Origin of the sequence: Paenibacillus sp. ACRSA (genome assembly GCF_022346845.1) — a bacterium.
Classification (GTDB): Bacteria; Bacillota; Bacilli; order Paenibacillales; family Paenibacillaceae; genus Paenibacillus.
In genome coordinates this window covers 519,044-576,714 of record NZ_JAKRNP010000003.1, presented here as the reverse complement: position 1 = coordinate 576,714, position 57,671 = coordinate 519,044, and the positions used below count along the sequence as shown (strand labels likewise).

The following is a 57,671-nucleotide window of genomic DNA, read 5'->3' as shown; positions in this document are numbered from 1 at the left end:
GTGAATTCGATTATTGAGGTACAGTCCTCTCGTGAAGGCGACGGCATCGATATTGTCATTCGCGATCAGGGAGAGGGAATTGGTGCGGAAGCGCTCCAGTATGTATTCGAGCCTTTCTATCAGGATAAAGGCATTAATCGCACGGAGAAAGGAAGCGCTGGACTCGGATTATCCATTGTGAAAAACATCGTTGAGCGTCATGGGGGAACAGTAGAGATGAAGAGCATCATACATGAAGGCACACAAGTGCATATCCGTCTTCCGGGGGAAAGGAACGCATGAGGCCTCCAGGATTTTGGCGTAATCAACGTGACAGGTTCATGTTGTCAGGACTGCTAATTATATTTGTCGGTGGAATCTTTGGTATTGGCAGTCTGTTCAGTATTGGCAACCTTAAGCCAAGGACAGTAGTTCTGCCGAGTAACCAATTTAATAGCGCGCTGGCACCACCTCCGAGCAGTACGATTCAGATCGAATCTGCTACGAAGATTCCGAATGATTTTGGCATCTATGACTTTGACGTGGTGGATCGTAATACCATTGTGGTCAATGGTCCAGAGCATTCCTATTCTGGCTTGAAATTGTCGCTCTTGTATCTGGATGATAATCAGGTCAAGGATATTGTGGGCAATACCGACTTTGGCGTTGTACTGAGTCCAGACCGGAAGAAGCTAGTCTATTCACAGTATCGTTCAGGGCAGGCTCAGCGGACAACATTTGGCTATGATCTGAGCACTGGCGAGCGCAGCAAGTTCGGTCAGGATAACTCGTATTACAAAACGTTTGTGGGAAACAACAGCTATATTGGTCAGGATGAACTTGCTTTTAATCAGATGGATCTGAGAACAGGCAAGGCTCGTGTGATATATACACATCAGGAACTGATGTCCATGCTTACTGACGCAAGTAATGTGAAGGATTCACCGGATACCTTTATCATTATGGATGTATTCGAAGTAAGTCCAGATTCGAAGCAGGTCTACATCCTTGTTATGCTCAAAGACAGCTTTGCCATCTATCGTATTTCTCTTGAAGACGATCATGAAGTGACCAAGGTGATGAATATGAAAGACATATGGCAATTCAAGCTGTTGAAGAATGGAGATATGATTGTGCAAGGAGAGGACAACAATGTACAGGGATTGTATCGGTACAACACGGAGCAAGGTCAATTACATCTATTGATGAAGGGAGCATATTGGAACTTCGATCTAGATGAAGATGAATCCCGTCTGGCCTATGTCATTCCGATGGATAATCAGAAAAATGAAGTTCACATTGCTTATCTAAATGATAATGAACTAAGCTCTGACACGGTAATCTACCGCAATATTGAGAACTTAATGAATGTGAAGTGGTATGATGATGAACTATTTGTTGTAGGCAGCACGCAAGATAAAAGTGAGTTGTATCGGTTTAGCTTCAGAGCTTGGTAAATTGAAAAAAAAGAATTTGAATGACCTTGATCTGCACAAAGGTGGTTGTAGCCACCCTGCTGACAAGGTCTTTTTTGTACGACATTTTACAAGTTAGATACAACTATGGACGGCTAAGATACATCTCCACCCTATAATTTAGAGGAAGTTCAAAAAGTCGCTTTTGATTACGAAGCATGCCTAGCGGCATGATCAGCATCGAATATGGAATTCAGCCGAAATAAGCGGGATGCTTACGAAGTTTGTTTCCTTCGGAAACATGTAGTTGCTCACGTAGCTCCATCTACGCTCCGCTACTCCATTTCTATCTTCATCCCATCTTCTCGGTACTGAAAACCGAATTTTTGAACATGTATTTAAGCTATACATAATCAGCAGCTTGAAAGGAAGACAAGAAGGAATGTTACGAGTTGAACATTTATCCCACTCGTTCCGCAACGCACAGGGAAGTGTGCCGGTACTTCAGGATATTAATCTGACGATTGGGAAAGGCAAGATGGTGGCTCTGCTGGGCAGCTCAGGTTCAGGAAAGTCCACACTACTTAATCTAATGGCTGGGCTGATGAAGCCGGATCAAGGGAAGATTCTCATCGCTGATCAGGACATTGTTCGCTTCAGTGAAAATCGCCTGGCTGAGTTCCGTCGCAGCCATATCGGTTTTATTTTTCAATCCTATGAGCTGTTGTCCAATCTGACGATTCGGGAGAATGTGGAGCTGCCGCTTGTGTTTATGGGGGTAAGTCCCTCCAAGCGCAAAGTCAAAGCATTACAGTTGCTGGAGCAGGTAGGGTTAGGCGAGAAAGTGAATCTGTTCCCCTCCCAATTATCTGGCGGTCAACAACAACGGGTCAGTATTGCACGCTCACTCATTACCGAGCCATCGGTTATTTTCGCGGATGAGCCTACAGGGAATCTGGATACGGAGACCGAGGAAGAGATTATTACGATTCTGCAGAAGCTTAATCGGGAGATGAACACGACCTTTGTCATTGTGACGCATGAAGCAGAGGTGGCTGAGCAGATGCAGGTTGTACTTACCTTACATAAGGGTGTGTTGGTTGAAGAGACTGCACGAGAAGCTTGAGGTAGAGGAGAGAAATTGTGAGATTACTGGATGTATTACGTATGGCCTGGGGACAGATCATTCGTAGGAAGATGGTAACGCTGCTCTGCATGATCGGTCTGTCCATTGGCTCGGCGGCAATGATTATTGCGCTTAGTGTAGGACAATCCGTACAGACCTTTAGCGAGCAAACGTTAAATGCCAATTATAAGATGGATGAGATTACGATTTCGCCTAATGAAGGTATTCGTACCGGCAGCGGTAGTGGAGGGCAAAAATCAAATTTTGAACGGGGAGCTCTGACCTTAGAGAAAATTCAGATTGTTCAAAGACTTCCTCATGTAGTTGCGGTCGCACCGATGTTGAAGCTAGACACATTAGAAATGGTTCTGCCAGACGGGCGTAGCACGTATGTTGAAGTCATTGGAACGGAGCTTGGAGCACTGCAAGGATTCGGATACAGCTATTCGCAAGGACGCGGGGCTGAGGATGGACGAATTGCGGTGACGAGTTATGGGACTGCGTTTGGTCTTGTTGATCCCAAGGTAACTCAGAAGTTAATTGAACAATTGAATGCCGATCCATACAATAACGATCTCTTGCAGCAGTATATGGAGATGTCATCTAAGCAAGATCAACTGGTACAGCAGCGAGTTCAGTTTCGCTATGAAGATTATACGAATCCAGGCAAAACCAAACTGAGTGGATCTGTGACCGTGTCTGGAGAATTGACGAAGCCCTCCAATATGGATGATTTCACCGCCCAAAATGATAAAAAAGTATATTTGCCACTGGATACCGTTCGTGCATTGCAGGATGAGCTAGGCATACAACAGGCAGATAGCTCGGCTGCAAAGCGCCTTAACTCGGCTCTGGTCAAGGTGGAGAATAAACGCTATGTCTCCCAAGTTGAGGAACAGATCAAGAAGCTGACATTAAATACACAGAGTAATTTGTTTCAAGAGGAAGCGATGTCGAGTCAGTTAGCGATGTATCAAAAGGCTGCTATGGGCATTGGCGGTTTTATAATGCTGCTGGCTTCACTTTCCATTATTGTAGCCATGATCATGTCTACGCATCAGCGGCGCAAGCAGATCGGAGTCATGAAGGTGCTTGGCGCAAATCTATGGCAGATTCGCAACATGTTTATCACTGAAGCAGCGATGCTTGGGTTGATGGGTGGTGTTGCTGGTGTCGGTATTGCCTTTGCTGCTCTGGATGGGGTAAATAGTTTGCTGGCAAGCCAGATGGCAGATCAACAGAACGGGCCAATGACGGTCATTATTGAGCAGTCTGCTCTGCCGCTCGGCATTGTTTTTGCTGTGTTGGTTGGGGTTGTTTCCGGTATCTATCCAGCCATTAGCGCATCCCGAACGAACGCACTGAGCGTAATCAAGTCGATGTAATACAGCTTGCATAAGGAGAGAGAAACTCCCCAAACTTTATCAGCGAAAGGGAATATGGGCACATGAAGAAATGGATTAAAATCATCATCACAATCGTACTATTAGCAGGTGTTGGCTACTGGTTATATGAGAAGTACAAGCCTAAGCCGGAGTTGCCGGTAGAGATTCCACCGCCAATTACGTTTGACGTGACACAGGAAACGATGACGCAGACCATTCAGGTGAAGGGAAAGTCCGTATATACCGACCAGACGGATGTAGTCGCTCCGTACGCTTCGAGCATCAAGCAATGGCATGTGAAGAGTGGAGATCAGGTAAAGAAGGGAGATATTCTGTTCACGTTAGATACTACAGCGCAACAAACAGAAGTTCAGCAACTGGAAAGCGATCTGGAGAAAGCTCGGTTAGATTATGAACTCAATCAGGTTAGCGTTGAGCAAGCAGGGATAACGGAAACGCTGGGTGTAACTGAGGAAGAACGCAAGAAGGCTTTTGTTGAACGGGAGGGCAAACGCCTGACAAGCGAATTGAATCAGAAAGCATTAGTTCTTAAGGAGCAAGAGATCCAGAAGAAGAAAGAAGTGATGAGCAAAGCCGTTGTCTATGCTTCCGCGTCTGGTATATTCCAGATGAATGACGAGGACAGCAAAACACGTGCAGTGACAGAGGGACAAGTGATCGGGTCCATTACGAACACGAGCAAGCTGAAATTTATGACCATTGTTGGAGAAGAAGAGATGTTCAGGCTCAAGGTAGGTATGCCCGTTCAGGTACGAATGACCGCACAGAAAGATCTCGAATTTACAGGTAAGGTAAGCAAAGTGTCCAAATTTGCACGCAAGAGCACGGATACAGATCTGAAACAAGCTTCCCAATTCGATGTGGTAATTGACCTAAAGCCAGACACAAAAATGTTTGGAGGGGTAAGTCTTGAGGGGGATATTGAGACAACGCGCAAAGACAAAGCCACGGTTGTATCCAGCATAGCCGTTATGCGTGATCAGGCGGAGCCTTATGTGTTACTCGACAAAGGAAATGGACAGACCGAGCCACTGACGATTAAAGCCGGGATGGAGTCAGGTGACAAAACAGAGGTGCTCAGCGGTCTAAAACCGGGAGATGTTGTAGTCATACCTTAGGAGAATGTGCTTCCTATTAGACAGAGGAGTGTTCCAATGAGAGGTTCATTGTGGCAAAATAGGCCATGATGAGCCTTTTATTGGCTCTGGGAAAGGGATTCTCGAATTCCTGCCAAATTTATGGAAAAAAATATAAATAATTTTAGTTAATTCAATTTACAGTAATATTTACATGTCGTATAATCGATCTATAAGGAGGTGAACACGCGATGGGAGGTTTGAAGGCGAAGAGCCTTTTTTATAACCTCAATAAGTAAGCGCTTACTAAAATGAAGTAGGCACGTTCGTTCGTCTGTTCGTCACACCATTTCATCTTCGTTTCTGTTATACACACACAATCAACATCACCCACATGATTACCGCATGGTTTGACCCCACACATCCTTAGTTACCCACAATTCCAGTCATTTCGACCTACGACCAACACCGTTGTTTAGGTTTATGATTCTGTTGTCAGTATGTTCTTCGTTCCTTGGCTATTGTCTTGGTTGTTCTTCAACATGAATGAATCCAGCATGGAGGTGTTATTACAGCTCATCCGAACGTTCTCTACGTGCTATGCATCATGCTAACACAGAGGATCAAAAAATGAGTATAAACCAAATCTAACTAAAGGAAAGGTGGAACTATGAAGACTACATTGAAAGCTAAATCGAGAGGTAAGAATGCGCTGCGTAAAGGTGTAAAACAAATGCTGGCAGCTACGTTGCTTGCGGCGGGCATATTCCCTGGGATGTCTTCGGGTATAGCTCAGGCGGCAGAGGCGCGTGTGGACAACCCGTTTGTTGGAGCGACAGCTTATCTGAATCAGGATTATTCCGCTCTCGTGGATACGTCCATTGCGCTCACCAATGATACATCGCTAAAAGCGAAGATGGAAACTGTCAAATCATATCCAACGGCTGTCTGGATCGACCGCATTGCTGCCATCTATGGGGGTACGGATAATGCGGGACGCAAAAGCATCGAGCAGCATCTGGATGCAGTCCTTGCTCAGAAGCAACCCGGCGTACCTATAACGGCATCCTTTGTTATCTATAACCTACCAGGTCGGGATTGTCACGCCCTTGCATCTAACGGAGAACTTCCCCTAACACAGGCTGCACTACAGACATATAAGACAGATTACATTGATGTCATTGCAGATATCTTCGCAGATCCGAAATATCAGGATATTCGTATTGTTGCGATCATTGAACCGGATAGCCTGCCGAACCTTGTAACGAACCTGAGTACACCAGCCTGTGCTCAAGCGAGCTCAACAGGTATCTATGAAGATGGTATCAAATATGCGCTGGACAAGCTGCATGCCGTTCCAAACGTATACAATTATCTGGATATCGGACACTCCGGCTGGCTTGGATGGGATACCAATCGTGCACCTGCCATCGCTCTTTACACTAGTGTAGTACAAGATACAGCAGCAGGTCTGCAAAGTGCTGATGGTTTCATCACGAATACAGCTAATACAACACCACTGCATGAACCAAATCTGCCTAATCCGGATCTGAACATTGGTGGGCAACCGATTCGATCCTCCAGTTACTATGAGTGGAACCCGTACTTTGATGAGACGGATTTCACTGCAGCGCTCTATTCTGGATTCGTTCAAGCAGGATGGCCGACCAGCACAGGTTTCCTCATTGATACCAGCCGTAACGGATGGGGCGGGGTGAACCGTCCAACATCGGCTACAGGCAGTAACATCAACGACTACGTGAATTCTGGACGGATCGATCGTCGTGATCACCGAGGCAACTGGTGTAATAACAGTGGTGCAGGCATAGGGGAAGCACCTAAAGCTGCTCCAGGTCCGGCACATCTGGATGCCTATGTATGGGTGAAACCTCCAGGTGAATCGGATGGCTCCAGTTCCGAAATTCCGAATAATGAAGGCAAAGGCTTCGACCGCATGTGTGATCCTACCTTCATCACGCGGGATGGCGTATTAACAGGTGCATTACCTAATGCTCCAGTCTCGGGTCACTGGTTCCATGACCAATTCGTAACCTTGGTGAAAAATTCATTCCCTGTTCTGCCTGCAAGTAATGGTGGAGGCAACCCTCCAGGAGGTGGCGACACAGCTCCGGCAGCGCCAACCGCATTGACTGCTTCTGCGGGTAACGCTCAGGTCTCATTGGCTTGGACTGCTTCTGCAGGTGCAACGAGTTATAGTGTGAAGCGTGCGCTAAGTGCTTCTGGACCGTTCACTACCATTGCAGCGAATGTAAGTGGTACGTCATTCAACAATACTGGACTGATCAACGGTACAACATATTATTATGTTGTGACCGCCAAGAATGCAGTAGGTGAAAGTGTTAATTCTACGACAGCTACAGCTACTCCGGTAGCGGGTGTGACAACGCCTGCAGCGCCGACAGCATTAACCGCAACGGCAGGCAACGCACAAGTTAACCTGACTTGGACGGCATCAGCAGGAGCGACAAGCTACAATGTGAAACGCGCAACAAGTGCAGCAGGGCCATTCACTACCATTGCAGCCAATGTGAACGGAACTTCATTCGCCAACACAGGGCTGACAAATGGGACAACCTATCATTATGTGGTAACGGCTGTGAATACAGCAGGTGAAAGTGTTAATTCTGCCGCGGCTTCTGCTACACCTCAGAGTGTAGTTGTGCCAACGAGTGATCTCGTATTGCAATATCGTGCAGGGGATACGAATGCAACAGACAGCCAGATCAAGCCATATTTTAATATCAAAAATGTGGGTACCACCCCTGTGGACTTGAGCGATCTGAAGATCCGTTATTACTTCTCAAAAGAGGGCACAGCCGCGATGGATTCCGCGATTGACTGGGCACAGATCGGAGCATCCAACATTCAACGCACCTTCACGGATTCTTATGTGGAGCTCAGCTTCACAGCAGGAGCTGGAAGTATCCAGCCTGGCGGACAGTCCGGAGAGATTCAACTTCGGATGTATAAGACGGATTGGTCGAGTTTTGACGAGTCCAATGACTATTCCTTTGATCCAACCAAAACATCGTATCAGGACTGGAGCAAGGTAACGCTCTATCAAGGTGGAAATCTGGTATGGGGAATCGAGCCTTAAAAGGTTGTTCAAAGAAAAGAAACTAATCTTTTTGCACACGAATTGTAACTGATAATTGAATCACAGTAACCGCAATTCTCCGAGGGTGGAGGATTGCGGTTTTTACTATTTCATACTGGAACGGTTCATTCATATGTCGAGCTCATTGGCAACAAACACTGAATATTAATCATTTTCAACGGATAATTACCTATGGTGGAAACGGGAGGATGTCTATAATAGTACCCGATGGCAGGATTTTACTGCTCCTGACTGAGAAGATCGAAGGGGGACAGTGCTGAATTAAGTCAGATAAGAGCTAGGTTGATCCGATTTATTGTAAGCGCAATCATTTCTTTGGCGTCACTATTCTGTCTTAAGGAGAGTGAAGGTGGATGAACTCAGAAACAACAACGCAGGTGCAACAGAGAGCAGCTTCTCGGCAATATGGTAATCGTAAAAGAGCGGGAATGCCACTCGCGGCAAAGGTGCTCTCTTCTGCACTTAGTGTAGCGTTGCTCTTTGCTGGAACAGCTGGAATTGGTGGAGCAACCGCTGCTGCAAACGGAGCAGGTACAGCAGAGGTAGGTCTGCAATCCAGTAAGGGAGGCGGGCATGTGAAAGACATTCAATTGGAATATCTGGATCGCGGACTTGTGGCGGCGTCGACTTCGGAAGGTGTCTTTCTCAGTTGGCGTTTGCTTGGAGATGAAGCTACTGGTTACAGTGATCAAGGACTGACAGGCACTAATTTCAATGTCTATCGAGATGGGAAGAAAATCGCTACCGTTACGGACAGCACGAATTATGTAGATAAGTCGGGCAAAGCTTCTTCTCGTTATGAAGTTGCCGCAGTGAATGCCAAAGGCAAAGAGAGTAAACGCAGTTCATCGGTTAAGCCTTGGGCGAACGGTTATGTTGATCTACCTTTGCAAAAACCAGCCGATGGGGTTACTCCTGCTGGAGAAAAGTACACGTATTCAGCTAATGATATGAGCGTTGGCGATGTAGACGGGGACGGGCAGTATGAGTTTTTTGTGAAATGGGACCCATCCAACTCCAAGGACGTATCCCAAAAAGGGTATACAGGTAATACTTACGTAGATTGTTACACGCTCGATGGACAGCTGTTATACCGCATTGACCTCGGGGTTAACATCCGTTCAGGTGCCCATTATACGCAGATGCTGGTTTATGATTTTGATGGGGATGGTAAGGCTGAATTGATGTTCAAAACAGCGCCAGGTACGAAGATTTTGAAGTATAACAAAAAAGGAAAAGTGACATCCGAGAAGTCTATTACGATGCCTAAAGAGGATCGCAAAGCAGGTTATTCCCATGAGGATGACTACCGCATGAGTGCAACGGACTACTACAATCATGTGGTCGATATGTTCAAGAACTGGCACAAGCACGAAGAAGTGGTCAAAGGTAACTGGCCTGCTACGCTGGAAGAAGCATTTGGTATAGAGAAGAAGTATAACTATCCGCTGTCGGAAGCCGATGCGAAGAGTCTAGCTGACTACTTCATCGATGTGTATGCACCGAGCCGCAGTGACCGCAATGAGCTGCGCAAATTCGAAGGATTCGTAGTGGATGGACCCGAGTATGTGACGGTATTCGAAGGGAAATCAGGCAAAGAGCTGGAAACGATCCCTTATGAACCGGAACGTCACGATGATGGTCTGATGTGGGGAGATTATGCCATGAATCGCATTGAACCGGCAAACCGGGTAGATCGTTTCCTGGCAGGCGTGGCGTATCTGGATGGGAAGAAGCCGTCCGCGATCTTCGCGCGTGGGTATTATACCCGCACCACGATGGTTGCTTATAACTGGGATGGCAAGAAGCTCAAACGTGAATGGAAGGTAGATAGCGGCTGGACTCCAATGAAAAATCCATTCAATGATGGACCTCATGGCGTAGACGGTACAGATCCAACGTATGGTGAGATTACAACACAAGGTGCACACTATTTCAGTGTGGCTGATGTAGATGGGGACGGCAAACAGGAGATTGTATATGGTTCTGTTACTATAGATCATGATGGTAGCGTACTGTACAATTCTAAGGATGTTATGCCGGCTGAGAGTGCAGCGCCAGGAACGATCGCACGATTGGGGCATGGTGATGCTCTGCATGTAGCTGATATTGACCCGGATCGTCCAGGGCTTGAGATCTTCATGGTGCATGAAGGCGGACCATGGGCTCCGTATGGGTATTCTCTGCGTGATGCGAAGACGGGTGAAGTGATCTATGGTGGTTATACAGGTAAAGACACAGGACGCGGAATGATTGGAGATGTTGACCCAACCCGTCGTGGACTAGAGACGTGGGCAGTGGGATTATGGACAGCCCAAGGTGAGAAAATAAGTGATACAGCACCAGGTACGAATATGAACATTCGCTGGGCTGGAGATATGACGACACAGATCGTGGATGGCGCAATTGATGTTACGCCTACCATTAAGGATTGGAAACGCGGTACGTTGCTCACCGCAACAGGAACGTTGACCAATAACTACACCAAGGGTACACCTGGTTTAGTGGCAGATATTTTCGGGGATTGGCGAGAAGAGATGCTGGTGAGAACCGCAGACAGCTCTGCAATCCGTATCTATCTCAGCACCGAAGAGACGGATCGGAAGCTGTACACGCTCATGCATGATCCAATGTACCGCGTAGGTATTGCTGGACAGAACAGCGGATACAATCAGCCTTCCTATCCCTCCTTCTATATGGCTTCGGATATAGACTGGTCGAAAGTGCCACTGCCTAAGTTCCATACGGGTAAGGGCGGTAAGTAAGCTGAACCACAAGTGAATTCAGATCGAAGTATGTGTAGGTGGATGAATGATAGTGAACACCTATGAAAGTTAATGAGAAAAGCTAAAGTTGAAGGTTAATGTTGAAAGCTAACCAGTGACCGATGAAGTTTAGATGGGCAAATTATGCTCTGCATCAGTTATTAGTTAGGCACGTTAGCTCCTTTCATTTGGTGGAAGCAACTTTGGAGAAGGCTCTGACAGAGCCCCGTGGTTAAACACATGGGGCAGTTAGAGCCTTTTTCGTATAATTAGGTTCGTATGAATAGGTGAGAGAGCCATTACAGGGGGTACAAGGAGAAAGTGACTTGGATGCAACAATGAATGACATGGTTGCTGTTCAATTCTTCTACTCTTGCTCGCGAACAACATCGGAATGTAAATGCTGCACAGAGGCGAGATCCTTAAGGACAACCTGTCCCTGCTCATATGCGAGTGTAGTGATGGAGCATTCGGGGATGAGTGTATGTTGTACAGCAACGAAATCAGGAACCCATGCGTGAAGCTCTTGCGTGGGCAGGGTCTGAACGAGGAAATCCGTAATTAACCCGCCATGGGTGACAAGGATATAATGGTTAGTCGTAGCCTGCTCAGGTTCAGACAGTGCTAACTCAGATAGAAAATGGGCTAAACGTTCCCCAGCCTGCCTGGCTGAATCACCTACTGGTGGGATGTAATCTGGTTCACGCGTACAACGATTCCACATCTCGACGAATTGTTCGAAGGTCTGGTCAGGGGCATCTCCCCAATTGGCACGCTCACGGAGTCGTTGATCCTTCTCTACAGGAATTGCGGCAGCAAGACTGATATAACTAGCCGTATCTATTGCTCTTTTAAGTGGGCTGGCAATGATTCTGGTAATCGGTAAGTTTTTGAAGTATTCAGCAGTCCGTTCCGCTTGAACGATCCCTTTCTCCGTTAGTCCGACATCTCCTATATGCTGTTCCTTGATTCCATGTCTAACAAGATAAATCATCATGCTCATGATCACAGACCTCCTAGATAATTTAAATATGGAGTTACTTTTTCTCATTGAAGAGTAGTTTTTTCATCTATCTAATTAGATGATCATCTAAATAGACAATATTATATCAGTTTTTTAATTAAGCTACATAGATTGAACTAGACATTTACACTTTAACGGAGAGGACAGAAAAAACCTGAAAAAGCGGAGCGTTCGCCTTTATCCCCGGATTTTCTCCTTTGGAAAAGGGAATTCGAAAAATCTGGGGATAACAGCGATTGGAAGGTTGTTCTGTCATCGGAGTGGACTATGTAAATATTTGTAGTTCAATCTATATAGGTAGTTTAATTTACGCAAGGGCTACTGGTACAATAGGGGAAGTGAGGATTACTGCAGCGAGGAAGGTGTGCAGAATGGAACAAGAGCATGACGAACCTATGACAGGCAGTTTGTTTCAGGAGCAATTACGAAGCAAGAACTGTGAACCTCGTTTCTATGCCTATTATTACAAGCAGTGGAATAACTACCGGATGAACTATCATGACCACGACTCTACGGAAATTATGTATATTATCTCGGGAATGTGCCGTGTGGATGTGCAGATGCCAGATGGGAGGGAGGAGCAGACCTTGTTGAAAAAAGGTCAGTTCATCCTGATCGATGCCGGTATCCCGCACCGCTTGATAGTCGAGGATGGTGCTGCTTGCCGCATGCTGAATGTTGAATTTGGCTTTGCCATCTCTGCATCGTCGGCACTGGGTCAATCCTCTATTCGCCAATTGGCGCTGGAAGAAGAAGAGGTGCAGCAATTCCTTCAGCATGCTTGTGCCTATCTGGTACTGCCTGACCCCGAAGAGGTGTATTACATTATGAAAAGCCTCGTATTAGAGCTGGATCAGCGCGGATTATCAGAGCAAGGACGAAGCTTTCAGCCGATGAGGGTGATCCCTCAGGAAGAACGGTGGGAACATCGAGAGGCACGAAATCTAAAAGCGCTGGATCAAGGCATACTGGTGCGAACCCTGTTTATTCAACTGTTGATTCGCGTTGCGCGTCTGCGTGGGGAGATGAGTCGAAGTGCCTCGGATCAGACGGAGCTGTATGTGAAACGAACAGTGGAATTCATGCATCAGAACATGGACCGTAGCATTCAGATGAAGGACATTGCTGCGGCTGTGAATTTACATCCAGGGTATTTACACCGTATCTTCCGTCAGCACACACAGCGAACACCAACAGACTATCTGACAATGCTTCGAATGGAGAAGGCTAAGATGCTGCTGCAACAGACGGATATCCCTATATCCGAAATTTCCGATTATGTCGGTGTAGGGAGCAGGCAGTATTTTCATATGTTATTCAAAAAGTATACGTCAGTCACTCCTGTAGCCTTTCGTTCTTCCAAAGACCGTCATGTCAGTCATTACCCAATGTATCCAATGGAAGAATAAAGGGATATGTAGAACTTGCGGGCAAGCTTCAAAGGTTAGGATTTTTGACAACCTCAACCTGAACAAGTCATGATTTTGATAACGCTTCCTTCACCGCCGTTGATACAATGACTTCACGAAGTACATCCATCTGAGATGAGATCATGACCGATGCTCAAAATTCGGATCACGGGGAGGAATTAGATATGTCTTTTAAAGTGGCATTTATCGGTGCGGGAAGTATTGGGTTTACACGGGGATTGTTGCGCGATCTGTTAACTGTTCCAGAGTTCCACGATATTGAGATTGCGTTCTGTGATATTAATCAGCACAACCTGGACATGGTTACAGAGCTATGTCAGCGGGACATTCGTGAGAATGGACTGAATATTACAATCCAGCCAACGACAGATCGCAGAGAAGCACTCAAGGATGCAAAGTATGTGCTCTGCACCATTCGTGTAGGTGGACTGGAGGCTTTTGCAACGGATGTGGATATCCCGCTCAAATATGGTGTTGACCAATGTGTAGGCGATACGCTCTGTGCGGGTGGCATCATGTATGGACAGCGCGGCATTGCCGAAATGATGGACATATGTAAGGATATTCGTGAGCATAGTGCACCAGATGTATTGCTCTTGAACTACTCCAACCCGATGGCGATGTTAACTTGGGCATGTAATAAGTATGGCGGCGTGCGTACGATTGGATTGTGTCATGGTGTGCAGCACGGGCATCATCAGATTGCAGAAGCATTTGGATTGCAAAAGAGTGAAGTTGATATTATCTGTGCCGGGATCAATCATCAGACATGGTACATTCAGGCCTCTCATAAGGGACGTGATCTCACGGGCGATCTGCTTGAAGCCTTCGAGAAGCACCCAGAGTTTAGTCGTACGGAGAAGGTTCGAATTGATATGTTACGCCGGTTTGGCTACTATAGCACAGAATCGAATGGTCATCTTAGTGAGTATGTGCCTTGGTATCGCAAGCGTCCAGAAGAGATCACAGACTGGATTGATCTAGGTAACTGGATTAATGGTGAGACTGGTGGATACTTACGTGTATGTACAGAGGGAAGAAATTGGTTTGAGACAGATTTCCCGAACTGGATGAAGGATGAACCGATGCGGTTTGTTCCAGAGAAGCGAGGGGAGGAACATGGTTCCTATATTATTGAAGGACTTGAGACAGGGCGTGTGTATCGTGGTCACTTTAACACCGTGAATCATGGAGTCATTTCCAACTTGCCAGATGATGCAATAATCGAAGCTCCGGGGTATGTGGATCGCAATGGAATTTCAATGCCACATGTAGGTGATCTTCCACTCGGGCCAGCAGCCGTATGTAACGTGAGCATTTCGGTGCAACGGCTTGCCGTTGAGGCGGCTGTCCATGGAGATGACACACTGCTTCGCCAAGCCTTCATGATGGATCCGCTCGTTGGTGCGGTATGTAACCCGAAGGAGATCTGGCAAATGGTTGATGAGATGCTGGTTGCTCAGGCACAATGGCTACCGCAGTATGGAGAAGCGATTGCCGCCGCTGAAGCGAGACTTGCTGCGGGTAATCTCATTCCAACGAAGGAATATGAGGGCGCTGCGCGTCTCAAGGTGAAGACGGTGGAAGAAATGCAGCAGGATCGGGATGCAGCAAACAAAAATGCAGGTGAGTCCGACAAAGGCAAAGATCGTGAGAAAGTACAGCAATAGTTTGGTGTTATCGTGGGTGACGGCATCTCAGCGTCGAATATGGGATTTAGCTGAAATAAGGGGAGGCTTACGAAGTTTGTTTCCTTCGGAGACAATGTAGTTTCTAACGTAGGTTTGCTTACGCTTCGCTACTCCATTTCTAGTTGCATCCTATCTTCTCGGTACTGAAAACTTTCCTTATTGAAATATACACTTCTAGTTTTAAATAGTGATGTGCTCCAGTTCTCGTGCTGGTGTGTATCACTATTTTTTTATTTTCAATGTTTGTTATGATAGACATATTACCTTTACAGACATAGTAATATGTCTTATAGTATACCCAGGTTAAGGAAAGTCGGTGAGTCGGTCAGATGCAAGAGCAAACCATTAATAGTGATTTGATTCGAGGAAATATTGATCCCATGATTCTGAGTGTTCTTCTGGCGACAGATCATTATGGGTACGGCATTATTAAGGAAATCTACCGCAAGAGTGGAGAACAGTTCGAATTGAAAGAACCAACACTCTATTCTAGCTTGAAGCGGTTGGAGTCGAATGGATATGTAGAATCGTACTGGGGAGAACAGACGCAGGGCGGGAGACGCAAATATTACCGAATCACTTCAGAGGGTCGGATCGCCTACGAGAGACAGCTTCAGGACTGGCAAGCAGCTAAGACGTTGATTGACAGCATGATCATTATATCTAGAGCAGAGGGAGATGAAGGATAGATATGAATCTAGAAGAACGTATTTCAAGACATATGGAACGTCTGTTTGAACATGCGCAGGACACAACAGCGAACAGAGAATTGAAGGAGGAGATACATAGCAACCTTACAGCCCGAATGGAGGATTATATCGATCAGGGAATGAGTGAGGAACAAGCTTTTGAGAAGGCTATTCAGCATATTGCGGGTTTGGATCAGATTATGAGTGATCAACATCAGGTACAACGATTCCCTTATTGGACTGCGGTATTGCAGTCTGCATTGATCTACTGTTTGATCGCGTGGATCATTACTATTCCGATGAGAGTTCTGATGGAGGGTAAGATCGTCAACTTTTGGCTTATGATTGCAAGTGCACTTGTGGGTGGGGTATACCTGCTATACATGTGGAGCAATCGAGAACGTCAACGGAATGCAGAAGCGACGACTGTCATACGATCAACGACATTAAGGAAGTGGACGCGTATCGCCTGGTGGATGTGGGGTGCATTAATCTTGGTTATGTGGGGAACACAGGCTGCGTTAAGATTCGGAAGTAACATCTGGTATAGCCGACCTATTCAGGTGGAGGGTCCTTATCAATTTACTGTTCTAGTTATTGCTTTTGTGATTCCTTTGCTGACCATTGTCGTGCCATTGGTTGTGCAGAAGGCAGGTCGTTTGGTGAGAGAATTTGAGGTGGGTGAGATCAGAGGATGAGGAAGAATCGTTGGATCATTGTGTTAGTACTCGTCGGACTCGGAGCTCTTACTGTGGTTGAAGGGATCATTAATCCTAGAATTGAAGCGAAGCAGCAGGCTTATACCGCCGAGCAGCAGAACCCTTTAACTCATGATTTTGCCGCCTTGCAAAAATATCGGAGTGCATATATGGGCGACTTCTCTAATCTGAGCCATCTTAATCAGGGGTTACCTTTGGCTGAATATTTGAATGGTTATCAGCTATATCCCGATACATTTACGGCGGAAGTGAATTACAGTTTACGTTCGGATGAGTTGCAGGAAGAAGAACTGAAGCGAAAGCTTGTTTATAATGCAACTGCCAATTTTGTACTGATTGATAATCTGGAGCACATCGTGTACGAATTGGAGGATACGCGTTATTCTTTAAGTCGTGAGGCTACCAAACAATGGGCTGGGCTTGAACTAGGGGCGCTTCAGACGCCAGATGAGTGGAATTCCCATGTGCGTGAGCAGCTCGTGTCACCCGAGCAGGTGGATGTCGCTTTTTCACAAATTATTGACAATTAAGCTGTATGATATGAATAGAATTGCACAACATGCTCGACTCTTCTCCCATGCTATGTTATTATAAGTCTCTGATAACGTGGTAACGAACTAAAGCGTTTGGGCTTGGTTTATAGACATGGAGGGGTAAGAGAGATGAGAAAAAAAGCAATTTTACTATTATTCATCAGTATATGTATGATTATTGTGGCTGGATGCTCCAGTTCCGGAAGCAAGGACGATAACACCATTATTGTGGGGATTGATGATAAATTCGCACCGATGGGGTTCCGGGATGAACAGAATGAAATTGTTGGCTTCGATATTGATTATGCGCGGGCAGCAGCGGAGAAAATGGGTAAAGAGGTTACTTTCCAGCCGATCGACTGGTCTTCCAAAGAGTCTGAGTTGAACAGTGGTCGGATCGATATGATCTGGAACGGATACACGATTACGGATGAGCGTAAAGAGAAAGTGCTGTTTACGAAGCCGTATCTTGAAAATAGTCAGGTAGTCATTACGCTTGCAGGTTCACCTATTACCAAGCTTGATGAATTGGACGGGAAAAACGTAGGTTTGCAAGCACTGTCCTCTGCGGCAGATGCACTAGCGGCAAGTCCACTGAAGGACAAAGTGAAAGCTTCTGAGTTCAAAGATAACGTGCTTGCTCTGACAGATCTGAAAACGACTCGTCTTGATGCGGTCATTATCGATGAGGTTGTTGCTAGATACTACATGGCGAAGGAAGAGGGAACCTACAAACTGCTGGATGAATCCCTTGCTCCAGAGCAATATGGTATTGGTATCAAAAAAGGAAATGAGGCCTTGCTGAACGATCTGCAAAAAGCACTTGATGAGCTGAATGCGGATGGCACAGCAGCTGAAATCTCAACCAAATGGTTGGGTGAAGATAAGGTTCTGAAATAGATAGGCAATCGCCTGACATACTGATGTGAATGGATCTGGCTTGTCCAGAACGTTCGCTACCATAATGACCCCGTATTCCGCAATGGAGCATGTGATGCTGCCGAGGAGTGCGGGGTTAACAGATTAGAGGAGACATATTCATGAGTTGGGATTATATATTAACAGTAATGAAGCCTATGCTTGAAGGGACTCAGACGACGATTTTGATGTTTTTATTCTCTATTGTTCTATCTATACCGCTTGGATTTGGTATTACTTTACTGATGCGTAGCCGGTTTAAACCACTAGCCTGGATTGCACACACTTACGTTTATGTGATGCGTGGAACACCACTATTGCTGCAAATTTTGTTCTTCTGCTTCGGTCTTCCGCTGTTGCCGGTAATCGGCGAATATCTAGTATTTGAGCGTATCGTTGCAGCGGCGATGGCATTTGTGCTGAATTATGCAGCATACTTTGCTGAAATCTTCCGAGGTGGCTTACTCTCCATTGATAAGGGGCAACATGAGGCAGCGAAGGTACTTGGACTGTCCAAGACCCAGACAATGGTAAAAGTCATTATTCCCCAGATGATCCGCGTGGTTTTGCCTGCAACGGCGAACGAGTCGATTACGTTGATCAAGGATACGGCACTGTTATATGCTGTCGCTGTACCTGAATTGCTATATTACGCTCAAGCTGCGGTAAATAGAGATATTCAGTTGGTTCCATTTTTTATAGCTGCAGTGATGTATTTGTTGATGACGCTTGTGCTTACCTTGCTGTTTAAGGCATTGGAGAAGCGTTTCTCGTTTGAGTAATTGCAGAACTATAAGGATATTTACACCTTTTACTTCGATAACAGATTAATCTTTTGAAGTGGTGTCGGAATGAATTTTTAAATTATTTAATCAAAGGACTGTGTATGGATGACACATATAATAGAAGTAACTCAGTTAAAAAAATCATTTGGTGCGCTGGATGTGCTCAAGCAGGTGTCGTTTAATGTTGCACCAGGCGAAGTCATCGCTGTCATCGGCCCGTCCGGTTCGGGTAAAAGTACGATGTTGCGCAGCCTCATTCATCTGGAAGAAATTACAGGAGGTACAGTTCGCATTCAAGGGCAGAAGCTGGCGGAGAACGGAAGTTATGCAAATGCCGCTGAGATTCGGAAGATCACTGACCGAATGGGTATGGTATTCCAGCATTTTAACCTGTTCCCCCATCTGACTGTGCGAGCGAACCTGGAACTGGCTCCGAAGACGTTGAAAAAAGAAAGCGCGGCAGTTATTCGGCAGCGTAGCCTGGAATTGCTCGGCAAAGTAGGACTGTCTGACAAGGCAGATGCGTACCCAGCGAACCTGTCTGGTGGACAGAAGCAGCGGGTGGCGATTGCTCGTGCTTTAATGATGCAGCCGGATATTCTGCTCTTCGATGAGCCGACATCCGCACTTGATCCAGAGTTAACAGGTGAGGTGCTCCGTGTAATTAAGCAGTTAGCACAGGAGAACATAACCATGATGATCGTAACCCATGAGATGAGCTTCGCCCGTGAGGTAGCAGATCGTGTGTTCTTCATGGATAATGGCGAAATTGCCGAGGCCGGCCCACCAGAACAGATCTTTGGCGCGCCGAAACTGGAGCGCACACGGACATTTTTACAACGGGTAGAGGTGGAAGGGTAAATAAACAATATGAACACGTAATGAGGTATTTCAAGATACTGTCGTTACGTGTTTTTTTGTTGCTTTACACCGTGTGAAATGCATGGATTTAATTTGTAATGATATTAAGGAGGTAAGTTAAACCAGTAGTCGAAATAAGTAGAATCACATCTAAGGAGAGATAAGGTATGCAATATGATTCAGATGTATTGATTATTGATGAAGTATTTGATTTGGAGCCTGAAGAGTTCCAAAGTGTAATCCGTTCAATTGACTACGCATTGAGAGTAGGCGACACTTTTTTTATCATGACTCCGTATACCTATGAAACCCATTATATAGAGGCGATGGAAGAACATGACGGCGATTGGACTGTTATTTACAATGGAGGTAGACGAGTACCGGCAAAAAATGTATTTCCTCTATTCTCAGTGGGTTCTTTAATAAGTATGTTGTCATACGACCACGATTTTGATCTTCGAACTGCTGGAGGTAAATGGATTGTAATATTCGATCATTGCCATGAGTATGCATCAGATGAGGATGAGCTTCTTGTCTCGTTCTTGTGGTATGTACTTAAAGATTTATGTGTACGAGGTTTTATCAGCCGCGAAGAATGAAGCTAAAATCGCTAATTGCGAGACGTATGAAAAAAGCCTCTTCAGCCTATTTGGTAATCAGAGGCCTTTCTATTTTATCTCACTTAAGAAATATATCCGTCAAACAGCCATTCTCCTTCTGACGAACGGACAAAAGAAAACTCGTACGCAACATGTCCTTCTGAACCTTCTATGTTATTATAATGGGCTACGAAAAGCATAAAATGATCTGAATCCGTCTGATCGTAACCTCTGAATTCGAACTCATCCCACGCTAATCCGCTAATGAAGTTGACCTCATAGGACTGATCTTCCTTTGTAATGATGAATTGCTTGTTATCCTGAGAAATCTCCACGTTTGGTGAGGAAATGGACTTAATGAATGCAGTATCCCCAGACTCCATAGCAGCAATTAGTTTGAATGTCATATTCAATGTTTCTCTTAGATTGTTCCTAATCTCCTCACTATTTACATCTACCTGAAGTTGAGTGATCTGTTCCTGAAGTTGTTGGTTTTCCTCTTCAAGCTCCTTGATCGTTTGCGTCTGATCCTGGTTCTGATCCAGATCCACTTGCTGCAACGTATCGACAGGTGCTTCAGATGGGGTACATCCCGCCATCAAACCAATTACGGATAGCAATATAAGAGCAATTTTATACATCATATACCTCCCATTCCTTAAGTTAGAATAACATATTTTTACTATTTATAGAGGGCTTTAGATGTAGTTATAGTTTATTACTTCATTTAACTGCGAGATAGACCGATATAAACTTAGAAAAAACAGTAGTTGGAATTTAAAGAAAGGATTATAAAATATGCAAACCTTAGATAAGAGAAAGATCATACGAGGAACCGTAATATCATTCCTATTGGTAACCATAGTCTTTGGTACCGTTCTTGTAATTGGGCTCATTAACAACAAGAAACTTGCAGAAGGATTCATCAACTTGAAGGATCTAGAACCAGAAACAATATCTGCTGGAGATTACGTTGAGGTCGAGTTTGAACGAATCCATCCCGTGTTTGCAGAGTTCTACATGCAAAGAGAGGGAGATAAAGCGCAGATGAACAAGCATTATTTTTACATGTACCCGTACAAAGGAAAAGGGCTTGTTGTTAAAGTGTTGTGGCCTGATACGAAAAGGTACGATACATTGGCACAGACATCGAATAATGGTGAAAACGCGATGAGTTTTCCAATTGTGAGCAATGGCAAGATCGAACGTATGGATCCTGAACTAGTTCAACACGCTACCGAATACTTGGAGGAATACGCTAGACAGTCTGATGGGACGAATAACATGGAGAAAGAGATCTGGCCATACATGGTGAATCTGAACATTCCATCAGGGCTCACCGAAGATCAGTCAGAACAGATGTATACGATGTTTGGTGGAATATATCTAGGAATTTTGGCGCTGATCGGACTGATTATGGTTGGAAGACTGTCACAGCTGAAGCATCAACAACGCAAGCTTTAGTGAAGATGTATACATATTGTTGAATTTCTAATCGTAAAATAACTATATATCATGCACCCAAGCTTGTAAGGTACTACACTTAGAATTATTTAGTACAAAGTATTCATTCTCTGATATTAACTTTCTTAGATAAATACATATATTGGTTTTCCGCATAATCAAGTATAATGATAATACTTCATGAATAGGGAGGATTTACCTTGGATTACCGTCAGAATAATGTGGATCAGAATTATAATCAGAATCAGAATCAACACCCGAACTATAATGATCCACTACCACCGTTTCCGCCTTATCCACCATATATGGCACCGAAGACCAACGGCAAATCAATCGCAGCACTTGTGTTGGGGATATTGTCGATTATGCTTCCATATATCGGATTTATCATCGGAATCGTAGCTATTATTTTTGCAGCACTCTCGCTTAAAGAAATCAATGCTCGTATGGAACAGGGAAAAGGGTTAGCGATTGCAGGTCTGGTTTGTGGGATTATCGGCACATTAATCTATGCACTGATCATTTTGTTTATTATCGTAGCAGTCGTCCTCTATGGGGATTCGTACTCATCTACGTATTCACTCACGTATCTGTTCTAAGCAGATATTTCAGGCTACATACATCCCCTGAGAGTGGAGCATGTAGTGTAATTTTATAGGGCTAATCATTAGACGATCCGTAAGGTGTAGTTACCTGAGGATCGTCTTTTCTGTTATCCATTTTCGCAGCCATAAAAATAAAGAAGATACATAGCGCATGATCAACACCGCATCGTCCCAACAAAAAAGCAAGGCAGATATCTCGCAACCACCTTCGCTCATAAGTCGAGGTAAATGCATGAATGATATCCGCCTTGCTAGTTATCTTTTCATTTACATATGAAGCGCTGCTTCACCTTGAACGACTTCGTTTTTCTCAGCACGATGCACCATGAAGAAAGTGAACGAACCTGCTAACCCCAGAACAGCAAAGATCAACAGAAGACCAATCTGATCCCAAGCGACACCGAATTGACCACTTGAGATTACTGCTTTATATCCAGTTACACTGTAAGTCATCGGCAACCATGGGTTGAATACTCTCAACCAGTTCGGAATAAGTTCCAGTGGGAACGTTCCTGCACTTGTCGTCAATTGGAAGATCAGCATGAGAATGGCCAGGAAGCGTCCTGGGTTCTCAAGCCATGTCACGAGAGCCTGGATAAGGTACATGAAGCTGAGGCTGGTGACGAAGCTGAATAAGAGAAATAGTGGAACGCTTTTCACCTCAAGCCCCAGTCCTGACAGAACGAGCCACGAAGCGAGTAGAGATTGAATAGCACTCATCAACGTAAAAGCTAGTGTACGACTTACAAAACGATTCCAGCTACTCGCATCTGTGACCGAGCTATTGCGCGTAGGCACAACCAATGTTGCGATCAAAGCCCCAACGAATAGTCCCAATGAAAGGAAGTAAGGGGAGAACCCTGTTCCATAGTTAGGTACCTCGTTATGCTTGTGTTCTTCGACTTGAACAGGTTCAGCATACATGGATACAAGTTCATCCGTCTTTTTCACACTGGATGTCTCTTCGGCAGCATCAAGCAGTTTGCTCGCAAGTTCGCCTGACCCATCGGTTAACTGCGTGGTGCCATCCTGCAACTGGGCTGCGCCGGCATCAAGTTGTCTGGAGCCGTCTGCAATCGTAGTGATGCCGCCTGAAAATTCATTCATACCAGCCACTAATTTGCCTGCACCAGTGTTCAGTTGATCTGCACCTGTTGCAAGTTTGGCACCGCCCGCAGCAGCTTCAGATAGTTTGGCATTGAACTGTTGTAAGCCTCCAGCTAATTGCTCCTGTCCAGCAGAGAGCTGGGAAGCACCTTGAAGCAATTGTTGTTCACCTTGTACAAGCTGTGTGCTGCCTTGATGTAATTGCTGTTGAGCTGCTTGTAGGTTCTGGCTACCCGTGACCAATTGTTGTCCACCTTGCACTAATTGTTCACTACCCGTAGCAACCGCCTGACTTGCAGCAAGCAATTGTTGTACGGCCGGATTGCTGGCAAGCTCTGGGCTTGCCGCTGTTAACTGAGCTAATCCTTGTGCAACAGCTTTTGCTCCTTCGCTTACTTTGCTGCTACCATCAACAGAAGCCTGAAGCCCAGCGGTTAACTTCGTACTGCCTTCTTCGGATGCAGCGAGACCAGCCTCCAGCTTAGAAGCACCATCATGAGCAGATTGGATACCTGCTTGTAGTTGCTGACCTCCAGCTTGAGCTTGTGTGGCTCCGTTCTCCAGCTTCTGTCCAGCAGCGGCAAGTTGGGAGAGCCCACTGGATAGAGAGTTTGCACCTTGATGAAGTGTGCCGATACCATCTGCGAGTGTACTTGTACCATCTTGCAGGGTTGCTGCGCCAGCTTGGAGTTGATCTGTTCCGTCCACGAGTTTGGACAGGTTTTGTTTCAGTTTGCTAGCTCCATCATTCAGCTTCGCTGAGCCCTCATTTAGCTTGCTCGCACCATCGCCAGCGTCAGACAGACCACTGGATATCGTTGCTACCTGATCTAGCAGTGTTTCGGTGTAGGATTCAGTGACCTTAGCAGATACCTTTGCCTTGATCTGTTTGACTGCGGTACCGCCAATCTGCCCTGCCAAGAAGTTGTAACCTTCGTTAGGTTCATATATAAGCTCTGCTGGTGTAGGATGGTCATCCATTAGCGTTGTTGCTTTTACGGAAAAATCCTCGGGAATCACAATCGTCATATAATACGTATTGTCATTCATGCCTTGATCCGCTTGCTCACGACTTACAAACTCCCAGCGGAAATCATCACTTTTTCTCAACTCATCCACGAGATTATTGCCGACTTCTAAGGTTTGGTCATTAAATGTAGCACCTTGGTCGTTATTGACCACAGCTACAGGAAGCTCATTCATTTTGCCATAAGGATCCCAGAATGCGTTGAGAAACATGCCGCTGTACAGCACAGGAATAAACAACACCACGAGGATCGGAATGAATACTTTGGGTTTCTTGAAGGATGATATTATATCTTGGAAAAATACTTGTATGGATCTCATTATGCGCTCTCTCCCCATTATCACACGATCGTTATTATTTCTGTATTGTTCTGTATGGATTATGGAGCCAGTCTCTAGGTTGGGGATAGTCCGCTTTGGAGAAACTGACTCACAAATGCCTGTATCTGAGCCTTATGTAAGGCTGGATTCGTTTTGTTCCAATCGGAGGTTAAGGTAACGTACAATTTCAGGAGAACAAAGGACACGATCTTGGGATTGTCTTGGCGAATCTGTCCCAGCTCCATGGCTCTCGTAACCTGACGCTCCATATATTCAAGAATGGCTGACTCTACCTTCTGTAAACCCTCCTTCGCTTGTGGTGTGCCGAACTCATTGACCTCTTGAAACAACTTGATTAACAACTCATGCTTCTGTCTGTACTCCAGGAGGGCATCCATGCTCTGGTGCACATTGTCGAGAAAAGGTTGATCGTCTTGCACGGTTTCTTCCGTGATGTGTTTCATGTCTCTTATGATGGAGCGCAGAATCTCCCTGAACAGTTCTTCTTTGTTATCGAAAAAGGTGTAGATTGTACCTTTGCCTACATTCGCAATGCGGGCGACTTGTTCCATTGTTGTGGCCTTATAACCGAACAGGGCAAATGATCGTTCTGCCGAATTCATAATTTGCTGCCTTCGATCCATAGCAGCCATAGGTTATGCATCTCCTTTATGATGTGGGATGGTGATCATAGAAGTGAATCCTGTTCAATATGACCGTTTTACTATTTTGGTCAATTGGTCGTTAACAAATGTAGCACCTTCCTGGGGGAGAAGAAAGTGATCTATATCATATTTTTAATAAATGTTTTGAGTTATGGAATTGCAGTGTTTAGAAAATAGAGCTGAAATCCTACTATCTTAGATTTTGATTATATGGATTATTTTGTATGGTAAAATAGCTTTAATCTATGAATAGCGAACAGAGTGAGATTGAGATCAATCATTTCATATATGAGGGTGAATAGAGTGAGAAAAGTAGCTAGTATTCTAGTGTTGTTGTGCCTTGCTACCGGAATGGCGGCGTGCAATGACTTGAACAGAGAGGGCAGCTCGCCAGAAGAGCAAAGTAAGGATACCGTGCAAATAGATCCAGTATCCGTGCAGCAGGTGACTGAATCAGAGGACAGTAAGACCAACTTTGAACAAGGTATATTTATTGATTGGGAGCAGGAACATGATCCTCTTCTTAATGATGAGATCCAAGAGGTATTGCAAGAAGCTTTAGACGCTAACGTGAGATCGGATCAGTCTGCCTTTCGAAGTTTGTTCTTAGAGCCAGAAGTAGCTGATCGGCATTGGGGACAATTCGGAGGCAACGTAAGATATACGGAGATTGGGCACGTTTCCGAGGACACAACGAAGAACCACATTCTTGTAGGTCTGCTCGGTGAAATAATGAGGGATACCAACGATATAGAAGAGTATGGGATTACGTATTACTTTGCAAAAGACGAGGATGGAAAATGGGGGTTGGTAGCTGTTGATTGATTATCGACTAATGCAGGGTGGGTGACGGTGCGAATGCCAAGCTCCCATGGTTTTCCTGAGCAACCTGTATAGAGAGAGCATCGGAAGGAGGGGGAGTCAAAGCCTCGAGTGTGGAAGATGTTAAAACAAATACAACAACACTTTCGTAGGAATTAACTTGCTACATTAGTGAATTTGAAAAAAAGGTAATATGAGTTAGTTCCTCTTGTTCAACTATCTATTACATATTATGATAAAGTAGGTCTTTTGGATTAAAGTGGAATGTGATATAGGTATTTAGACTTTTTTGAAAGGAAGGTATAAGTAGATTTAGATGTGTTCGATGAGAGAGAGTGCTCAATGAGCAAGAGAGACCAGAACGAGTTATATAGTTGGATTGCATACCTAGAATGAACATAAATACATAGAGGTGGTTACAACCATGAGATTTAGGAAGTTTATTTATATTGTCCTATCCTTTCAGCTCATCTTGGGCAATCTGTTATTTTGGGGAGAAGATGCATCGCGAGCCTATGCAACATCTGAATCTGCTGAAACTGTGAGTACAACTTCTACACCAACTGCTACTGAAAGTGACGAAACAACGAAACCATATCTGCCAAAACCTAACGTAACGGTAACCACAACGAATGACTCTATAACGGTAACATGGGATGAAATTCCTGGAGCAGTAGAATACGTTGTCAATGTCAATCGGGATACAGCACAGGTTAATAATCAAAGAACATATACAACGAGGGCACTGCCTGAGATAACATACAGGATCATGGTATTTGGCTATGATGGAAAAAACTACGGAGAAGAAGAAATACTGTTTATTCGATTAAAAGAGCCTGCACCAGTATATGATGCCGGTAGAATTGATTTTACAGGAAAGCTCGCAGGGAAGTTAGAAGATGTAAATGGTGGTTTCAGTTATGTGAACTGGGGGCTCGTGAATGGCAATGCGATCAGTCTGTTTTATAAGCTAGACGCCAATGTAAAGGCAGAGGTGTTCGTCAATGATGTAAAGAATACTGATCTGAATCTGAACAGCCAATCCAGCTCAAGTGCTCTCATTAATGGTTTAAAACAAGGTGAGAAAAATGTGATTAAGTTAGCTTGGACGAATTCTACAGACTTCACTCAAGACTCAGTCGAATTTATTATTACGCCTCCTGCAAAGGATGCGTATGCTTTAGGAGATTCTAAGGCGGGGTTTGGGTCAGTCGTTGATCTTAAGAAATACGGGAAATGGTACCTCGTGGATAATCAAACCTTAATCTCTCAAAATACAGTTACTAAATATATCAATACACAAGGTGACAGTGCAAGATGGGAAGTTAGGGAGGACTCTACATTTACAGATAGTATGGGCTACGAATTAAACAAAATAAAAGCAGACAAGCAGTCTCCTTTTCAAACACTATGGTGGAGAGTCAATGCGTTTGATAACGGTGAGTATGTTAACGGCTATTCAACGCCTATAGGAATCGTTACGAAAGAAGATTTAGAGAAATATACAGGTGTTGTTTTGAATGATCCTAATCGTCCAAATCAGATGATATCCAGTCTGGCTTTGGCTAACCCTTATACATATCAAAATGCGAAATCTGGAAATAAGGGGCCTATATTTACGGAGGTAGCCACTGGATCTGATGCATTCCCGAATAATCATATAAACTTTATTGCAGCAGGAAGCGCGTTACAAAATTTCAAATACAAAGCCTTCTTAAGATATACAGGTGAATTCAAAGGACAAGGAACGAACGAAGATCCTTACGTTATTCCGACGCTAGCTGACGGGGAACCTGTAATCACGAAACTAGATAGTCCTAGATACTCCCAGTCGAGTGCTGTGGGTAATAATGCGATTCGGTTGCAGTGGCATGCAGTGGAAGGTGCTGAACAATATATTCTCAAGCGTGGTTCTGAAATTCTATATGAGGGTCCACTTTTAGAATATGTGCATGAAGGTGTGAATTTTAATTCGATCACCAAGTATACATTAGTAGCTCGCAAAGGCGATGTATACAGTGAAGAATCGAAATTTACAATCGGAATTAGAAATTATATTCCATATCCACCGGATTTCCGAGCTGAAGCACTGGATTCCAGCAAAGTTAGACTGACATGGAGCAAGGCAGACTATGCAGCTGAGTATGTGATTACTCGTAATGATCAGCCTTTGGCGGTGACCAAGTCAACCTCATACGAGGATGGAAATGTAACACCTGACACCACGTACATTTACAAAGTGATTGGCCGGGATGGAGACAACGAAGGTTCACCTGCAGTTAAAAGTGTGAAGATCCCTAGGGTGACTGAGGACGTGGCACCGAAAGGCCAAATTAACATCAGGGTCAATCGAGTGTACGATACTAGAGTGGATCTACAATGGAATCTGGTAGAGGGCGCTACCCAGTATGAGATCTACCAGGATCAAGTGAACAAAGTATGGTCGGGTCACTCTAATACGATGATTGCGTACACGCTCCAGCCAGGAAGAACATATACGTATCGGGTTGTAGCGAGCAACAAATATGGAAAAATTGAATCTAGTACAATCGAAGTACAGACGGCAGGTATACCTCAGTCGATGAATGTTGCGCCGATGAATGCCTCCAACGCAACAATTGCCTTTGAGTATCAACCTATTGAAGGAGCTGTTCATTACGTTGAACGTAATCCACAGACCAAATATGCCCCTCTAGGAAACGGTCTTTATCGTAAGACGTATGTCAATACGGCTACTGGAGAAACCCGTGATGAGGGAATCGTGGCTACTGTGAATGGTAAGCTGCAATTTAGCGAAGTTGGCGTGGAGAGAAGTAAATACTATGAGTACAATATCATCGCTGTACGTGTCAGACCTGATGGATCAGAAGAGGTCATTGGCAAACAGACAGTCGCTGTAACAACTCCAGCAGATGGAACTGGTGCTACCATCTATGGATATAATTATCCTGTTCCTCCGTACCCGAATGTTAATTATAACCCGATCCCAAGTGTAACTACTGGCAAGAACGACAGTGTTACCATTGATACTCAAGTCATACCTTCGAGTGATGGGAGCGAGGGGTTGGTTAACGTTGTATTTACAGACATAGCTCGGAGTTACGCCAAGGATGCCATCAATTCCTTAGCGCAAAAAGGGATTGTCAAAGGTTATTCCGATAGTTCATTTGGTGGACAGCAAAAAGTAACAAGAGCTGAATTTGCAATCTTCTTGCAAAGGGCTTTTGGATATAACTCCGTAATTCCGTATGAGAATGAGTTTACGGACGTGCATTCCGATGCTTGGTATTACTCGGAGATTGCACCTGCATTACAGCAGGGGATTCTACAAGGTTTCCAAGACAGAACATTGAAACCGAATGCTTATATCACAAGAGAACAAGCAGCGAGTATGATTGCCAATGTGATGAAAAAAGAAGGCTATGTTCTATCCTCCTTCACTCCTTATGAAGACCAAAAGTCCATCTCCGATTGGGCAAGAAGCAGTGTTGGTCTTGTGGCTCAGGAGTCGGTGATGAACGGATATCCTGATCAACGGTTCTTGCCCAAAAATGAATTAACACGCCAAGAGTCAGCAATGATGATTTATAACTTATTGAAGCGTAACAATGATCTGTAGTGTAGTATTTAGCTGTGTAAATTCTATAGCTAGCAGCATCAAGAAATATGTAAAATTAGCCGTATCTAGGATAACATCACGCTAACAACTCAAAAAACCAAGAGGGGAAGAGGAACACTCGCCCATCTTGGTTTTTTTCCTATTACATACCTGAACCTATTCCAAATAAAAAACGGCTGAACAGCACTTCTGCCATTCAGCCGTTTTTCTATTCAACTCGCTCTTACTTTGAAGAACGAGATTAACTCTTGCAATTGTTCAGATACCGCTGACAGTTCATCAGACGCGGTAACGATGGAAGCCATGGAGGATTCTTGCTCCTCAATGGATTGCTCGATCTGTTTACTGCTGCTAGCCGCTCTGCTGACACTTGAAGATAGTTCATCGGCAGTAGCAGACATTTCTTGTGTACTCGCGGATATTTCCTCGGTAGAGCTGGAGATATCTTGGATTTGGTTCGCTACTTTATTCGTTGCTGTAAGAATGTTCTCGAAGAACACGCCAGTCTCTTGGGTTACCTCTAAGCCTTTCTTCACTTCCTGAGAGCCAAGCTGCATTGACTCGGAGGATTGAACAATATCCTGCTGAATCTCTTCGATCAGTTGACGTATTTGTTTGGCGGATTCTTGGGATTGTTCTGCCAAGTTACGCACTTCTCCAGCCACGACGGCGAAACCTCTGCCTTCCTCGCCTGCGCGAGCTGCTTCAATGGAAGCATTGAGTGCGAGTAGATTCGTTTGTCCAGCAATTTCCGTGATCATATTGACAATGTTGCTAATTTGATTCGAGTTATTCTCCAGTGATTGAATCGACTCGGACGTATTCTCGACCGCTCCCGCGATGAGGCGCATCTGCTCAACGACCTGTTGCATCACTTCATTCCCTGCACTGGAGCGTTGCTCCATACTTAAAGCTTGATCCGCTGCATCAGATGAACTGCTGGCAATCGTCTGAATAACGGTAGACATCTCCGTCATGGCACGTGCACTTTCAACGGTAGCTTGATCTTGGGAGCGGAGTCCACTTGAGATATCCTTCATATGGCTACTGATGCTTTGAATGTTCTCGTTATTTTTCTCAGAGATGTTGAGCAGTTTCTTGGATGAATTCGATAGGTGATGTGACGTATTTTGTACTTTGTACATCGTATCGTTGATTCGTTGAATCATGGTATTGAATTTACTATTGATAATCCCTAGATCGTCGCGTCCTACTTGAATCGTTACATCCAGGTTGCCTGTGCTCACTTCCTCAATACCGTGCATAAGGCTACGGATTGGGGCAAGTGTTCTCTTCAGTAGAATGAACTGCAGGATCATGAATAGAAGCAGGAAACCAACCAGACATATCGTGCCGTACAACAGCAGTTCATTCAGACCTTTAGGCACTGCACTTGCATCTACATCAAAAAAAAGAGCAGCATACATGGAACCATCTGCGTTTTTGATCGGATAGATCAAGGTTGTCCAAGTTCCGTACTCATCCGTGTAGAAATCACTGAACGCAGGCTTCCCGTCCACCTTCATCTGTTCAAGTACCACAACGTTATTCTGGGGCAGTGGATACATATCGCCTGCAGCAAGATTGCTTTCCTCGAAAGGTTCTACCAGGTTCGTAGGGACAGCGATAATCGATGTTCCGTCTCCACCTTCAAGTTCCGAACCGAAAATATAAGCCTGAGCGATGTTTGGATAGAGTTCGTGAATGGAATCAAGGTAGGCTTTCATTTCCTGCTGAGCAGGGCCTGTGTAGCTTTTCTCATTCATGGCTTCATTTACTTTGGCTGTGTCCAGATCGACAGACCATTTCTCGGTAATGACAGTTGCTTGATCATGCAGTTGTTCGACGAGAATATTCTTTTGTAACTGATACGCGGCAGTAATGAGGATGATACCAATCAACACAATACTACCGAATGAGATGACTAGATTTTTGGCAAAGAAAGGCATAGTACTCCAACGAAGCTTGTTTAACAAAGTGGTTCACTCCTTAGATGATGTTATAAGATGTGTGGCCTGGACGAAATGTGACGTATGTATGTTCAGGTCATTATTAAAGGAAGTTAATTTTCTTAACCTAAGTTTCTTCGGTTCTTTCTTGATGCTTTGCTTCTAATTAATTGCTATAGATCCGTTCTATTGTGTATCACTTATGTCATCGCAGGACCTCCATATAAGTTCTATACCTGTGATATATCGTAATATAGCCATATTAATGTTAGATTTTGGCGTTTAATTAGTTCTTAAGAACTGGTTCTTAGGTAATATTTTGCGTTTTTTTCATCTTTTTTCTTGTATGACCATGAAAAAAATCATCGGCATACATATTATTCAATTTTGCTTCCGTTTCATGATTTAAGATTCACTAAAGGTTCGTCCTCTACGATGGTTTCATGAGCCATAGTTGCTTAATAGAGACTCAAGAAGGAGGAATCATCATTTGAATCATTTATTACGGAAAGTTGCAGTGACAGCATTGTCTGTGACGATGGTTACGTCATCTTTTGCATGGGTTGGAGGTCAGCAGGCATACGCCGCAGAGAATACAGCTACAACTTCAAGTAAAGGCGTTACCCAAGCATACGAATCCTTGTTCCAAACGGATAATGTAATTGATGTGAAGATTACGATTGACGATGCCGATTGGCAGAGCATGCTCGAAAGCCCAATGGATAAAGATTATAAACAGGTTAGCGTGGAAGTAGATGGCAACAAGTTAGATAACGTAGGGTTCTCGACGAAAGGCAATATGACGTTAAGATCCGTTGCTTCCATGGAGGATTCCGACCGTTACAGCTTCAGATTGAAATTCGACAAGTATGACAAGACACAAACCTTGCTCGGTCTAGATAAAATGGTACTCAATAATAACTATACAGATCCTTCGTATATGCGTGAGATTCTCCATTATGAAGCGCTGCGTAGCATTGGCATGGATGTGCCGATGACGAACTACGTCAACCTTTATGTCAACGGTGAGCTGGTTGGTTTCTATACGGGTGTTGAAGCTGTGGATGATAGCTATTTGGAGCGTAACTATGGGGAGAATTATGAAGATGGCGTCCTCTACGATACGGAGGAGAAGAGCTACCTTCAATATGAGGAAGATGGCGATTACAGTACACTTTCCAAGGACTTGGGCTCGGATAAAGACAAAACAAAGCTCAAAAATTTCATTCAAACCTTGAATGAAATGCCAGAAGGTGAAAAGGGCGATGTCGAGAGTGTGCTGGACGTTGATTCTGCACTTCAATATATTGCAGGAAATACCGTACTAGGTAACTATGACAGTTATAACGGAGACAAGGGACATAACTATATGCTATATAGTGATGCTACTGGCAAATTTACGGTTGTGCCTTGGGACTTCAATATGTCCTTTAATGGATATTCGGCTGGTGGTGGAGGTCGAGGGGGAGCGACGGCTGGCTCAACCATGACAAATACTAATGCGACCAACGTATCCGTAGATGAACCTGTACTTGGCATTAGCATGGAAAGTGTACCGATGATCAATAACTTGCTTGCCGTTCCGGAGTACAAGGAAAAATATCTGACCTACGTCAACGAATTGACAGACTATTTGGAAGGCATTCAAGATCGAATTACAGAGCTTTCAGCTAAGATTCGCCCTTATGTAGATGCAGATCCAACAAAGTTCTATACGACAGAACAATTTGAATCCAATATTGTGTATTCAGCCAATGGTGATACGGGAAGTGGTATGGGTGGTGGAATGACCCCGCCAGAGGGTTTTGAGGGCATGACTCCACCAGAAGGGATGGAAGGCATGACGCCGCCGGAAGGAATGGAGGGGATGACTCCGCCTGATGGCACCACACCGCCTACACGACCTAGCGGCACAGCAGCTAGCGATGGCACAACCGAGCCAACAGCGAATACAAGTGACAACTCAACAAGACCTGGTGGTAATTTTGGTGGAGGTCAGGGCATGGGCTCCATGGCATCTGGATCGATCACTACGTTTGCACTTAACCGTCTAGCGAACTTGCAAGAACAGCTCGGACGCGAGGTGACACCTTTACCAGAGACGGATGAACAACCGGATACTACGACGTCGAACGAAACAACGGAGCAAGCGGCGATTTCGGTTACGGTGGATGGGCAGACGGTTACATTCCCTGGCCAGGAACCGCTTGAAGTTAGCGGACAGGTGATGGTACCTGTGAACGCAATCTTTGAAGCGGTAGGAGCAGAGGTGACCTGGAACCCAACAGCGAAGACAGTAACCGCGGTGTTGAACGACCAAACGTTTGTCCTGAAGATAGGTAGCAGTACAACAACGGTTAATGATACATCCGTGGAGATTGACAGCCCGGCCATCATCAAGAACAGTCGTACCCTTGTACCCGTGCGCTTTATCTCTGAAGCTTTGGGGTTGAAGGTGGATTGGGATCAATCAACGGCAACTGTTAAGATCACGAGTCAATGATTAGACGTGATACTCGACAGAAATTTTAGTTTGATTTCACGGTTTCAGACATAAAAGCTTGGAGGATTCGATGATTTCATCGGGTCCTTTTTTGCATTCAATGAGTGGAAAGATATGTTCTTTGACGCATTGAAAAAGGACTTATGACCTACTTTTTAGGGAGGGTAATTCCCTTGTTAGAGGTTCTTTTTACACATTTACGGAGAATGAGTAAATGATTTGATTTTATTGAGCGATTTTTGTGATATATATCACTGAAATATTATACACATTGTTATTATTTCTGCCGATAACTCTATATGTGATAAGTCAGATGAGAACTTTTTCACATTGTAATGATTTTCAACAATTACTTAGGGAAATGGGTGGCGTACATACATGCGAAGCATGAGTATTGGTACTAAAATTAGTTTGATTGTGATCGGCATTTTTATTCTTTTTTCCTCCGCCGTGGCAGTTAGTGTAATCATGGAAATGAGGCAGGGAATTACAACATTTGCTACGGAGAAGGCAAAACGGGATTTGCAGATGGCGAATCATATCATTACATACAAGTATCCGGGTGAATGGGCGATTAAGGATGGACAATTGTACAAGGGCGAAGTAACGATGGAAGGCAACTTTGAGCTCGTAGATGAGCTTGGTGAGGCTTCGGGAGATACGGTTACCATCTTTAGAGGAGATGAGCGGGTTGCCACCAACGTGATGGTGGATGGTGAGCGTGCGGTGGGCACGAAGGTATCGGAACAGGTCGCTCAAGCCGTTCTACAGCAAGGGGAGCGGTATTATGGGGAAGCTGTTGTCGTAGGACAAACCTATCAGACAGCGTATGAACCGATTCATAACCAAGCGGGAGAGATTATTGGCATACTTTATGTGGGTGCCTCACAATCCTTAATTGATGTTATTATTTCATCATTCCTGAAGACCTTCGCCATTGTCTGTATTGTTGCGATGCTGATCGCGATCACTGTCATCATATGGTACGTTCGTCGAGTCAGAATGCGAATTGGACGAGTATCCACAGCGATCAAGCTGGCTGGAACAGGCGATTTTACACAGTCGATTGAGGATCATGTGCAGGATGAAATTGGTCAACTCAGCACCGGTTATAACGAGATGCGAAGCAGCTTGAAGCTGATCATTCAGGGCGGACTACAGGCAGCAGAGAAAGCCGAGCACTCGACCGGCCAATTATTGACTATTGCTGAGCGAACAACGACGGAATCTGAACAGATATCGTCTTCCGTGGAACAGGTGGCACGTGGTGCAGAGAGCCAGATGATCAGTACGGAAGAAAATCTGCAAGCGATGGAAGAAGTAGCTGTAGGTGTTCAGCGGATGGCGGACAAAGCTTCAAGTGTCTCAGAGTCGGCAATATATTCACGCAAGCAGGCTGAGAATGGTGGCGAGACTGTTCAGATGACGGTGGAGCAGATGTCAGCTATTCACACTTCAGTTCGGGCAACGGATGAGATTATGCGTATGTTAGAAGCGAAGTCAGCTCAGATTAGTCAGATGGCTTCTACGATTCATGAGGTCGCTAGGCAAACGAATCTACTCGCGCTTAATGCTTCCATTGAAGCAGCTAGAGCTGGGGAGCACGGCAGAGGTTTTGCTGTCGTGTCCTCTGAAGTACGTAAGCTTGCAGAACAGGCCGGAGATTCTTCGGAAAAGATTGATGAATTGGTACAAGGTATGGAACAGGATATGCTGCTCTCCATCACAGCTCTATCCAAGGTCAAGGATGAAGTGCAGGAAGGGATTCGCTTGACGCGGGAGACTGAGCTGAATTTCAGTCAGATTCGAGATACGAATGAACAGATCGCCTCAGAGATTGAAGAGATGGCTGCTACAAGTGAAGAGATGTCCGCAGGCGTTGAGCAGGTTGTAGCATCCGTTCATGAGATTGCGCGTCATGCGCATACAGCAAGCGCCAACTCACAACAGGCAGCCGGTTCTGTTCAGGAACAACTTCAGTCCGTGGAGCAGATTAAATCATCCGCAGCCGTGCTGTCGGATATATCAACAGAGCTTCAGACATCCTTGAGTCCATTCAAGATTTAGTGCAGGTCACCTTGAAATAGATAGTAGACATTAGATGGTAGATGAAAAAGACCCTGATCGCTTCAAGCGAATCAGGGTCTTTTTTCTCATCAAGCCCATTTTAGCGATTAGGTAGTTGTGTTGGATGTGCAGATGTGGAAGAAGTAGGTAGGGCGGGCAAATGTTCTTTCATTGGATGCTGTGTAGGTTTCTTGTCAGCATAGAAATGGAGAATATCATCTACAGTTGAAAATACGATTGAATCATCTTTCGATTTAGGCTGGTTAGTTAGGATAAAAACCTCGTTTCTTAAGGTGGGTATTACCTTATAAGTTGTATGGTGTTCCATATATGATACGTGTTTTGCTCAGGCAACTTCACGATCAGGTGAATAAACAAAAGCTGCCTTGTACAAGGCAGCTTGATTATAATTAAAGTTTAGTAACGTTCTCAGCTTGTGGTCCACGATTACCTTGAGTTACTTCGAATTGAACGCGTTGTCCTTCATCCAATGATTTGTAACCGTCAGCTTGAATTGCGCTGAAATGAACGAATACGTCTGTTCCATCTTCTGTTTCAATAAAACCAAATCCTTTTTCCGCATTGAACCATTTAACTGTACCTGTTTGCATGTAATTCCTCCACAAAATATAATTTTAACCGATCTTCGTCATAAGTGTTCGAAATAATCGATTAGTACCAGTATACCATGTTTGATAATAAAATCAAATATTTGGTGGTTTTTCTATTCCATTGTTCGCTAATCAAACGAAAGAATCTCCAATTTCTTTCTGTCTCTTTCTTCAAAAAAAAGAAAGCGATTACATGTACAGATTATTATTGTATATTATGATGGCAACCTTGATGTATTACGACATATACATTATTGCTTGGGCATATGACCGGCTTAATAAAAGGAGGAATCCGCTGTGTACCGGGTATTACTGGTGGATGATGAAGAGGATGTACGCGAAGGGTTAGTGGTCGAAGTAGATTGGGAGGCGCTCGACCTGCGCATCGTCGGTTTGGCAGAGAATGGACGAGAAGCCTTGGAGATGGCTGAACGGGTTGAGCCGGATATTGTGATCACGGATATCAGCATGCCATTCATGGACGGACTTGAGCTTGCACGAAGATTACGGGAGCGTAATCCGTTGGTGAAAGTCGTTATTTTGACCGGATATGATGAATTCGATTATGCCAGACAAGCGGTCTCCATCAGTGTAGATGAATATCTGCTAAAACCTTTCTCGGCAGGACATCTTATGGAGCTGTTAACTCGGCTGCGTGCACAAATGGCTGCGGAGGTGGCTGAACGTGAGAATGTGCAGCATCTACGAGAGCATTATTTTACAAGCTTACCGCTCCTACAAGCAGATCTGTTGGCAACCTTGCTTCATCGTCAAAAGTCACCTGCCTATATTCATGGAAAAGCGAAACAGTGTGGTCTGAACTTCGATGGGCAACGATACGGTGTGTCTGTACTTACACTCCATATGGACGGAGACCGCAGGGGTGCGGCGAAGTCTTGGGGGGAATCGAGTGATGCAGAATTGAAGCAGTTCGCTGCGCTAAATATTGCGGAAGAAATATGGACAGAGCATGAAGCGGGTCATGCGTTTAAACATCAGGACACGGTCGTATTGCTCTATGTGGATCGTTGGGGTGGAGTGGACGGAGAGAAGCGACAACAGATGGCACTTCAAAATGTACTGCGCAGCATCAACCACTATTTGCGCATTCCCGCCACGGTTGGCTCAGGTGCACTGGTGAGCACCGTTACCGAGATGAAGCATGCCTATGAAGATGCGCTGCTTGCGCTGGATTATCGGCTTGTACCCGGCACGGATTCATTGATATATATTGCCGATGTGGAACGTCAGGCGGCGGGTAAGCTGCGCTTTGATGAGTTGAAACAGCAGACGTTGACACGCTGCCTCAAGGCAGGAACTGAAGCAGAGCTGATCGAGGCATTGGAGATCATTTTCCGGGAAATTACGGTGGAGCACGGACGAAGTGACATTCAATTGTACCTAATCGAGGTGCTTACTGCAGTCTGGAAGGCGGCACAGGCATCAGGAGAGGCGATGGAGGATATTTTTGGAGCAGGTTTTCAGCTATATGCGGATATGTTCCGACTGCCCGGGTTAACTGAGGCGCAAGGCAGAGTCAAGGAAGTCTGTATGCTTGTACAGAAGCGTATTGCGAGTGGACGGCAGCATGTGTACAAAGATATCGTCGAACAGGCTTTAGCCTACACCAAAGAGCATTACGCTGATCCGGAACTGTCGATTCAAAAAGTGTGTGGGCATTTGCATATTAGCTCAGGTTATTTTTGCGGTATTTTCAAAAAGGAAGTACAGCTTACATTTCTTCAATATGTGATGCAGATTCGTATGGAAGCGGCAAAGGAACTGCTGCGCAGCTCCGAACTGAAGGCGTTCCAGATTGCGGAGCGGGTTGGATTTGCTGAACCTAATTATTTCAGCTTTTGTTTTAAAAAGCATACAGGAATCTCGCCCAAAGAATATCGCAAACAGTTGGTACTTCAGATTCGGGAGGAATTGCCGCAATGAGCATCTTCACCGGATGGATTAGCGGGCTAGCGGGCTGGTGTAAGAATCGGCTCCGTTCATCTAAAGTCAGCAGTATCCGGTTTATCATTACATGGTCATTTTCTGTCTTTATCGTTCTTGTGCTCACGATTATGGCGATGCTCCTGCATGATAAATTCTCTCAAGCTGCAGAGCGGAGTGCAGAGCTGACAACTAGGCAAATTGTAGATCAGGTCAGCTACAGTCTGGAGGATTATGTTCGTAGTATGTCCCATCTGTATCGGGCGATTGAGGAGCATATGCTGCGGGACGGAACGTGGGAAGGTGACCAAGTGGATAAGCAGCTTGATACATTGCTGAGCAGTCGAGAGGATATTATCTCTATTACATTGCTTGATGCGCAAGGACATTTACTCAAAAACAGACCTTCTGCCCGGCTAAAGCCAAGTGCGCATGTCACACAGCAGGGGTGGTTTCAATCCGCATTGCGGGTGCCGGATCACCTTAGTTTCTCATTGCCTCATATTCAAAATATGTATGATGGTCCCTACAAATGGGTTGTATCTATGAGCAAAGGCATTACCGTAAGGCAGGATGGTCAAGATCGGCAAGTGATTTTGCTCGTGGACATTAATTTTAAGCAAATGGATGAGCTAAGCCGCCGGGTAAGTCTCGGTCAACGTGGATATGTCTACATCATTGACGAGAGTGCTGGCAATATTGTGTATCATCCGCAGCAACAACTTATGTACATGGGACTCAAACGTGAAAATATTGAACAGGCATTGGTCGCCACAGGTAGTTATGAGGATGAGTCAGAAGGACAGAAACGGCTGAATACGGTGAAATCCGTTGCCAATATTGGTTGGAAAATCGTTGGTGTCGCTTATCTGGATGAGATGTTAACCACCCGTCAAGAAGTGAACGGCTATTTGATAAGGGTGCTTATCGTTGTACTCGTGCTAGCTATTATCGTATCGCTAATTCTGTCCTCCAGCCTGACACGTCCTATTCGCCGAATGGAACGGAAAATGAAGGCAGTAGAGCAGGGTGACTTCAGCGTGGAGCTTCCCATCGAAGGGCCACTTGAGGTCGAGCGCTTATCGCGGCGATTCAATCTCATGGTCAACAAAATCCGGGCATTGATGGATGAAATTATTCATGAGCAGGAGCAGAAGCGACGGTATGAGCTGGAGGCATTGCAAGCGCAGATTAACCCTCATTTCCTATACAACACATTGAATTCAGTTGTACGTATGGTGGGCATGAGCCGTAATGAAGAAGTCGTTACGATGATCACCTCACTCTCGCGTTTGTTTCGTATTAGTCTTAGCCAAGGCAAAACGATTATCACGGTTCGTGAGGAACTGGAGCATGCACATCATTATTTGACGATCCAGCAGATGCGCTTCAAGCACAAATTCAGATTCAACATGGAAGCGGATGAGGAGACATTGGACTGCCTGACGCTGAAGCTGGTATTACAGCCTTTAATTGAGAATGCAATTGTGCACGGCATTGAGTATGACATGGATGAGGGACAGATTGAGATCCGGGTGTACCAAGAGGAAGCCAATCTGGTGTTGCGCATTATGGACAACGGAGTAGGTATGACGGAAGAGCAGGTATCGAGTTTGTTAAACGGCAATGTAATCGTAAAAAGCGGAGCAGGTTCAGGTGTGGCTGTTCGCAATGTACATGACCGAATTCAGCTCTATTATGGGAATGATTACGGTCTGGAGTTTGCGAGTGAATTGGAGGAAGGTACGACGGTATGGATACGTATTCCGGTTCAGTACAAGCGAGAATTAAGGGAGGGGAAGCATTTAGAATGAATAACTCACTCAAGTCCAAACGAGCTTTCTCTATCCCGATATTCCGTAGTGTGGGGCTCGCAATCACTTGCTGTTTCCTACTGTTATGTATGGCTTGTAGTATTGCAGGAGAGCCTTCGGCTGGCACTTTGCATCGTATCGCATTAATTACGCCAGCAGGAACGGGTGAACTGGCTGAAGCCATTCAGCTAGGTGCAGAAGCTGCCGCCAAAGAACAAGGAGCTGACTTGGTTACAGTGGAAGCTTTCGGTACCGGATCTGTTTCTCGCACACGAGATGGATTAGAAGCAGGACGCCTTTTAAGAAAAAATGAAAGAGATCCACAATGGAGTACTCTTCCTCAGCGTGAGCGTGAACAGGCTCAGGTGGATGCGGCTGCTCAGGCACTGCAACAGGGAGCAACTGCTCTATTGGTTGATCCACTTAGTGAGGAGACGCTGAGTAACATCCTACACCTGGCTCAAACGAAAAGCCCAACAGGGAACATTGCACCTGTCATTGTGCTGAATGATGAGTTTCCTGTGAAAGGCATCACCAGTGTTATCTCCATGGATAACCTGGAGGCGGGGCGAAAGGCGGGGCATGCTATGGCAGATTTGCTTGGAACCGAGGGGAGGGTGGCTTTACTGGGCCCTGACCTTATGAATCCAGGTTTGGTTCACCGCGAGCAGGGCGTGAAGGAAGCGCTGGCCGAATATCCTGACCTGAACATTGTCCCTTATTCGGTGTGCAGTAATCGGGAGGTCTGCTGGCAAGCGACGAAGCAGTTAATGGATCAGAGCCAGGTGGACGGCATAATTACGCTTCAGGAATCGGCCTCTCTTGGGGCAGCAGACGAACTGAATCGTCGTAAGCGCAGTGGGAGCATCAAGCTTGTTGGATTCGGCAGTGAGCAGCAACAACTGGAGCAGCTGCAAGAAGGCGTTATCCAGCAATTGATCGTGCAGAATGGATTCAGCGCAGGCTATCTAGGTGTGAATCAGGCAGTCGCGCGCCTGAACAGTAGCCATGTAGAGCCAAGGGTAACATTGGAGACCAAGCTGGTGAGCACAGATAATATGTTCTGGATGGATAATCAGAAGCTGCTGTTTCCTTTTGTACAATGAGGTGGTTATTTGGGGATAACAGCGATTGAAAGGTTATTCTGTCATCGGAGTGGATTGTGTAAATAAATCGTTCCTCGAACTGAGGAAGATTTCGATAAAACAGATGAAGATATTGTATTCGAATTTTTTGTAAACCCTTTCATAATAAAGACATCGGTGAAGCCGAATGAACTTGGGGGAGGTCATTAGGATATGAAAAAAACTTGGATGACATTGCTATTAACGGCATGTATGGTTGCTGCGGCGGGCTGTAGCAGTGGTGGAGACAGTGCGGGTGGAAGTACAGGAACGGACACGGGTGGTCAATCGGCATCCACTACGGATACCCCTAAGATTGGGGTGGCGATCTACAAATTCGATGATACCTTCATGACCGGAGTACGGAATTCAATGACATCTGCTGCTGAGGGGAAGGCAACACTGGATATTGTCGATAGTCAGAATGCACAGCCAACTCAGAACGAGAAAGTCGACCTATTTGTATCCAAAAAGTATAATGCGATGGCGGTTAACCCGGTAGATCGAACGGCTGCAGGCGTTATTATCGACAAAGCCAAAGCGGCCAGCATTCCAGTGGTGTTCTTGAACCGTGAACCCGTTGCGGAGGATATGAACAAGTGGGATAAAGTGTACTACGTAGGTGCGAAGGCTGAAGAATCCGGTACAATCTCGGGTCAACTCATTGTGGACTACTGGAAGGCTCATCCGGAGGCAGACAAAAACGGAGACGGCAAACTGCAGTACGTCATGCTGAAAGGAGAGCCTGGTCACCAAGATGCGGAGCTTCGAACCAAATATTCCGTGCAGGCGATTCAAGATGCTGGAATTGAAGTGGAAGCCTTAGCAGAGGATACTGCGATGTGGGATCGGGTCAAAGGACAGGAGAAAATGCAGGCATTCCTTGCCTCCCATGGAGACAAAATCGAAGCGGTATTAGCCAATAACGATGATATGGCGCTTGGAGCGATTGAAGCACTGAAGGCGGCTGGATATTTCAAGGATGGCAAAACGATGCCGGTTGTCGGTGTGGATGCTACAGCACCAGCGATTCAGGCACTTCAAGACGGAACGATGCTGGGTACAGTGCTCAATGATGCCAAAAATCAGGGTGCTGCGACGGTTGCGCTGGCCTCGGTTTTGGCGAAGGGAGAAACACCCACGAAGGATAACACCGGGTATGATATCACGGATGGGAAGTACGTCTGGATTGCCTACAAAAAAATTACGAAAGACAATATTGCCGACGCCCAATAAATAACAGCAGACACAGGGACGTCCGCCCGAGCGGTGAGGGCGTCCTTTTTTGACGGCATATGGAAGGGGAGATGAAGGATGGAGTCGCCTTACCTATTGGAGATGGAGGGAATATCCAAGGCATTTCCGGGTGTGCAGGCATTAAGTCAGGTTACCTTGAACGTGAAACCGGGAACAGTTCATGCTCTTATGGGGGAAAACGGGGCTGGTAAGTCCACCTTGATGAAATGTTTATTTGGCATGTACCGTCCAGATGAAGGGCGCATCCGAATAGAGGGAAAGGAGGTCGAGATTCCAAGCTCCAAGGCTGCACTGCAGCAGGGTATCTCGATGATTCATCAGGAATTGAATCCAGTACCTCATCGGCCGGTCATGGAGAATATCTGGCTAGGACGATTTCCTATGAGTGGATTATTCGTTAACGAGAAACGGATGTATAGCGATACATTGACGTTATTCGAGGATCTGAATCTAGACATTGATCCAAAGGTGAATGCAGGAACGCTATCCGTATCGAAAATTCAATCCATGGAAATTGCCAAGGCGGTTTCTTTTCATTCCAAAGTGATTGTCATGGATGAACCGACATCCTCCCTGACGGGCAAGGAAGTGGAGCAGCTCTTCGCAATCATCAATGAATTGCGCAGCCGCGGTGTGTCGATCATCTATATTTCACACAAAATGGAGGAGATTCTGACCATATCCGATGAAGTCACCATTATGCGTGATGGGTTCGTCGTTGGAACTTGGAATGCAGAGGATCTGACGACAGACCTGATCATCACCCGTATGGTGGGGCGAGATCTGAGTGAACGCTTCCCTGAACGAACGAATGTACCTGGAGACGTTATTTTGAAGGTAGAAGCACTAACTTCCAGTCAACCGAACTCTTTCCAAGATGTATCGTTTGAGCTGAGAAAAGGGGAAGTGCTCGGTGTTGGTGGACTTGTGGGGGCACAACGAACGGAGCTGATCGAGTCTTTGTTCGGACTCCGTGCACTTCGCTCAGGTACGATCTCCATTCATGGACGTAAAGTGAAAATCAACTCACCTGCAGCAGCTAAACGTCACAATATTGCACTGCTGACCGAGGAACGAAGGGTGACTGGAATATTCCCTGTGTTATCCGTATATGAAAATACGATCATTGCTAGCCTTAGCCGGTACCGTAACCGGATTGGATTGCTTGATGAGGTCAAAGGACGAGAGGTAGCTCGTGAGCAGGCAGAGAAGTTCAGAACCAAAACGCCTTCAGTTAACACGCTGATTCGAAACCTATCGGGTGGTAATCAGCAAAAGGTACTGCTTGCCCGCTGGCTTCTGACCGATCCTGAGATTTTGCTCTTGGATGAACCTACTCGTGGTATCGACGTAGGTGCCAAGTTCGAGATATACACGATTATTACGGAGCTGGCTCGTCAGGGCAAAAGCATCATTATGATCAGCTCAGAAATGCCTGAATTACTGGGGATGTCGGATCGCATCATGGTCATGAGTGAGGGACGACTAACGGGGATCGTAGACGGAGCCGAAGCAACGGAGCAGGATATTATGCGACTGGCCGCGCAGCAGCGGATGGCCTAGTCAGGAGGGGAACACATGAACACGCAGGTCGTCAATCAGGTGAAGCAATATGTAGCGCAGCGCGCGATCTTCATCGTACTCATTCTACTGGTCATTGGCATCGCAATAGCCGATCCGAATTTCCTTGCATTCTCTACTTTGCGGGATATATTACAGCAGTCCTCTACGCGAGCGATCATCGCACTTGGAGCTGCTTTTATACTGATCACTGGCGGTGTAGATCTGTCCGCTGGTCGCGTCGTAGGTCTAACGGCTGTTGTCTCGGCATCGATGCTGCAGATAGACGAATATGCCAATCGCTTCTTCCCCGATCTTGTGCAACTGTGGGTAGCGATACCGATTCTTGTAGGCATTCTAGCTGGTTTAGCTGTTGGTCTGGTCAATGGAATTATTGTTGCCAAATTGCATGTTCCCCCATTTATTGCGACGCTGGGTACGATGGTTGCGGTATATGGATTGAACTCAATCTATTTCGACACCGAGCCTAACCAATCTCAACCGATCGGTGGTCTGAGAGACGATTTTACCGTCATCGGTTCAGGATACATTGATCTTGGCGGTGGATACTCGATTCCTTACATCGTATTAATTGCTGTTTTTGTCGCACTCATCTGCTGGGTCGTCTTCAACAAGACACGTCTTGGAAAAAATATGTATGCGATTGGCGGCAACATTCAGGCAGCGCATGTATCTGGTATTCATGTCGCACGTAACCTAGTCGTATTATATGCCATTGCGGGTGCACTGTATGGTCTAGGCGGTGTGCTTGAAGCAGCACGTACAGGCGGAGCAACGAACAATTACGGTAATATGTATGAGCTTGATGCGATTGCTGCATGTGTTGTTGGTGGGGTATCTACAGCCGGAGGAATCGGTACGGTACCTGGGGTCATGGCGGGTGTATTGATCTTCGGGGTCATTAACTATGGCCTGACCTTTATTGGGGTAAGTCCATACTGGCAGTTAATTATCAAAGGTCTGATTATCGTGGCAGCCGTTGCATTCGATATTCGTAAGTATATGGCTAAAAAATAAATCATAATCACCATAGAAGCCAGCTCCTGAGGATAATAGGGGCTGGCTCTTTAATTCCTTTATCTACCGAATATCAACCAGATTACTCCGTATAAGGGGAAGATCGACATGCTGAATATAAGCATAAATGAACCGATCCTGTAGGCTAATTTTGCGCCATAGTTCATATGGAACTTACGTGCAATAATTACAGTCGCTACCCAGAAGACGATCGCTGCAACAAATGTAAGATGAACTCCCTGACTACCATTAGTATAGATTGGCCAGTTTAAATAATCGAATAGATAATGACTAACTTGAAACTGTTCCTTTCCCCACGGGAAGTTAAAGGCGAACCCCATAGTTAGCACAAGCAGAGCGAGTGTACCTATACCTATTGGTTTGCGTTGTTGTTCCATGTAGCACCTCCATAATACAATTTATCATCCAAATTAACCCATTAATGTATTGTACCATTTTACCCCATATCAAGTTGGGAAAATAAAATAGAATCATGTTGAATTTAGAAGACCCTCCAATAATCGACAACATCAGCTCGTCACAATCGATATAATATATGCAAATCGGGTTGTTCACCACCCGTTTTCATGTAAATGTCTAGTTCAATCGATATGGATAAGGATAGGTGTAATAGGCCAAAGGGGGCGAGGCTGTTTGCTAAGTTACACGATGAAAATGATCATTTTTCCGCTGGGAAGTCTGTTGATAATCGTATCTTCTCACATGCTGGAACGTACCTCTTATGTGATGCTAGCCATAGGTGCAGGTATATTGTTTGTTGCGAGTGTCCTAGCCGAGAGGCGTTATCCTGTTCTGCGGAAGGTACATTGGATCTTCCTTGGGGTATTTCATTATTTAACAGAGCTGAATTGGTGCAATATGCTGTATTATATGCTCATTATGTCCCTGATTCAGAATAAACAGCGTGTAACACAGACACTGCCCATTTCAATTTTACTCATGTTACAATATACCGCTATTCGGCTCTCGTATGTGCCGATTGATGCTTATACATTGTTGGTATCTTTGTTTGATATGATTACAGCGGTTGTCATCATCTTTTTGTACCATACGCTAATTAACAGTGAAGCTGAGAAGCGTCGACTTCGGGAGAAAAATCAATTTTTGACCCTGCATGATCCGTTAACGGGGCTACTGAATTATGAAGGCTATCTGGGAGTAATTAAACAAGTCGTGGAGGAACGTCGTTCCTTTACGTTGATTCTGCTGAGTATTCAAAATTTTAATGGTTTTAACCAAGAAGTCGAAGCGAATTGGTGTACAGTGATCAAAGATACAGGAAATCGCATACGGGAGCGCTTTGCAGATGCTCACGGCATATCACGTTATGCAGGTGATCGATTTGCGATCATACATCCGGAAATAAAGGATGTAGATGAACGTATGCTGTCGTTATTATCCGAGAAGTTACAGGGTTTACAAGTCGTTTACAGCACATCAACATATCCCGCAGAAGCTGCGTCACATCAGCAATTAATGACGATCGCTGAAGATCGTCTGCTTCGACAACAACGTAGTAAGTGGCTCAAAAACGAAGAAGAGACGTTTCGTTCTGAAAGGCTGAGGTCTGTCGGTGAACTAGCTGCAGGTATGGCACATGAAATTCGTAACCCACTGACAGCTATTCGTGGTTTCTTGCAGCTATCTAAAGGACAAGCCTTCAATATTGCTCCATGGTATGAGGTAATCATGGGAGAGGTGACCCGGGTGACGGATCTTACCGCTGAATTTCTACAATTCTCTAAACCTCAGGCGAATCATATGAAACCAGAACAGCTGGCTCATTGTTTGGAGCGGGTGATGTCACTAACCGAATCAGATGCTGTATCGCGCGGACATCGAATCACGCTTGAGATGACGGAGCAACCTGTGGTTGTGAACATGGATCGGGACAAAATCGTACAGGTATTGATTAACCTGATACGTAATGCTTTTGAGGCTATGACTGATCCGGGAGAGGTACATATCGATCTTCTACATGATGGAGATAGAGCGCTCATCTCGATTACGGATACAGGGAGCGGTATTCCAGCACAGACAATCTCCAAAATATTCAACCCATTCTATACAACGAAGGAAGAAGGAACGGGACTGGGTTTAGCTTTATGTCAGAAAATTGTGCAGGATCATCAAGGGAAAATCATTGTAAAAAGCATAGAGGGAAGCGGTTCAACATTTACATTATACTTTCCGCTAATTGCTTGAAGCTAAAAACACGCCGCGCATCCTTCGAGGAAGGACGCGCGGCGTGTTTGCTGTTGTGTTTCAAGAGGTAAAGTCACTATAAGCGCGTGTTCAAAAAGGTCGGTTTTCAGTACCGAGAAAATGGGATGAAGATAGAAATGGAGTAGCGGAGCGTAGGCAAAACTACGTGAGCAACTACATGTTTCCGATGGAAACAAACTGCGTAAGCATCCACTCATTTCGGCTGAATCCCATATTCGATGCTGAGATGCCGCTCGCGCATCCTTCGTAATCAAAAGCGGACTTTTTGAACAACCTCTATTAGCTGAGATGTCCCTGATGTAACTGATAGTAGAAGCCTTGCTTCTTCATCAGCGTCTCATGGTTACCTCGCTCAGTGATTTCGCCTGCGTCAATGACAAGAATCTGGTCTGCTTCACGAATCGTACTGAGCCTGTGGGCGATGACGAAACTCGTTCGACCTTTCATCAGCGTCCGCATCGCTTGTTGAATATGCAATTCCGTCCGTGTGTCTATACTACTCGTTGCTTCATCAAGAATGAGAATAGCTGGATCTGCCAAGATCGCTCTAGCGATGGTTAACAATTGACGTTGACCTTGGCTTAGGTTGCTGCCACCAGCAATGATTGAGGTATCGTAGTCTTGCGGCAACTTACGAATGAATGAGTGTGCATTGGCAAGCTCGGCCGCCTGCCGAATCTGCTCTATTGTTGCATCCGGTTTACCATAAGCAATATTGTCCCGGATGGTACCTGAGAATAGGTAAGCATCTTGTAGCACAATGCCAAGCTCACGCCGCAGAGGATCTTTCTCCAATTCGGCAATATCACAATCATCGATCGTAATTCGCCCACCCGTAATGTCGTAGAAACGGGGCAGTAGATTAATAATTGTTGTTTTACCTGCACCCGTTGGGCCAACCAGTGCAATCATCTCGCCTGGCTGTGCGGTAAAGCTGACATCTTTGAGAATAGGTCTTTCGGGTGTATATCCGAAGGATACATGTTCGAATACAACTTTACCCCGAATCTGATCCAGTTGCTTTTTCTGTTCCTCCACGTACTCGCTTGGTGTATCAATAATATGAAACACACGCTCGGCACCAGCGATCGCAGCTTGAATCAAATTGTACTGGTTCGCGAGATCATTAATCGGGCGTTCAATCTGACGGGAATAAGCAAGGAAACTTACAATTAGACCGATAGACGTCAGATTATGATACGCCATCCAGCCTCCAACAGCAGCCAGAATAGCGAAGCCGATATTGTTCATCACGTTCATGGTAGGGCCAACTAATCCGGAAACGCTCTGAGCCTGCGTACTGGATACACGTAGCTTCTCGTTGAGTCCGACAAAATGCTTATGAGCCTCACCCTGACGATTATACGCAGTGACGACCTTTTGCCCGGCAATCGTCTCTTGCGCATAACCATTCAGTTCACCAAGCAACTTCTGCTGTGCCGTGAAATGCTTACGCGTTTTGGAAGCGATCAGCCGCGTGGCAATCGTAATTAACGGTACAGTAATTAAGCTGAGAAGGGTGAGCCGCACATCCAAAGCGAGCATGATGGATAAGGAGCCAACGAGCAGAATGGCACTCGACATCAATTGGGTCACACTCTGGTTCAGTGTGGTGGATACATTATCAATGTCATTGGTGGCACGACTCATCAGATCGCCGCTCTGATTTTTATCGAAAAAGCTGATCGGGAGCTGCTGCAACCGGGAGAAGAGATCTTGGCGTAGATCCTTCACCGTAAGCTGAGACACACCGATCATGACGAAGGATTGAGCCCACATCATGAGAGAGCCTAGAACATACACGGCCAGTAACAAAAGGCATTCCTTTAGAAGCCCCTCCGTTATTCTGGGGACAATATGTTCGTTCACTGCTCGGCCGAGCAGATAAGGGCCAGCAAGATTTAACAACGTTCCCATGGCAGTCAAGATCAGTGCGGCAATGACGCCTGCTCGATGTTGCCCCATATAGGACCAAACTCGGAGAATAGCGTGTTTTGCATTGTTCGCGCGAACCTTAGGTACTGGTCCTCTGCCTGGTGGCCCCATTCTGCCACCGATTGGAGGCATGGCAGTTGATGGACTGGAGGAAGATATAGGTTTAGCCATAGTGAACATCCTCCTTCCGCTGTTGTGAATCATAGATCGACTGGTAGAGCGGCGAATGTGCCATGAGTTGATCATGTGTGCCGCTAGCTATAATGCGTCCTTCTTCAAGCACATAGATACAATCAGCATCCTGTACGGAAGAGATTCGCTGGGCAATCAATATCGTGGTGCTGTCTTTCATCAACGTATGCAATGCCTTCTGTATGCTCGCTTCGGTTCGAAGATCTACAGCGCTTGTGCTGTCATCTAAGATGAGAACCTCCGGTTGCATAAGAAGTGCACGTGCAATAGAAATCCGCTGTTTCTGACCACCTGAGAGGTTGACGCCTCGTTGTCCTAGCTCGGTGTCATAACCGTCCTTCAGGTTCATAATGAATTCATGTGCAGCCGCTGCTTGTGCAGCTTGACGAATCTCTTCCTCAGTTGCATTGGGTTTGCCATAACCGATATTGTCACGAATGCTGCCACTAAACAGGATGGATTCCTGTAAGACAATGGAGACGCGGCTGCGAAGATCATGCAGATCCCATTGCTTTACGTTAACTCCATTGACGAGGACTTCGCCTTGTGAGGCATCATACAATCGAGGGATTAACTGTACCAGTGAGGTTTTGCCTGAGCCGGTAGAGCCGAGTAAAGCTACTTTTTCCCCAGGTTTAGCTGTAAAGGTAATTCCATTCAACGCGGGTTCTCCATCATACCGGAAGGAAACGTCTCTGAATTCCACCTGTCCGGAACTACGGCGGTTCATATCGCTTAATGTTGTACCTTCACCAACAATAGATCTTCCAGACTGAATATCCGGCTGCGTATGAAGTACTTCGTTAATCCGAGCAGCAGATACCTTAGCACGAGAGAAGCTCATCATCATCATTCCGATCGAGGTAAGTGATGAGAGTACAACCGTTACATAGTTAATAAAAGCAATCAGATCCCCGGCAGCGATGCTACCTCCGACCACCTGATAACCGCCAAACCATAATACCGCTACGATGGTTGCATTCAACATGAGACTCAGAACAGGAGCATTCAATGTTACAATGCGCCATGCCTTTACCGCAGTCTCGGTATAATCTTGATTGGATTGCTTGAAGCGTGAACGCTCCAGGTTCGCACGGGCAAATGCTTTGACGACACGAATGCCAGCAAGATTTTCTTGCAGAACAGCATTAACCTTGTCTAGCTTATCCTGTACACTTGCGAACAATGGATACGAGGCTCGGATGAGCACATACAGCAGAATAAATAGAACCGGCATCGTCAAGATCAGAATGAGCGCCAGCTTGACACTAATGGTAAAAGCCATAATGACACTACCGATAATCAGCATGGGTGAGCGGATAAACATGCGCAGAAGCATCTGCACAAAGGTCTGCATCTGTGTAATATCACTCGTGAGCCGAGTGATTAGAGAGCCTTCACGGAACGTATCCAGATTGCGGAAGGAGAAGGTCTGAATATGATCAAACAATTCCTGACGTAGATCTGTACCATATCCGACCGCAGCCTTACTGGAAAACAACGTACAACCCGCTCCTCCAACCCAGCCGATTAGCGCAAATAAAAGCATAAATAATCCTGTCCGTATAATGTGGGACAGGTCTCCTGCAAGCACCCCATCATCAACAATGCTTGACATTAGTTTCGGCTGAAGCAGATCCATGGCGACCTCAAGAACCATGAGCAGCGGGGCGAGGATCGCGGCTGACTTATAAGGAGTTAGAAATCGTTTTAACGACCACAATCGGAAAATCACCTCATCTCATATTGCATTTCATGCTGCATGATTTGTAGAACTAGTAACTACATTAGATATCACGTAAATTCTGCACCATACGCTGCGCGAGCGTAGACATCATCTGTGATTCTTCGGGGGTGAAGCCTTTCTGAGCCTGTTCCTCCAGCTCTTGAAATACCTCTCTTAGATCATGCAGTGCAGCGCGCCCCAAATCCGTGAGATACACCCGTAGACTCCGCTGATCCTTCGGATCGGTTTCCCGTCTTACATAGCCCGATGTTTCCATTCTTTTTAGCATTACAGTTACGGTAGCCGGTGTACGCCGAAGCTGTTCAGCTAGATGTTTCTGAGTCTGGCCGTCTTCACGTTCCAATTGGAATAGAAGGGGAGGCTGACCGGGATACAGCTCAGGGTGGTTAACAAGCCTCTCATGAATTTTGTAACGTTGAAGCTTGACGAGTTCGGATAGCTGTCCCATTAGCCGTTCATTTCGTGCTGGATTCATACGTTTCCATCCTTTTAGAGGTCGTTCAAAAAGCCTGTTTTTGAACACGAATATTTAATTAGTTGACTAACTAAATGATAAGTTTGATTTGACATAAGGTCAAGGGATTTTACTACTTATTTAGGTTCAGCGCTTAGGCATGGGAAATATTGACTCGGGCGAGATCGATATGTTAAATTGATATTATCTTATTGTTAATAACAAAGTGTTAATAACAAATCGGAGTGTTTTTTTCAATAAAATACATGGGGGTTCTTCTGGTGGACGGTTCAAGAAGTGATGACCAAAAGCATGAGCAAATAAGTGAGCAACAGTTTCTGGCAACCTATAACGTGGGGGATTACGAGCGTCCTTCGGTCACCGTCGATATGCTTGTATTTACGATTCGCAATGAGACACAGTCCAATTATCGTAAACTTGCAGAGCCTGCACTTCAGCTATTGATGATTCGAAGAGGAGGGCATCCCTATCTGGGGCAGTGGGCACTCCCGGGAGGGTTCGTATCCATGGATGAGTCTCTGGAAGAAGCTGCGCGCAGGGAGCTATCCACAGAGACTGGATTAGACAACATCTATTTGGAACAGCTATACACCTGGGGAGATGTCCACCGTGATCCTCGTACACGTGTCATCAGTTGTTCCTACATGGCATTAGTGGATAGCAGTGAGCTAGAGCTGGAAGCTGGTGATGATGCGAGTGAAGCGGACTGGTTCCGGATGGAGCAGCGACTGGTGGAGGAGAAGCGCCATATCCACGAGCATGGGCGAATAACCGAGCGACGGATTCAGTTGATTTTGACGAATGGAACTGAGGAGTTATCGGCTGTGATCGAAACCAAGGAATTGATAGAAGGGCGAGTACGGAGCAATAGCATACGGGTGGTGGAAGTGCAGGGGATTGCCTTTGATCATGCCAAGATTATTTTGTATGCCCTGGAGCGTCTTCGCTCGAAGGTGGAGTATACAGACATTGCATTTAATCTCATGCCCGACACGTTCACACTGACAGCACTGCAGAAAGTATACGAAATTATCGGTGGCAAAAAGCTGCTGGCGGCTGCTTTTCGCCGTAAGATCGCGGACTGGGTCGTAGAGACGGGGGAATATGCAGGCAGTGCAGGACATCGCCCATCCCGCTTATATCGGCTGAATCCTGATCGGCCTGCAACGTAAGTAGGCGGATTTAAGTGGACTATTATAAATAAAGAAAGGAGGAGATTACATTGGAGAAGTTTACATTTTTTTGGCGCACAGCATCGCCGTTCTCCCAGTGGCATCCCGCAGATTTTGTAGTGAACGGTGTACCTTATACCAGCGCGGAGCAATACATGATGCACCAGAAAGCACTATTGTTCGGAGATCAGGCTATTGCAGATAAAATACTGAAATCAAGCTCCGCATCTGTGCAAAAAAAACTGGGCAGACAGGTTGCTAACTTCAACCAGACGGTCTGGGAAGCGGAGTGCAAGCGCATCGTTTATGAGGGAAATGAAGCGAAATTCACGCAGAATGACGTTCTACTGGAAGCATTGCTGGCTACTCGTGGCACAACCCTTGTAGAAGCAAGTCCAGATGACCGAATCTGGGGAGTAGGCTTAGCGGAAGAAGACCCACGAATTCAAAATCGAAGAACGTGGAGAGGAACGAACTGGTTAGGCGAGATTCTTACCCAGTTGAGAGAGAACATAGAAAGTGGAAGTGATACACATGAGTGAACATAAACAGAATCAGAGTACCAGCAGCCAAACGACTCGTAGCCAGCATAGTCATAACAGAACGGCTCATAACCAACCGACGAACCGAACAGCTAATAACAAAACAACAAATCAACGTGCAAGCAGATCGCGGATTGCCCATGAAACGTTAGCTATTCTGGAACAGGGAAGCTATGTCAATTCATATGATCGGAATGTATGGATCGATGAGGAGAAGCAATATGCCATCCAGCATTCAGTATTATACCGACCAGCGGAGCTTCAATCGCTTAAGGATCCGCTGAAACAGTCGGCTCTATCAGCTAAACCATCCAGCACTATCATCGAAGTTACGGGAGAAACTACACTTGCGGCTGCTGCGCGTCTTGTGACCGATGAGCAGTTGAAGGATGTTGTCTGCCTGAACTTTGCTTCAGCCAAAAACCCCGGCGGTGGGTTCCTTGGAGGGAGTCAAGCTCAGGAGGAAAGTCTGGCGCGTGCAACAGGGCTGTACCCATGCATTGCGCAGATGACAGAGATGTACGAACATAATCGGAAGCTGCGAACCTGTCTATACTCGGATCATATGATCTACTCGCCTGCGGTTCCAGTGATTCGTGATGATCAAGATCGATTGTTGGATAAGCCGTATTGTACAGCTTTTATTACAGCTCCAGCCGTCAATGCGGGTGTTGTGAGAGCCCGAGAAGAAGCTGATGATCAAGTGATCGAGTCGGTCATGAAGCAACGGATTCGGTACATTTTGGACGTAGCGGTTGCACGTGGACATCGAACGATTGTACTGGGGGCATTTGGATGTGGCGTATTTCGGAATGATCCGGTGCAGGTCGCGAAGTTTTTCCATGATGTATTGGTACAAGAACATTATCGAGAGGCATTCGAACGTGTCGTATTTGCTGTCTTTGATCGAACCAAAGGGCAGTCCACGTTGGACGCATTTCAGCAGCGTTTCGTTGGAGCGTAACTTATAAATTGGGAGGAAGTGAATCCGTATGGAGTTTAGGGAGATACAGCAAGATTTATTCGCTATGGATGAAGACTTTTCGCTAGCACATTGTATTTCAGCCGATGCTCGTATGGGGGCAGGGATTGCGGTTCAGTTTAGACAACGATTCGGACTAGAGGTACTACAGGAGCAAGCGAAGCAAGAACCTCTGGAGATAGGAATATGTTATCCAGTAGGGCGAACTTTGAACTTGGTCACGAAGGCGAAGTTCTCGAATAAGCCGACATATCAGTCCTTTACCCGTGCAGTAGAATCCATGCATAGCGTATGTGTCGCTCAAGGAATTCGCAAGCTAGCCATGCCACAGATTGGTTGTGGACTGGATCGATTGAAATGGGAGAAGGTACGTACCATCATTCAGGATACATTTGCAGAGACGGATATTGAGATTGTAGTGTGTACGTTATGATCATTTTATGATCCGGAATAGGGGACTGAAGTATATCGTTGTTTGGAAGGGAAATGGAAATGATATCTGCCAAAAAATAAAACAAAACAAAAACCTTGCTAACGCAGCGGAGTTCATGTTCTGATTCGAACTTTTTCCATGCCTAGCAGAGGTTTTTTTATTTAGAGTATAGTCTCTTAACGTGAGAATGAAAGCATGTTCTGACGTAGCGGATTCTTTTTGGTAAAATAAAGGAGAGTTAACGTTTCCATTGCATGAAAAAGGTCAATTTTTACCGAATAGAGCATTAGGGAGGCTTTCAAATGACAGGAGTTGCTGGAACAGACAAAGTGAAGTGGGGCATTATGGGTACGGGCTGGATCGCATCGCAATTTGCGAAGGATCTGAATCATGCGGGCAATGCTGTGAAAGCGGCAGTGGGTTCTCGGACGCAGGAAAGCGCAGATTCGTTTGCGGCGGAATATGGGTTTGAACGCAGCTATGGCACCTACCAAGAGATGCTGCAAGATCCGGAGCTGGATATCATTTATGTCGCTACACCGCATCCATTCCATAAGGAGAATGTGCTTGCATGTCTGGAAGCGGGGAAAGCCGTGCTGTGCGAGAAGCCTTTTACAATGAATGGCCGTCAGCTAGAGCAACTTGTTGAGACAGCGCGTGAGAACAAGCTTTTCTTAATGGAAGGCATGTGGACACGTTTTCTACCACCGATTGTGCAAGCCAAACAGTGGATTGCGGAGGGGCGAATCGGTGATGTACGTCTGGTAAAAGCAGACTTCGGATTCCGTATTGGCTGGGAGCCAGAGGGCAGATTGCTGAATCCAGAACTGGGCGGTGGAGCACTGCTTGATGCAGGAGTGTATCCTATTTCATTCGCTTCCATGATCTTTGGCGAGCAGCCACAGCATGTGTGGAGTACCGCGAACATTGGAGAGACCGGCGTTGATGAACAATTTTCTGTATTGTTGTCGTATTCCGAGGGACGTTCAGCCTCACTGCATGGAGCTATTCGTTTGAACCTAAGCAATGAAGCAGTCATTTATGGTACAGAAGGATACATCCGGTTACCGTTCTTCCTCGCAGGGAAGGAAGCATATCTGCATGTGAATGGACAAGATGAGCCTGAGAAGTTCACCGATGAGCGTACAAGCATTGGCTATGCATTCGAGGCAGAAGAAGCGGGACGTTGCATCTTGGAAGGCAAAACAGAAAGTCCAACCATACCGCTGGACGAGTCACTGGAAATTATGAAACTGATGGATACGATTCGTGCGCAGTGGGGACTGCGTTATAAGTTTGAATAATCGTTGATGTTGAGCAAACCGAAAACGTTTCGAACCAGATATATAGCTTACAACGAGTAGGAGTGAAGGAATCATGCTGAAAATTTTAATTTCTGGATTTGAACCTTTTGGTGGCGATGCAGTGAATCCCACGTCTGAACTAATGGAAGCTCTTACACAGGAAAAGGTGGAGGGTGCAGAGCTGAAGACGGTGCTGCTGCCTGTACACTTTGACGAATGTGCTGATCTTCTGATTGCAGAGATGCAGGCGTATAAGCCGGATGTGGTCATCGCTTGTGGTCTGGCAAAAGGCAGAACAGCTATTACACCAGAACGCATTGCTGTAAACGTTAAGGATATTCCGCCAAGCTCTTACGCTGATAATCAGGGACAGCGCCCTGTGGACGAGCCAATTCGTGAAGGCAGCCCAGATGGGTTGATTTCTACCCTGCCGATACGTTCTATGGTGAATGACCTAACCGCAGCTGGTATCCCGGCAGCCGTGTCCAATACAGCCGGGACTTACATTTGTAACAACACGATGTATCGTGTGCTGGATTGGATTCGTATGGAAGAGCTGCCGATCCGTGCAGGATTCGTCCATTTCCCTGCTTCAACGGAGATGGCTGTGCTGCAACCTGCTGTGCCTTCTTTGCCGATAGGAATGATGTTGGAGGGGGTGCGGGTGATGATCCGTACCGTGGTGCACACTGCAAAAGGATAGTGAGTCTTAGTTGAATTTATCCTGATTGAAGCAACTAAAGTTGTGTATGAACGCGGATTCGTATAACAAATAAAAGGTTCCCACTTTCACGCTTGACGTGAGAGTTGGGAACCTTTTTGCTGAGTGGGTACAGGATGTTCTGTACACAGTCAAATAAATTTAATTCATGATCAACTTCAGTTAGCTTGGAGACATTCTCTAGATCCGCAGTAGACTTAGGTCGAATTCAGGTACAAGCCCTTCCTTCATCGCTCTTCCCAGCAGTGCAGTTATTGCACCGTAACCATC

General features: G+C 45.6%; 46 protein-coding genes (2 of these 46 running past the window's edge). 35 read left to right on the top strand and 11 right to left on the bottom strand.

Going from position 1 to position 57,671, the window contains the following annotated elements; genetic code table 11:
• The 7 genes from MH215_RS12120 to MH215_RS12090 all read left to right on the top strand — a co-directional run.
• Positions 1–282, top strand: partial view of a sensor histidine kinase gene (locus MH215_RS12120; RefSeq protein ID WP_239290472.1) — the 3' end only. 1,185 nt of this gene lie to the left of the window's left edge; only the last 282 of its 1,467 coding nucleotides appear in the window; its start codon lies off the left edge, out of view; its stop codon occupies positions 280–282.
• Positions 279–1,436: a lactonase family protein gene (locus tag MH215_RS12115; protein ID WP_239290471.1), complete on the top strand. Its 1,158-nt coding sequence runs from the start codon at positions 279–281 to the stop codon at positions 1,434–1,436. The genes MH215_RS12120 and MH215_RS12115 overlap by 4 nt, the downstream gene beginning before the upstream one ends.
• A gap of 400 nt (positions 1,437–1,836) precedes the next feature.
• Positions 1,837–2,520: an ABC transporter ATP-binding protein gene (locus MH215_RS12110; protein ID WP_239290469.1), complete on the top strand. Its 684-nt coding sequence runs from the start codon at positions 1,837–1,839 to the stop codon at positions 2,518–2,520.
• A 17-nt stretch (positions 2,521–2,537) separates the two neighbouring features.
• Complete coding sequence (locus MH215_RS12105; protein WP_239290467.1) at positions 2,538–3,905, top strand: ABC transporter permease; 1,368 nt, start codon at positions 2,538–2,540, stop codon at positions 3,903–3,905.
• Positions 3,906–3,967: 62 nt separating this feature from the next.
• Positions 3,968–5,044: an efflux RND transporter periplasmic adaptor subunit gene (locus MH215_RS12100; protein WP_239290465.1), complete on the top strand. Its 1,077-nt coding sequence runs from the start codon at positions 3,968–3,970 to the stop codon at positions 5,042–5,044.
• Positions 5,045–5,672: 628 nt separating this feature from the next.
• A complete protein-coding gene (locus MH215_RS12095) occupies positions 5,673–8,120 on the top strand; it encodes a glycoside hydrolase family 6 protein (protein WP_239290463.1) in 2,448 nt (815 codons plus the stop codon).
• A 449-nt stretch (positions 8,121–8,569) separates the two neighbouring features.
• The gene (locus MH215_RS12090) at positions 8,570–10,906 is read left to right on the top strand and encodes a rhamnogalacturonan lyase (protein ID WP_239290827.1); all 2,337 of its coding nucleotides are present in this window, start codon (positions 8,570–8,572) and stop codon (positions 10,904–10,906) included.
• Between the two features lie 367 nt (positions 10,907–11,273).
• Here the strand turns inward: MH215_RS12090 and MH215_RS12085 are convergent, their stop codons facing one another.
• Entirely contained in the window at positions 11,274–11,909 is a 636-nt protein-coding gene (locus tag MH215_RS12085; protein WP_239290461.1) for a histidine phosphatase family protein, read from the bottom strand.
• A gap of 416 nt (positions 11,910–12,325) precedes the next feature.
• On the opposite strand from MH215_RS12085, the gene MH215_RS12080 reads away from it, so the two are divergent.
• From MH215_RS12080 to MH215_RS12040, 9 genes are all read left to right on the top strand, one after another.
• Entirely contained in the window at positions 12,326–13,339 is a 1,014-nt protein-coding gene (locus MH215_RS12080) for an AraC family transcriptional regulator (RefSeq protein ID WP_239290826.1), read from the top strand.
• Positions 13,340–13,524: 185 nt separating this feature from the next.
• Positions 13,525–15,030: an alpha-glucosidase/alpha-galactosidase gene (gene melA, locus MH215_RS12075; protein ID WP_239290459.1), complete on the top strand. Its 1,506-nt coding sequence runs from the start codon at positions 13,525–13,527 to the stop codon at positions 15,028–15,030.
• 350 nt (positions 15,031–15,380) lie between these two features.
• A complete protein-coding gene (locus tag MH215_RS12070) occupies positions 15,381–15,740 on the top strand; it encodes a PadR family transcriptional regulator (protein ID WP_239290457.1) in 360 nt (119 codons plus the stop codon).
• Between the two features lie 2 nt (positions 15,741–15,742).
• The gene (locus MH215_RS12065; protein WP_239290455.1) at positions 15,743–16,438 is read left to right on the top strand and encodes a permease prefix domain 1-containing protein; all 696 of its coding nucleotides are present in this window, start codon (positions 15,743–15,745) and stop codon (positions 16,436–16,438) included.
• Positions 16,435–16,989, top strand: a complete 555-nt coding sequence (locus MH215_RS12060; protein ID WP_239290453.1) for a DUF4825 domain-containing protein — start codon at positions 16,435–16,437, stop codon at positions 16,987–16,989. Before MH215_RS12065 ends, MH215_RS12060 begins: the two co-directional genes overlap by 4 nt.
• Before the next feature lie 132 nt (positions 16,990–17,121).
• Positions 17,122–17,892, top strand: coding sequence for an amino acid ABC transporter substrate-binding protein (locus MH215_RS12055; RefSeq protein WP_239290451.1), 771 nt, complete (start codon positions 17,122–17,124; stop codon positions 17,890–17,892).
• A 140-nt stretch (positions 17,893–18,032) separates the two neighbouring features.
• On the top strand, positions 18,033–18,692 hold the full coding sequence (locus MH215_RS12050) for an amino acid ABC transporter permease (RefSeq protein ID WP_239290449.1): 660 nt from the start codon (positions 18,033–18,035) through the stop codon (positions 18,690–18,692).
• A gap of 108 nt (positions 18,693–18,800) precedes the next feature.
• Positions 18,801–19,556, top strand: coding sequence for an amino acid ABC transporter ATP-binding protein (locus MH215_RS12045; RefSeq protein WP_128100539.1), 756 nt, complete (start codon positions 18,801–18,803; stop codon positions 19,554–19,556).
• Between the two features lie 167 nt (positions 19,557–19,723).
• Complete coding sequence (locus MH215_RS12040; RefSeq protein WP_239290447.1) at positions 19,724–20,155, top strand: hypothetical protein; 432 nt, start codon at positions 19,724–19,726, stop codon at positions 20,153–20,155.
• An 83-nt stretch (positions 20,156–20,238) separates the two neighbouring features.
• Here the strand turns inward: MH215_RS12040 and MH215_RS12035 are convergent, their stop codons facing one another.
• Positions 20,239–20,799: a hypothetical protein gene (locus MH215_RS12035; RefSeq protein WP_239290445.1), complete on the bottom strand. Its 561-nt coding sequence runs from the start codon at positions 20,797–20,799 to the stop codon at positions 20,239–20,241.
• 154 nt (positions 20,800–20,953) lie between these two features.
• Here MH215_RS12035 and MH215_RS12030 point away from each other — a divergent pair, with 154 nt between their 5' ends.
• Both MH215_RS12030 and MH215_RS12025 read left to right on the top strand, forming a co-directional pair.
• Positions 20,954–21,619 (top strand): DUF6709 family protein, encoded by a 666-nt coding sequence (locus tag MH215_RS12030; protein ID WP_343224572.1) that lies wholly within the window; start codon positions 20,954–20,956, stop codon positions 21,617–21,619.
• Between the two features lie 221 nt (positions 21,620–21,840).
• On the top strand, positions 21,841–22,218 hold the full coding sequence (locus MH215_RS12025; RefSeq protein ID WP_481857434.1) for a DUF4190 domain-containing protein: 378 nt from the start codon (positions 21,841–21,843) through the stop codon (positions 22,216–22,218).
• A gap of 273 nt (positions 22,219–22,491) precedes the next feature.
• Here the strand turns inward: MH215_RS12025 and MH215_RS12020 are convergent, their stop codons facing one another.
• Positions 22,492–24,678 carry a YhgE/Pip domain-containing protein gene (locus tag MH215_RS12020; protein WP_239290441.1) on the bottom strand — a complete coding sequence of 729 codons (2,187 nt, stop codon included), beginning with the start codon at positions 24,676–24,678 and terminating at the stop codon, positions 22,492–22,494.
• 74 nt (positions 24,679–24,752) lie between these two features.
• Complete coding sequence (locus MH215_RS12015; protein ID WP_056694538.1) at positions 24,753–25,331, bottom strand: TetR/AcrR family transcriptional regulator; 579 nt, start codon at positions 25,329–25,331, stop codon at positions 24,753–24,755.
• 315 nt (positions 25,332–25,646) lie between these two features.
• Between MH215_RS12015 and MH215_RS12010 the strand changes: the two genes are divergently transcribed.
• Together MH215_RS12010 and MH215_RS12005 are read left to right on the top strand one after the other, a co-directional pair.
• Complete coding sequence (locus tag MH215_RS12010) at positions 25,647–26,168, top strand: hypothetical protein (protein WP_239290439.1); 522 nt, start codon at positions 25,647–25,649, stop codon at positions 26,166–26,168.
• Positions 26,169–26,589: 421 nt separating this feature from the next.
• Positions 26,590–29,784 (top strand): S-layer homology domain-containing protein, encoded by a 3,195-nt coding sequence (locus tag MH215_RS12005; RefSeq protein ID WP_239290437.1) that lies wholly within the window; start codon positions 26,590–26,592, stop codon positions 29,782–29,784.
• A gap of 212 nt (positions 29,785–29,996) precedes the next feature.
• Here MH215_RS12005 and MH215_RS12000 read toward each other — a convergent pair whose 3' ends face one another.
• The gene (locus MH215_RS12000) at positions 29,997–31,733 is read right to left on the bottom strand and encodes a methyl-accepting chemotaxis protein (protein ID WP_239290824.1); all 1,737 of its coding nucleotides are present in this window, start codon (positions 31,731–31,733) and stop codon (positions 29,997–29,999) included.
• A gap of 490 nt (positions 31,734–32,223) precedes the next feature.
• Here MH215_RS12000 and MH215_RS11995 point away from each other — a divergent pair, with 490 nt between their 5' ends.
• Together MH215_RS11995 and MH215_RS11990 are read left to right on the top strand one after the other, a co-directional pair.
• A complete protein-coding gene (locus MH215_RS11995) occupies positions 32,224–34,236 on the top strand; it encodes a CotH kinase family protein (protein ID WP_239290435.1) in 2,013 nt (670 codons plus the stop codon).
• Positions 34,237–34,614: 378 nt separating this feature from the next.
• Positions 34,615–36,303, top strand: a complete 1,689-nt coding sequence (locus tag MH215_RS11990) for a methyl-accepting chemotaxis protein (protein WP_239290433.1) — start codon at positions 34,615–34,617, stop codon at positions 36,301–36,303.
• Positions 36,304–36,713: 410 nt separating this feature from the next.
• Here MH215_RS11990 and MH215_RS11985 read toward each other — a convergent pair whose 3' ends face one another.
• Positions 36,714–36,914: a cold-shock protein gene (locus MH215_RS11985; RefSeq protein ID WP_056694522.1), complete on the bottom strand. Its 201-nt coding sequence runs from the start codon at positions 36,912–36,914 to the stop codon at positions 36,714–36,716.
• 297 nt (positions 36,915–37,211) lie between these two features.
• On the opposite strand from MH215_RS11985, the gene MH215_RS11980 reads away from it, so the two are divergent.
• The 6 genes from MH215_RS11980 to mglC all read left to right on the top strand — a co-directional run bounded on the left by MH215_RS11980 (position 37,212) and on the right by mglC (position 45,651).
• Entirely contained in the window at positions 37,212–38,858 is a 1,647-nt protein-coding gene (locus MH215_RS11980) for a response regulator transcription factor (RefSeq protein WP_239290431.1), read from the top strand.
• Entirely contained in the window at positions 38,855–40,672 is a 1,818-nt protein-coding gene (locus MH215_RS11975; RefSeq protein WP_239290429.1) for a cache domain-containing sensor histidine kinase, read from the top strand. Before MH215_RS11980 ends, MH215_RS11975 begins: the two co-directional genes overlap by 4 nt.
• On the top strand, positions 40,669–41,778 hold the full coding sequence (locus MH215_RS11970; protein ID WP_239290427.1) for a substrate-binding domain-containing protein: 1,110 nt from the start codon (positions 40,669–40,671) through the stop codon (positions 41,776–41,778). The genes MH215_RS11975 and MH215_RS11970 overlap by 4 nt, the downstream gene beginning before the upstream one ends.
• 192 nt (positions 41,779–41,970) lie before the next feature.
• A complete protein-coding gene (locus MH215_RS11965) occupies positions 41,971–43,032 on the top strand; it encodes a galactose ABC transporter substrate-binding protein (protein WP_239290425.1) in 1,062 nt (353 codons plus the stop codon).
• A gap of 78 nt (positions 43,033–43,110) precedes the next feature.
• Positions 43,111–44,616, top strand: coding sequence for a sugar ABC transporter ATP-binding protein (locus MH215_RS11960; RefSeq protein WP_239290423.1), 1,506 nt, complete (start codon positions 43,111–43,113; stop codon positions 44,614–44,616).
• Between the two features lie 15 nt (positions 44,617–44,631).
• Positions 44,632–45,651 carry a galactose/methyl galactoside ABC transporter permease MglC gene (gene mglC / locus MH215_RS11955; RefSeq protein WP_239290421.1) on the top strand — a complete coding sequence of 340 codons (1,020 nt, stop codon included), beginning with the start codon at positions 44,632–44,634 and terminating at the stop codon, positions 45,649–45,651.
• Between the two features lie 59 nt (positions 45,652–45,710).
• On the opposite strand, the gene MH215_RS11950 is transcribed toward mglC, so the two are convergent.
• Positions 45,711–46,049, bottom strand: a complete 339-nt coding sequence (locus MH215_RS11950; protein ID WP_239290419.1) for a hypothetical protein — start codon at positions 46,047–46,049, stop codon at positions 45,711–45,713.
• Positions 46,050–46,305: 256 nt separating this feature from the next.
• Between MH215_RS11950 and MH215_RS11945 the strand changes: the two genes are divergently transcribed.
• Positions 46,306–47,877, top strand: a complete 1,572-nt coding sequence (locus tag MH215_RS11945) for a sensor histidine kinase (protein WP_239290417.1) — start codon at positions 46,306–46,308, stop codon at positions 47,875–47,877.
• Between the two features lie 300 nt (positions 47,878–48,177).
• Here the strand turns inward: MH215_RS11945 and MH215_RS11940 are convergent, their stop codons facing one another.
• The 3 genes from MH215_RS11940 to MH215_RS11930 form a co-directional block, all read right to left on the bottom strand.
• Positions 48,178–50,004 carry an ABC transporter ATP-binding protein gene (locus MH215_RS11940; protein ID WP_239290415.1) on the bottom strand — a complete coding sequence of 609 codons (1,827 nt, stop codon included), beginning with the start codon at positions 50,002–50,004 and terminating at the stop codon, positions 48,178–48,180.
• Complete coding sequence (locus tag MH215_RS11935) at positions 49,997–51,748, bottom strand: ABC transporter ATP-binding protein (protein WP_239290413.1); 1,752 nt, start codon at positions 51,746–51,748, stop codon at positions 49,997–49,999. The genes MH215_RS11940 and MH215_RS11935 overlap by 8 nt, the downstream gene beginning before the upstream one ends.
• A gap of 64 nt (positions 51,749–51,812) precedes the next feature.
• Positions 51,813–52,247: a MarR family winged helix-turn-helix transcriptional regulator gene (locus MH215_RS11930; RefSeq protein WP_239290411.1), complete on the bottom strand. Its 435-nt coding sequence runs from the start codon at positions 52,245–52,247 to the stop codon at positions 51,813–51,815.
• A gap of 260 nt (positions 52,248–52,507) precedes the next feature.
• Here MH215_RS11930 and MH215_RS11925 point away from each other — a divergent pair, with 260 nt between their 5' ends.
• The 6 genes from MH215_RS11925 to MH215_RS11900 all read left to right on the top strand — a co-directional run bounded on the left by MH215_RS11925 (position 52,508) and on the right by MH215_RS11900 (position 57,383).
• The gene (locus MH215_RS11925) at positions 52,508–53,419 is read left to right on the top strand and encodes an NUDIX hydrolase (protein ID WP_239290409.1); all 912 of its coding nucleotides are present in this window, start codon (positions 52,508–52,510) and stop codon (positions 53,417–53,419) included.
• Between the two features lie 50 nt (positions 53,420–53,469).
• Entirely contained in the window at positions 53,470–53,961 is a 492-nt protein-coding gene (locus MH215_RS11920; RefSeq protein ID WP_239290407.1) for an NADAR family protein, read from the top strand.
• Positions 53,954–54,925: a TIGR02452 family protein gene (locus MH215_RS11915; RefSeq protein ID WP_239290405.1), complete on the top strand. Its 972-nt coding sequence runs from the start codon at positions 53,954–53,956 to the stop codon at positions 54,923–54,925. Before MH215_RS11920 ends, MH215_RS11915 begins: the two co-directional genes overlap by 8 nt.
• Positions 54,926–54,953: 28 nt before the next feature.
• Positions 54,954–55,376, top strand: coding sequence for a macro domain-containing protein (locus tag MH215_RS11910; protein WP_239290403.1), 423 nt, complete (start codon positions 54,954–54,956; stop codon positions 55,374–55,376).
• A gap of 302 nt (positions 55,377–55,678) precedes the next feature.
• Complete coding sequence (locus MH215_RS11905; RefSeq protein ID WP_056694491.1) at positions 55,679–56,680, top strand: Gfo/Idh/MocA family protein; 1,002 nt, start codon at positions 55,679–55,681, stop codon at positions 56,678–56,680.
• A 73-nt stretch (positions 56,681–56,753) separates the two neighbouring features.
• Positions 56,754–57,383 carry a pyroglutamyl-peptidase I gene (locus MH215_RS11900; RefSeq protein ID WP_239290401.1) on the top strand — a complete coding sequence of 210 codons (630 nt, stop codon included), beginning with the start codon at positions 56,754–56,756 and terminating at the stop codon, positions 57,381–57,383.
• A 198-nt stretch (positions 57,384–57,581) separates the two neighbouring features.
• On the opposite strand, the gene MH215_RS11895 is transcribed toward MH215_RS11900, so the two are convergent.
• Positions 57,582–57,671: the 3' end of a 1,4-dihydroxy-6-naphtoate synthase gene (locus MH215_RS11895; RefSeq protein WP_239290399.1), read on the bottom strand. It continues 753 nt past the right edge of the window; only the last 90 of its 843 coding nucleotides appear in the window; its start codon lies beyond the right edge, outside the window; the stop codon is at positions 57,582–57,584.

Excerpts from the sequence above, each read along its gene's own strand:
- MH215_RS12115 (WP_239290471.1), top strand. The coding sequence starts at position 279 with ATGAGGCCTCCAGGATTTTGGCGTAATCAACGTGACAGGTTCATGTTG.
- MH215_RS12110 (WP_239290469.1), top strand. The coding sequence starts at position 1,837 with ATGTTACGAGTTGAACATTTATCCCACTCGTTCCGCAACGCACAGGGA.
- MH215_RS12100 (WP_239290465.1), top strand. The coding sequence starts at position 3,968 with ATGAAGAAATGGATTAAAATCATCATCACAATCGTACTATTAGCAGGT.
- MH215_RS12095 (WP_239290463.1), top strand. The coding sequence starts at position 5,673 with ATGAAGACTACATTGAAAGCTAAATCGAGAGGTAAGAATGCGCTGCGT.
- MH215_RS12090 (WP_239290827.1), top strand. The coding sequence starts at position 8,570 with ATGCCACTCGCGGCAAAGGTGCTCTCTTCTGCACTTAGTGTAGCGTTG.
- MH215_RS12085 (WP_239290461.1), bottom strand. The coding sequence starts at position 11,909 with ATGAGCATGATGATTTATCTTGTTAGACATGGAATCAAGGAACAGCAT.
- MH215_RS12080 (WP_239290826.1), top strand. The coding sequence starts at position 12,326 with ATGACAGGCAGTTTGTTTCAGGAGCAATTACGAAGCAAGAACTGTGAA.
- melA (WP_239290459.1), top strand. The coding sequence starts at position 13,525 with ATGTCTTTTAAAGTGGCATTTATCGGTGCGGGAAGTATTGGGTTTACA.
- MH215_RS12070 (WP_239290457.1), top strand. The coding sequence starts at position 15,381 with ATGCAAGAGCAAACCATTAATAGTGATTTGATTCGAGGAAATATTGAT.
- MH215_RS12065 (WP_239290455.1), top strand. The coding sequence starts at position 15,743 with ATGAATCTAGAAGAACGTATTTCAAGACATATGGAACGTCTGTTTGAA.
- MH215_RS12060 (WP_239290453.1), top strand. The coding sequence starts at position 16,435 with ATGAGGAAGAATCGTTGGATCATTGTGTTAGTACTCGTCGGACTCGGA.
- MH215_RS12055 (WP_239290451.1), top strand. The coding sequence starts at position 17,122 with ATGAGAAAAAAAGCAATTTTACTATTATTCATCAGTATATGTATGATT.
- MH215_RS12050 (WP_239290449.1), top strand. The coding sequence starts at position 18,033 with ATGAGTTGGGATTATATATTAACAGTAATGAAGCCTATGCTTGAAGGG.
- MH215_RS12045 (WP_128100539.1), top strand. The coding sequence starts at position 18,801 with ATGACACATATAATAGAAGTAACTCAGTTAAAAAAATCATTTGGTGCG.
- MH215_RS12040 (WP_239290447.1), top strand. The coding sequence starts at position 19,724 with ATGCAATATGATTCAGATGTATTGATTATTGATGAAGTATTTGATTTG.
- MH215_RS12035 (WP_239290445.1), bottom strand. The coding sequence starts at position 20,799 with ATGATGTATAAAATTGCTCTTATATTGCTATCCGTAATTGGTTTGATG.
- MH215_RS12030 (WP_343224572.1), top strand. The coding sequence starts at position 20,954 with ATGCAAACCTTAGATAAGAGAAAGATCATACGAGGAACCGTAATATCA.
- MH215_RS12020 (WP_239290441.1), bottom strand. The coding sequence starts at position 24,678 with ATGAGATCCATACAAGTATTTTTCCAAGATATAATATCATCCTTCAAG.
- MH215_RS12015 (WP_056694538.1), bottom strand. The coding sequence starts at position 25,331 with ATGGCTGCTATGGATCGAAGGCAGCAAATTATGAATTCGGCAGAACGA.
- MH215_RS12005 (WP_239290437.1), top strand. The coding sequence starts at position 26,590 with ATGAGATTTAGGAAGTTTATTTATATTGTCCTATCCTTTCAGCTCATC.
- MH215_RS12000 (WP_239290824.1), bottom strand. The coding sequence starts at position 31,733 with ATGCCTTTCTTTGCCAAAAATCTAGTCATCTCATTCGGTAGTATTGTG.
- MH215_RS11990 (WP_239290433.1), top strand. The coding sequence starts at position 34,615 with ATGCGAAGCATGAGTATTGGTACTAAAATTAGTTTGATTGTGATCGGC.
- MH215_RS11985 (WP_056694522.1), bottom strand. The coding sequence starts at position 36,914 with ATGCAAACAGGTACAGTTAAATGGTTCAATGCGGAAAAAGGATTTGGT.
- MH215_RS11975 (WP_239290429.1), top strand. The coding sequence starts at position 38,855 with ATGAGCATCTTCACCGGATGGATTAGCGGGCTAGCGGGCTGGTGTAAG.
- MH215_RS11970 (WP_239290427.1), top strand. The coding sequence starts at position 40,669 with ATGAATAACTCACTCAAGTCCAAACGAGCTTTCTCTATCCCGATATTC.
- MH215_RS11965 (WP_239290425.1), top strand. The coding sequence starts at position 41,971 with ATGAAAAAAACTTGGATGACATTGCTATTAACGGCATGTATGGTTGCT.
- MH215_RS11960 (WP_239290423.1), top strand. The coding sequence starts at position 43,111 with ATGGAGTCGCCTTACCTATTGGAGATGGAGGGAATATCCAAGGCATTT.
- mglC (WP_239290421.1), top strand. The coding sequence starts at position 44,632 with ATGAACACGCAGGTCGTCAATCAGGTGAAGCAATATGTAGCGCAGCGC.
- MH215_RS11950 (WP_239290419.1), bottom strand. The coding sequence starts at position 46,049 with ATGGAACAACAACGCAAACCAATAGGTATAGGTACACTCGCTCTGCTT.
- MH215_RS11940 (WP_239290415.1), bottom strand. The coding sequence starts at position 50,004 with ATGGCTAAACCTATATCTTCCTCCAGTCCATCAACTGCCATGCCTCCA.
- MH215_RS11930 (WP_239290411.1), bottom strand. The coding sequence starts at position 52,247 with ATGAATCCAGCACGAAATGAACGGCTAATGGGACAGCTATCCGAACTC.
- MH215_RS11915 (WP_239290405.1), top strand. The coding sequence starts at position 53,954 with ATGAGTGAACATAAACAGAATCAGAGTACCAGCAGCCAAACGACTCGT.
- MH215_RS11910 (WP_239290403.1), top strand. The coding sequence starts at position 54,954 with ATGGAGTTTAGGGAGATACAGCAAGATTTATTCGCTATGGATGAAGAC.
- MH215_RS11905 (WP_056694491.1), top strand. The coding sequence starts at position 55,679 with ATGACAGGAGTTGCTGGAACAGACAAAGTGAAGTGGGGCATTATGGGT.
- MH215_RS11900 (WP_239290401.1), top strand. The coding sequence starts at position 56,754 with ATGCTGAAAATTTTAATTTCTGGATTTGAACCTTTTGGTGGCGATGCA.